This is a genomic window from Pseudomonas sp. DY-1 (assembly GCF_003626975.1).
Classification (GTDB): domain Bacteria; phylum Pseudomonadota; class Gammaproteobacteria; order Pseudomonadales; family Pseudomonadaceae; genus Metapseudomonas.
Map to the genome: position 1 here is coordinate 5,092,111 of NZ_CP032616.1, position 56,629 is coordinate 5,148,739.

Sequence of the window (56,629 nt, forward strand, 5' to 3'; positions counted from 1 at the left end):
GATCGAAGTTGGCGCCGAGCCAGCCGATGTAGTCGGCCAGGCCCGTGGGGTTGCCCCGGTAGGTGGAGATGTTGCCCAGGTCATGGGGCTTGCCCAGCAAGCCCACATCCCAGGCCCAGGTCGGGTGGGTCATGGCCTGGAGGACACGGCGCATGGCTGCGTTCGGGCCGCTCATGCCGGAATGGGCATCACGGTAGCGCGCGCCCGGTACCGGCATGTCGACGGTGAATACCAAAGTCGTCACGCCGGCGGCCTTGGCGCGCTCCAGGGCGTTTTTCATGAAGCCGCGGTCTTTCAGTACGTAAAGCTGGAACCACATGGGCCGGTTGATGGCCGGCGCGACTTCCTCGATCGGGCAGACAGAAACGGTGGAAAGGGTGAAGGGAATGCCTTTGTTCGCCGCCGCTTTGGCCGCCTGTACCTCGCCGCGACGCGCATACATGCCGGTCAGGCCAACAGGGGCCAGCGCCACCGGCATGGATAGGGTCTCGCCGAACAGCTTGGTCTCCAGGCTCAGCTCGGACATGTTCCGCAGCACGCGCTGGCGCAGGGCGATGCTGGCCAGGTCTTCGACGTTGCGGCGCAGGGTGTACTCGGCATAGGCGCCGCCGTCGATGTAGTGGAACAGGAAGGGCGGGAGCCTGCGCTGAGCGGCGGCACGGTAGTCGGTAGAGGCGGAGATGATCATGTAGTCGGTCCGGGGCGGGCTTCAGGGCAGTATGGGAGAACCGGGCTGCCGCGCGGGGCAGCCCGGGCGCTCGATCAATGTACGAGCATGCCGGTGAACACGTAGGCCTGAGCCAGCGTGATCAGGCCGACCATGGCGGCGAACATCAGGCTGTGCTTCAGGGTGAAGCGGAACAGGTCGGATTCCTTGCCGACCATGCCTGTGGCTGCGCAGGCAACGGCGATGGACTGCGGCGAAATCATCTTGCCGGTCACGCCGCCGCTGGTGTTGGCCGCTACCAGCAGGGTGTCGTTCACGCCGATCTGGTGCGCAGTGGTGGCCTGCAGGGAACCGAACAGGGCGTTGGACGAGGTATCCGAACCGGTGAGGAACACGCCCAACCAGCCGAGGAACGGCGAGAAGAACGGGAAGGCCGCGCCGGTACCGGCCAGGACAAGCGCCAGGGTGGTGGACATGCCGGAGAAGTTGGTGACGAAGGCGAAGGCCAGCACCATGCCGATAGAGAGGATCGGCCACTTCAGCTCGACGAAAGTTTCCTTGAGAGTGGTCATACCATTTTTGATATGAATCCCGAGGATGGCCATGGAGATCAAGGCCGAGAAGAAGATCGCGGTGCCGGTGGCGGATACTGGGTCGAACTTGTAGACGGCCGGAATGGCGGTGGCGGTGGCCACGATGGGTGCGCCTTTCATCACCAGTTGGTCGAGGTGCGGGATGGCGATCAGGAAGACGAACTGCTCCAGTGCGCCTCCCGGGGCGAACATGGCCTTGAAGGGCTTCAGGGTCCAGATGGTCACCAGTACGGTCAGTACCAGGAAGGGCGACCAGGCCTTGAGGATCTCTCCGAAGCTGTAGGGTGAAGGTGTGGTATTGCGCGGCCCGCCGAAGCCACCCATCACCGCTGTGCCGCCAGAGATGCCGACCACTTCGCGGTCTTCAGCGCGTTTGGGCTGCCACACCTTCAGGAACAGGGTCAGGGACACCAGGCTCACCAGCGCGGAGGTAATGTCGGGCAGTTCCGGGCCGATGAAGTTGGAGGTGAAGTACTGGGTGACAGCGAAGCTGGCACCAGCCACCAGGGCTGCCGGCCAGGTTTCCTTGATGCCGCGCCAGCCGTCCATCATGGCTACCAGCCAGAAGGGCACGATGATCGACAGCAGCGGCAGTTGGCGGCCTGTCATGGCGCCGATCTTGAAGGCGTCGATGCCGGTGACCTGGCCTGCGACGATGATCGGGATGCCCAGGGCGCCGAAGGCCACCGGTGCGGTGTTGGCGATCAGGCACAGGCCCGCTGCGTAGAGCGGGTTGAAGCCCAGGCCGACCAGCAGGGCGGCGGTAATGGCCACCGGTGCGCCGAATCCAGCTGCACCCTCGAGGAAGGCGCCGAAGGAGAAACCGATCAGCAGGACCTGCAGGCGCTGGTCATCGGTGATGGACAGCACGGAGCTGCGGATCACTTCGAACTGGCCGCTCTTGACCGTGAGTTTGTAGAGGAACACCGCCGCGACGATGATCCAGGCGATGGGCCAGAGCCCGTAGGCGAAGCCGTAGCCGGCTGCAGCGAACGCCATGTCCACTGGCATCTGGAAGGCGAAGATCGCCACTGCCAGAGACAGCGCCAGGGTGATGGTGCCGGCGATGTAGCCCTTCATGCGGAACACCGCCAGGGCCAGGAAGAAGAAGATGATCGGAATCAGTGCGACGAGCGCCGACAGCCCGAGGCTGCCGAGAGGGGTATAGATCTGCTGCCAGGTTTGCATCGTGGGGTGGCTCCCTAATTGTTTTTGGAGTGCCTGTTTGCCGGATCGGGCGAAGACCGTTGCGCTTGTGGCGCGGCGGCAGGCGAAGACCGAGTCGGCGCTGCGTGTCGGAATAATTGGTAATACCAATTTACAAAAGCGACGGCTCAGAGTAAAAGCCTGAATATCGTTGTGTCAATTTGCCGCTTTGCGACTTTGGTCGAGCGGCCGATGGAAGGTGTGCTTCTTGTGCGTGACTGGTGGGCTGGTTAGGCTGCCGCGTCGCGCCCCGTAGGCGCTGTGTTTTAAGGCCGCCCGAGGCGGCGTGAAGGGTTGGTAGAGCAATGGGATTCGGTCAGGTACGTCAGCGCCGCTTGTCGGACGATATCGTCAGTCAGCTTGAGGCGATGATCCTCGAGGGCACCTTGAAGGCCGGTGAACGGCTACCTGCCGAGCGTGCGCTTGCCGAGCAGTTCGGTGTGTCACGCCCCTCGCTACGTGAGGCGATCCAGAAGCTGGTGGCGCGAGGGCTGCTGGTCAGCCGGCAGGGCGGGGGCAACTATGTCGCTGCCGAGCTGGGGGCGACGTTCAGCGATCCCTTGTTGCAATTGTTGGAGAGCAATCCCGAGGCCCAGCGCGATCTCCTGGAGTTTCGCCATACCCTGGAAGGCTCATGCGCGTACTACGCGGCGCAGCGGGCGACGGAGGTGGATCACGAGCGCCTGACAGAGGCCTACGAGAGTCTTCAGGCCTGCTATGCGCCGGACAGCAAGGCAAGTCGGGCGGAGGAGGGGGCGGCGGACGCGCGCTTCCATCTGGCAATTGCCGAGGCCAGCCACAATGCGGTGCTGCTGCACACCATTCGGGGACTCTTCGATCTGCTGAAGCACAATGTGGTAACCAACATCGGTGGGATGTACCTGCAGCGTGGTGAGACCCGCGACATGCTGACGAAGCAACACCGGGCCCTCTATGAAGCGATCATCGAGCGGCGTGCAGTCGATGCGCGGGAGATTTCCCATCAGCACATCCAGTACGTTCAAGAGGTGCTGGAGGAAGGTCAGCTAGAAGCGCAGCGGCTGGCGAGATCTCAGCGGCGTCAGGGTATCTGAGGCAAAAAAAACGCCGGGCAGTGCCCGGCGTTGTTTTGTGTTGGGCTTATTCCTTGCCCTTGGTACGCATGGCCCGCGCGATCTCACGGTCGGAGTCGCGCTCCTTCTCCGTGGCGCGCTTGTCGAATTCCTTCTTGCCCTTGGCCAGGGCGATCTCGCACTTGATCAGGTGCTTCTTCCAGTAGATCGACAGCGCCACGCAGGCGTAGCCCTTCTGCTGAACCGCGCCGAAAAGCTTGCCCAGCTCGCGCTTGTGCAGCAGCAGCTTGCGGGTGCGCACCGGGTCGGCAATCACGTGAGTGCTCGCCGTCTTCAGTGGGGTAATGTGGCTGCCGAGCAGCCAGGCTTCGCCGTCTTTCAGCAGCACATAGCTGTCCACCAGCTGTGCCTTTCCGGCGCGCAGACTCTTCACTTCCCAGCCGGCGAGAGCCAGCCCGGCTTCGAATTTCTGTTCGATGGAATAGTCGTGCAGCGCCTTCTTGTTGAGGGCGATGGTGCCTTCCGGATGTTTCTTTTGCTTAGCCATAGGCGGCGCATTATAGGGAGTCGCAGACGGCGCGGCTACGGCGGCGTAGGCTTGAGCGATGCTGGTGAATCTCCGACAATGCGGCACTTTTTTGATCAGTCCGGCCCTGTGCATCCCTGCGCGAAGCGGTCTGGAACCCTGTTTGAGGCCAAGATGACCACCCATATCCAGCGCTCCGCCCTGTTGCCATTCCCTGCGCAGGCGCTCTACGACCTGGTCAACGATGTGGCGCGCTACCCGGAATTCCTGCCGTGGTGTTCGGCTGCCACCGTCATGGAGGAGAGCGAGAGTCATATGCTCGCCAGGCTCGAAGTGGCCAAGGGCAGCCTCAGCCAGCGCTTCGTCACCCGCAACAAGCTGGACGGGGGCAGCATGATCGAAATGAATCTGGAAGAAGGCCCCTTCAGTCAGTTGCACGGCGTTTGGCATTTCAAGTCGTTGGGAGACAAGGCCTGCAAGATCAGTCTGGATCTGCGGTTCGATTACGCCGGCCCGATCATCAAGGCTACCCTGGGGCCTTTGTTCACCCAGGCTGCCAATACCATGGTGGACGCGTTCTGCCAGCGTGCGAAGCAGCTCTATGGCTAATGCTGTGATCCACATCGAGGTGGTCTACGCCCTGGCCGGCCACCAGCAGTTACTCCGCCTTGATGTCCCTGTGGGCATCAGCGCCCGGGAGGCGGTGCTGCGTTCGGGCATGGCGGAGCACTTCCCCGACCTGGATCTTGCCAGCTGCCCGCTTGGCATCTTCGGCAAGGCGCTGCCGAACCCGGAAGATCGATTGTTGGAGGAGGGGGATCGAGTGGAGATATATCGGCCGCTGATCGCTGATCCGAAGGAAGTGCGCAAGCAGCGAGCAGCAAAGGCTGCCCAAGTGCGTGCGGGTGAGCGGGGCGCCTGAATCCCGTCCATGAAAAAGCCCGGGACCAGCCCGGGCTTTTTTGTTGCCGCGTGTTATTGCGGCGAGGTTTCCAGCGGCTCCGGAATCGGCACCGGTACCGGCTCTGCGCTGTCCACTTCTTTCTGGATTTTCTCCAGCAGGGAACCCGGCGCTGCCGGTTCTTCGGCCTTTTGCTGCTCTTTCGGCTGTTCCGGTTTGGCTTCGGTAGTCGTGGTGGTGCTTTCGCCGCCGAGGATCGCTTCGTCACGGCTCACGCCGGGCATGAAGTCGCCAGCCAGTCCGATCAGTTGGTCGTTGCCGTCGAACATCAGGCTGACGCGCTCCTGTAGGCGTTGACCGCCGCCTGGCTGGATGCTGTAGAGGTAGTCCCAGCGCTTGGCGTGGAAGGTGTCGGTGATCAGCGGGTTGCCCATGATAAACCGCACTTGACGCCGGGTCATTCCGGGCTTCAACTGGTCTATCATGTCTTGCGTTACGACGTTGCCCTGCTGGATGTCGATCTTGTAGACCCCGGGAAACGAGCAACCGGCGAGTGCGAGCAAGCCTGCGAAGGAAAGGCTGGTCAGCAGGAGCTTGGTGTTTTGCATCGGTGGGAGACTTCCACTATCTTGGCTGGGCACGAAAAGTCCCGATCATACCTGCATTAAGGGAAGCTGCGAAAGCCGCATTCCTCGAGAAAACCGACCATGGTTGAAAACAACGAACTGCGTAAAGCCGGCCTGAAGGTGACCTTGCCTCGGGTCAAGATCCTCCAGATGCTCGACTCCACCGAGCAACGCCACATGAGCGCGGAGGACGTTTACAAGGCCTTGATGGAAGCTGGTGAAGATGTCGGTCTGGCCACTGTCTATCGAGTTCTGACCCAGTTCGAAGCGGCGGGCCTGGTGGTTCGTCACAACTTCGACGGCGGTCATGCAGTGTTCGAGCTGGCCGATAGCGGCCATCACGACCACATGGTGTGCGTCGATTCCGGTGAAGTGATCGAGTTCTTCGATCCGGAAATCGAGAAGCGCCAGAAGGAAATCGTCAAGGAGCGTGGTTACGAGCTTGTTGACCACAATCTGGTGCTGTACATCCGCAAGAAAAAGTGAGCGCTTCGCGCAAAGGAAAAGGCGACCACAAGGTCGCCTTTTTCGTTTGGGTTGAAATCAGCGCTGGGCGCTGACCACCATCTTCCGGGCGTGGGCCAGGGATTCCTCGGTGAGGTCCAGGCCGCCCAGCATGCGGGCGATCTCTTCGATGCGCGGTGCTTCCTGCAGCTTGGTCACTGCAGTGCGCGTTTCCTGGGTGCCACGCACCTTGTGCACGAAGAGGTGGTGGTGGCCCTGCGCGGCTACTTGCGGAAGGTGGGTGACGGTAAGGACCTGGCCACGCTCGCCGAGGCGACGCAGCAGTTGGCCAACCACTTCGGCGGTGGGGCCGCCGATACCAACGTCCACCTCGTCGAAGACCAGGGTGGGCACGCGTGATGTCTGCGCGGTGATCACCTGGATCGCCAGGCTGATACGGGACAGTTCGCCGCCCGAGGCGACCTTTGCCAATGCCTTCAGCGGTTGGCCAGGGTTGGCGCTCACCAGAAACTCCACTTGTTCCAGTCCGTAGTGTTGTGGCTCATCCAGCTGGCTCGCATATAGCCTGATATTGAAGCGCCCGCCGGGCATGCCCAGGCGCTGCATCTCGATTTCCACGGCGCCGGCCAGCTGTTCCGCCGCTTCGCCACGCAGCCGGCTCAGTTCAGTGGCTTTCTCCTGATAGTGACGCTCATACGCAGTCAGTTCCTCGGCGAGTCGCTCGGCTGCTTCGTCATCGGCGTTGAGGGCTTCCAGTTCGTCCAGCAGGCGTTGCTGAAGCTCGGCGAGGTCGTTCGGTTGGACGCGGTGTTTTCGAGCCAGGGTGTAGATGGCGTCGAGACGTTCCTCCAGAGCTTGCTGGCGTTCAGGGTCGGCGTCGAAATGATCGAGGAAGCGGTTCAGCTCGCCCATGGCCTCCTCGACCTGGATCTGTGCGCTGGACAGCAGGTTGACCGCTTCGGTCAGGGCGCCTGGCTGGGAATGAAAGGCGGTGAGGCGGTTGAGACTGGCGGTCAGCGCGCTGAGTACGTTGCCGGCATCGCTGTCGCTGCACATTTCGATGACCTGGCGGCATGCGGCCAGCAGGCTTTCGGCATTGGCGAGGTTCTTGTGTTCCTGCTCCAGCCGTTCCAGTTCGTTCTCGCCGAGGGCCAGGTTTTCCAACTCGTCCAACTGGTAGGTGAGCAGCTGGTGGCGTGCCCGCTGTTCGTCGCCTGCTCGGGACAGGTGCTCCAGCTCCTGGCGGGTCTGTCGCCAGCGTTGGGCTGCCAGTTGCACCTGGCGGGCGAGGTCGCTGGCGCCTGCGAACTCATCCAGCAGGCGCCGATGGGTGTCGGTCTTGAGCAGGGACTGGTGTTCGTGTTGGCTGTGGATGTCGATCAGCAGTTCGCCCAGGGTCTTTAGGTCGCCTTGGGGGCAGGGGCTGCCATTGATGTAGGCACGGGAACGACCTTCGGCGGTGATGACGCGTCGCAGTATGCATGGGCCGTCGTTGTCCAGGTCGCGCTCGGCCAGCCAGGTGCGGGCTTCGGGGATGCGGCTGAGGTCGAAGCTGGCGAGGATGTCGGCTTTGTCGGCGCCGGGGCGCACCACGCCGCTGTCGGCGCGATCACCCAGGGTCAGGCCGAGGGCGTCGAGCATTATCGACTTGCCGGCGCCGGTTTCCCCGGTGATCACGGACATTCCACCCTCAAGCTCCAGATCCAGGTGCTCGACGATGGCGTAATTGTGGATTGACAGGTGTACCAGCATGGTGCGACTCCCGCGCTGAGTTGGCTGTGTATTTATACAGTGTTTGTTTTCTGCCTGACAATCGCTCCTCCCCCTTGAAGCGACAAATTGCGACCCCATATAGGCGGACATATCAGCGGGTCTTTACCCGCAGCTGTCTTTTATGAGGAGGAAGGCATGGCCGACGAACAGACCCTGGATAACCAGACCCCCGAAGCGAATCCTGCTGCCGACGCCGCATCCGGCGAAGACCTCGCCACCCGCGTACAGGTGCTGGAAGAGCAGCTGGCTGCGGCCCAGGATCAGTCGCTGCGTGTTGCCGCCGAACTGCAAAACATCCGTCGCCGTGCCGAACAGGATGTGGAGAAGGCGCACAAGTTCGCCCTGGAAAAATTCGCCAACGACCTGCTGCCGGTTGTCGACAGTCTGGAGCGCGGTCTCGAACTGTCCAGCGCCACTGACGAGACGATCAAGCCGGTGCGCGAAGGGATGGAGCTGACGCTTAAGCTGTTCCACGACACGCTCAAGCGTCACCAGTTGGAGGCGGTCGACCCGCATGGCGCGCCCTTCAATCCTGAGCATCACCAAGCCATGGCAATGGAAGAGAGCACCCATGTCGAGCCGGGCAGCGTGCTCAAGGTGTTCCAGAAGGGTTACCTGCTCAATGGCCGCCTGTTGCGCCCCGCCATGGTGGTGGTCAGCAAGGCTCCGAGCGCGACGCCGCCGTCGATCGACGAGCAGGCTTGAAATCCGGGCTTGGGCCCCCATCTGTTAGATCAAGCGTTTATGTGCTGCCGCGGTCCGTGAAGTGAGGCCGCGGAGAATCCAAAGTTTCGGGAGAGAGAATATGGGCAAAATCATTGGTATCGACCTGGGGACCACCAACTCTTGCGTGGCCATCCTGGAAAACGGCAACGTCAAGGTGATCGAGAACGCCGAAGGCGCTCGCACCACGCCGTCCATCATCGCCTACACCAACGACGGTGAGACCCTGGTCGGGCAGTCCGCCAAGCGCCAGGCGGTCACCAACCCGCAGAACACCCTGTACGCCGTGAAGCGTCTGATCGGTCGCCGCTTCGAAGAAGACGTCGTGCAGAAAGACATCAAGATGGTTCCCTACAAGATCGCCAAGGCCGACAACGGTGACGCCTGGGTGGAAGTGAAGGGCCAGAAGATGGCGCCGCCGCAAATCTCTGCGGAAGTGCTGAAGAAGATGAAGAAGACCGCCGAAGACTACCTCGGCGAGCCGGTCACCGAAGCGGTGATCACCGTTCCGGCCTACTTCAACGACAGCCAGCGCCAGGCTACCAAGGACGCCGGCCGCATCGCCGGTCTGGACGTCAAGCGCATCATCAACGAGCCGACCGCGGCTGCACTGGCCTACGGCATGGACAAGGCCAAGGGCGATCACACCGTTATCGTCTATGACCTGGGCGGCGGTACCTTCGACGTGTCGGTGATCGAGATCGCTGAGGTCGACGGCGAGCACCAGTTCGAAGTGCTGGCCACCAACGGCGACACCTTCCTTGGTGGTGAAGACTTCGACCTGCGCCTGATTGATTACCTCGTCGACGAGTTCAAGAAAGAGTCCGGCATGGACCTGAAGGGTGATCCCCTGGCCATGCAGCGTCTGAAAGAAGCTGCCGAAAAGGCCAAGATCGAGCTGTCTTCCGCTCAGCAGACTGACGTCAACCTGCCGTACATCACTGCAGATCAGACCGGTCCGAAGCACCTGAACGTGAAGATTTCCCGCGCCAAGCTGGAAGCCCTGGTCGAAGATCTGGTCGCGCGTACCATCGAGCCCTGCCGCATCGCCCTGAAGGACGCAGGCCTGGACGTATCCGATATCCAGGAAGTGATCCTGGTCGGTGGCCAGACCCGTATGCCGCTGGTGCAGAAGCAGGTTGCCGACTTCTTCGGCAAAGAGCCGCGCAAGGACGTGAACCCCGACGAGGCCGTCGCCATTGGTGCCGCCATCCAGGGTGCCGTGCTGGCCGGTGATGTGAAAGACGTGCTGCTGCTCGACGTATCCCCGCTGACCCTGGGTATCGAAACCCTGGGTGGCGTGATGACCGCGCTGATCGAGAAGAACACCACCATCCCGACCAAGAAGTCGCAGGTGTTCTCCACCGCCGACGACAACCAGTCTGCAGTGACCATTCACGTGCTGCAGGGTGAGCGCAAGCAGGCCGCCCAGAACAAGTCCCTGGGCAAGTTCGATCTGGCCGAGATTCCGCCGGCTCCGCGTGGCGTACCGCAGATCGAAGTGACCTTCGACATCGATGCCAACGGCATCCTGCACGTCGGCGCGAAGGACAAGGCCACCGGCAAGCAGCAATCCATCGTGATCAAGGCCAACTCCGGTCTGTCCGAGGAAGAAATCCAGCAGATGGTGCGTGATGCCGAGGCCAACGCCGAGGAAGACCGCAAGTTCGAAGAGCTGGCCGCTGCCCGCAACCAGGGCGACGCGCTGGTTCACGCCACTCGCAAGATGATCACCGAGGCCGGCGACAAGGCCACTGCTGAGGAGAAGGTTGCGATCGAGAAGGCGCTGGGTGAGTTGGAAGTGGCCGTGAAGGGCGACGACAAGGCCGACATCGAAGCCAAGATGAATGCCCTGTCCCAGGCGTCCACTCCGCTGGCCCAGAAGATGTACGCCGACCAGGCTCAGGCTGGCGAACAGCCGCAAGCTTCCGCTGCGGACAAGGCTGGCGACGATGCCGTCGACGCCGAGTTCGAAGAGGTCAAGGAAAACAAGTAAGTGTCACGCTTGCTTTCGCCCCGGCGTACGGTGCCAGACGGCCCGTACGCCTGATCTGCCGCGCGGGAGCTTGCTCCCGCGTTGGTGTGTCTGGGGCTGGTGAATTCGAGAGTGCAGGAAACCTATGGCTAAACGTGACTTTTACGAGATCCTTGGTGTCGAGCGTGGCGCCAGCGAGGCGGAGCTGAAGAAGGCTTATCGCCGTCTCGCCATGAAGTTCCACCCGGACCGCAATCCGGGCGACAAGGCTGCGGAGGAGCAGTTCAAGGAGGCCAACGAGGCCTACGAAGTTCTCTCCGATGCCAGCAAGCGCGCAGCGTATGACCAGTACGGCCACGCCGGTGTCGATCCGCAGATGGGCGCAGGCGCCGGTGCCGGTTTTGGTGGGGCCAGCTTCTCCGACATCTTCGGCGATGTGTTCAGTGACTTCTTCGGTGGTCAGCGTGGTGGCCAGCGTGGCGGTCCACAGCGTGGCAGCGACCTGCGCTACACCCTGGAACTGGATCTGGAAGAAGCGGTGCGTGGTACTACCGTGACCATCCGCGTGCCGACGCTGGTCAATTGCAAGACCTGCGAAGGCTCTGGTGCCAAGAAGGGCACCAGTCCGGTCACCTGTACCACCTGCGGTGGTATCGGCCAGGTGCGCATGCAGCAGGGCTTCTTCTCGGTGCAGCAGACCTGCCCGCGCTGCCATGGCAGCGGCAAGATGATCAGCGACCCGTGTGGCAGTTGCCACGGCCAGGGGCGCGTGGAAGAACACAAGACCCTGTCGGTGAAAGTGCCTGCTGGCGTCGACACCGGTGACCGTATTCGTCTTTCCGGCGAAGGCGAGGCTGGTGCGCTTGGTGGGCCTTCCGGCGACCTCTACGTGGTGGTCAACGTGCGCGAGCACCCGATCTTCCAGCGTGATGGCAAGCACCTCTACTGCGAGGTGCCGATCAGCTTCGCAGACGCAGCCTTGGGGGGCGAGCTCGAGGTGCCGACCCTGGATGGCCGGGTCAAACTGAAGATTCCGGAAGCGACCCAGACCGGCAAGCTGTTCCGTCTGCGCGGCAAGGGCGTAGCGCCGGTGCGTGGTGGAGGTGCTGGCGACCTGATGTGCCGGGTTGTGGTGGAAACGCCGGTCAACCTGGACAAGCGCCAGCGCGAGCTGCTCGATGAGTTCCGCAAGACGCTGCAGAGCGATGGCTCCCATTCGCCCAAGGCCAGTAGCTGGTTCGAGGGTATGAGGCGCTTCTTCGGCGATCTCTAACGACGAGCTGGAAGTCGGTGCTTGGAGTTGAACTGCTCCTGTCCCGATTTCCAGCTCCAGGCTTCCAGCTTGGAGCTTTTTTATGCGACGTATTGCAGTGATGGGCGCCGCTGGGCGCATGGGCAAGAATTTGATCGAAGCGGTGCAGCAGGCGCAGGGCGCTGGCCTGACGGCTGCCATCGATCGTCCGGACAGCAGCCTGGTCGGCGCTGACGCTGGCGAGCTGGCGGCGCTGGGCCGCATCGGCGTGCCGCTGTCGGGTGATCTGGCCAAGGTAGTCGACGAATTCGACGTGCTGATCGACTTCACCCACCCATCGGTGACTTTGAAGAATCTGGAAGTCTGCCGTCAGGCGGGCAAGGCCATGGTGATCGGCACGACGGGATTCTCCTCTGACGAGAAAGCCCTGTTGGCGGCTGCCGCCACGGAGATTCCGATCGTCTTCGCTGCCAACTTCAGTGTCGGTGTGAACCTCTGCCTCAAGCTGCTCGATACCGCCGCCCGCGTCCTGGGGGACGAGGTCGACATCGAGATCATCGAGGCCCACCACCGTCACAAGGTGGATGCGCCATCCGGTACCGCACTTCGCATGGGTGAAGTGGTTGCCGATGCGCTCGGTCGCGATCTGTCCAAGGTCGCTGTCTACGGTCGTGAAGGTCAGACTGGCGCCCGCGCTCGCGAGACCATCGGATTCGCCACCGTGCGCGCTGGTGATGTCGTAGGTGATCACACTGTGCTGTTCGCGGCCGAAGGTGAGCGGGTGGAGATCACCCACAAGGCTTCCAGTCGCATGACCTTTGCCCGCGGTGCAGTGCGTGCCGCACTCTGGCTGGAAGGCCAGGAAGCGGGTCTGTATGACATGCAGGATGTGCTCGGTCTCCGCTGAGTCGCTAATCGGGATGTCTTTCGGGTGGACCGAAATGACGCATTCCTATAAACTGCAGCTTTAGTGTGTCCACTAAAAGTTACGCAGAAATGGCTCAGATAAAAAAGCGGGGTGACGGTAACAACGTCATCCCGCTTTTTTACAACCTGCGTTTGCTTCAGCCTTGATCTACGGGAGGTCTTCTTGATTAAGCCAGCCATACTCGCGCTTGCCGACGGCAGCATTTTTCGCGGCGAAGCCATTGGGGCCGATGGCCATACCATCGGCGAGGTAGTGTTCAACACTGCCATGACCGGCTATCAGGAAATCCTTACCGATCCTTCCTATGCCCAGCAAATCGTTACCCTGACCTATCCGCACATCGGCAACACCGGCACCACGCCGGAAGACGCCGAGGCTGACCGTGTATGGGCCGCCGGCCTCATCATCCGCGACCTGCCGCTGCTGGCCAGCAACTGGCGTAACAAGCAGTCGCTGCCGGATTACCTGAAAGAGAACGGTACCGTCGCCATTGCCGGCATCGATACCCGCCGCCTGACCCGCATCCTGCGTGAAAAGGGCTCGCAGAACGGCTGCATCCTCGCTGGCGCCGACGCCACCGAAGAGAAAGCGCTGGAGCTGGCTCGCAGTTTCCCGGGCCTGAAAGGCATGGACTTGGCCAAGGTGGTGTCCTGCGAGGAACGCTATGAGTGGCGCTCCAGCGTGTGGAACCTGGAAACCGACAGCCATCCGGAAATCGCTGCCAGCGAGCTGCCTTACCACGTGGTGGCCTACGATTTCGGCGTCAAGCTGAACATCCTGCGAATGCTGGTAGCCCGTGGCTGCCGCCTGACCGTGGTGCCCGCGCAGACTCCGGCCAGCGAAGTTCTGGCGTTGAATCCGGACGGCATCTTCCTCTCCAACGGCCCTGGCGACCCCGAGCCGTGCGATTACGCCATCCAGGCAATTCGCGAGTTCCTCGATACCGAGATTCCGGTGTTCGGCATCTGCCTCGGCCACCAATTGCTGGCGCTGGCCTCCGGCGCCAAAACCGTGAAGATGGGCCATGGCCACCATGGCGCCAACCACCCGGTACAGGACCTGGACTCCAGCGTGGTGATGATCACCAGTCAGAACCACGGTTTCGCTGTAGACGAGTCGACCCTGCCGGCCAACCTGCGCGCAACCCACAAGTCGCTGTTCGACGGCACCCTGCAGGGCATCGAGCGCACCGACAAGGTCGCCTTCAGCTTCCAGGGTCACCCGGAAGCCAGCCCTGGTCCGCACGACGTGGCTCCGCTGTTCGACCGCTTCATCGCGGCGATGGCCGAGCGTCGCTGAGACCGTTGAGGGGCTTGCGAAGATGATGCCGACCCTGGGGATCACCGACCTCTGGACCTACGTCCTGGGGACGCTGTTCATCGTCCTGCTGCCTGGGCCGAACTCGCTGTTCGTGCTCGCTACTGCCGCCCAGCGCGGCGTGGCCGCCGGCTACCGGGCGGCCAGTGCGGTGTTCCTCGGCGATGCGATCCTCATGCTGCTGTCGGCACTGGGAATCGCCTCGCTGCTCAAGGCCGAACCGATGCTGTTCCTCGGCCTGAAGTACGTCGGCGCCGCCTACCTGTTCTACCTGGGCGTCGGCATGCTCCGGGGTGGCTGGCAGAAGTTGCGCCAGCCGATCGAGCAAGCCGCTCCGGCGAAGGACATGGACGTCAACCAGCCGTTCCGCAAGGCGCTGCTGCTGAGCTTGTCCAACCCCAAGGCGATCCTCTTCTTTGTGTCCTTCTTCATCCAGTTCGTCGATCCGGGATACGCCTACCCCGGAGTGTCGTTCCTGGTGCTGGGCGCAATCCTCGAAGTCATCAGCGCCCTGTACTTGAGTTTCCTGATTTTCTCCGGTGTACGCCTGGCGGCCTGGTTCCGTCGGCGGCAACGGCTGGCTGCCGGCGCCTCGAGCGGCGTCGGCGCCCTGTTCGTCGGCTTTGGCGTGAAGCTGGCGACCGCAACCCTGTCCTGATTATTGCAACGAGAGTCCCATGCCCAAGCGTACAGACATCAAGAGCATCCTGATCCTCGGTGCCGGCCCCATCGTGATCGGCCAGGCCTGCGAGTTCGACTATTCCGGCGCTCAGGCCTGCAAGGCCCTGAAGGAAGAAGGCTTCCGCGTCATCCTGGTGAACTCCAACCCGGCCACCATCATGACCGACCCGGCCATGGCCGACGCCACCTACATCGAGCCGATCAAGTGGGCGACCGTCGCCAAGATCATCGAGAAGGAGCGTCCTGACGCGCTGCTGCCCACCATGGGCGGCCAGACCGCGCTGAACTGCGCCCTCGACCTGGAACGCCATGGCGTGCTCGAAAAGTTCGGTGTGGAAATGATCGGTGCCAATGCCGATACCATCGACAAGGCCGAGGATCGTTCGCGCTTCGACAGGGCCATGAAGGACATCGGCCTGGCCTGCCCGCGCTCGGGTATCGCCCATAGCATGGAGGAAGCCTACGGCGTGCTGGAGCAGGTCGGATTCCCCTGCATCATCCGTCCGTCCTTCACCATGGGCGGCACCGGTGGCGGCATCGCCTATAACCGCGAAGAGTTCGAGGAGATCTGCGCCCGTGGCCTGGACCTGTCGCCTACCAACGAGCTGCTGATCGACGAATCCCTGATCGGCTGGAAGGAATACGAGATGGAGGTTGTCCGCGACAAGAAGGACAACTGCATCATCGTCTGCTCCATCGAGAACTTCGACCCGATGGGCGTGCACACCGGTGACTCCATCACCGTAGCCCCGGCCCAGACCCTGACCGACAAGGAATACCAGATCATGCGCAACGCCTCCCTGGCGGTGCTGCGTGAGATCGGCGTCGAGACCGGCGGTTCCAACGTGCAGTTCGGCATCTGCCCGGACACCGGCCGTATGGTCGTGATCGAGATGAACCCGCGCGTATCGCGCTCCTCGGCCCTGGCTTCGAAGGCCACTGGCTTCCCGATCGCCAAGATCGCCGCCAAGCTGGCTGTCGGTTACACCCTCGACGAGCTGCAGAACGACATCACCGGCGGTCGTACCCCGGCGTCCTTCGAGCCGGCAATCGACTACGTCGTGACCAAGGTTCCGCGCTTCGCCTTCGAGAAATTCCCGAAAGCGGACGCCCGCCTCACCACCCAGATGAAATCCGTGGGCGAAGTCATGGCCATCGGTCGTACTTTCCAGGAGTCCGTGCAGAAAGCCCTGCGCGGCCTGGAAGTGGGCGTTGCCGGCTTCGATCCCAAGCTGGACCTGAACGACCCGGAAGCCGAAGGCATCCTGAAGCGTGAGCTGACCGTGCCGGGCGCCGAGCGTATCTGGTACGTGGCTGACGCCTTCCGTGCCGGCAAGACCATCGAAGAAGTCTTCGACCTTACCCGTATCGACGAGTGGTTCCTGGTACAGATCGAGGACCTCGTGAGGGACGAAGAGAAGGTCAAGACCCTCGGTCTGTCCGGCATCGATGCCGACCTGATGCGCAAGCTCAAGCGCAAAGGCTTCTCCGACTCTCGCCTGGCCAAGCTGCTCGGCGTCACCGAGAAGAATCTGCGCAGCCATCGTCACAAGCTGAAGGTGCTGCCGGTATTCAAGCGCGTGGATACCTGCGCCGCTGAATTCGCCACCGACACTGCCTACATGTACTCGACCTACGAGGAAGAGTGCGAGGCCAATCCGTCTACCCGCGACAAGATCATGATCCTCGGTGGCGGCCCCAACCGTATTGGCCAGGGCATCGAGTTCGACTACTGCTGCGTGCACGCGGCGCTGGCGATGCGCGAAGACGGCTACGAGACCATCATGGTCAACTGCAACCCGGAAACCGTTTCCACCGACTACGACACTTCCGACCGCCTGTACTTCGAGCCGGTCACCCTGGAAGACGTGCTGGAAATCGTCCGCGTCGAGCAGCCGAAAGGTGTGATCGTCCAGTACGGCGGCCAGACTCCGCTGAAACTCTGCCGTGCGTTGGAAGAGGCCGGTGTGCCGATCATCGGTACCAGCCCCGACGCGATCGACCGCGCCGAAGACCGCGAGCGCTTCCAGCAGATGGTGCAGCGCCTGAACCTGCGCCAGCCGGCCAACGCCACCGCCCGCAGCGAAGACGAAGCCCTGGCCCTTTCGAAGGGCATCGGCTACCCGATGGTGGTGCGTCCGTCCTACGTACTGGGCGGTCGCGCGATGGAAATCGTCTACCAGGAAGAAGAGCTCAAGCGCTACATGCGCGAAGCGGTGAAGGTGTCCAACGACAGCCCGGTGCTGCTCGACCGCTTCCTCAACTGCGCCATCGAAGTCGACATCGATGCAGTCTGCGACGGCGAAACCGTCGTAATTGGCGCGATCATGCAGCACATCGAACAGGCTGGCGTGCACTCCGGTGACTCCGCCTGCTCGCTGCCGCCGTATTCGTTGCCGCAGCACATCCAGGACGAGATTCGTGACCAGGTCAAGAAAATGGCCCTGGAACTCGGCGTGGTCGGCCTGATGAACGTGCAGATGGCCGTGCAGGGCGAGGACATCTACGTCATCGAGGTCAACCCGCGCGCGTCCCGTACCGTGCCGTTCGTCTCCAAATGCATCGGCGAATCGCTGGCCAAGGTCGCTGCCCGCGTAATGGCTGGCAAGAGCCTCAAGGAAATCGGTTTCACCAAGGAAATCATCCCGCCGTTCTTCAGCGTCAAGGAAGCGGTGTTCCCGTTCGCCAAGTTCCCGGGCGTCGACCCGATCCTCGGCCCGGAAATGAAGTCCACCGGTGAAGTGATGGGTGTCGGTGACACCTTCGGCGAGGCCTTCTCCAAGGCCCAGCTGGGTGCCAGCGAGATCCTGCCGAACTCCGGCACCGTGTTCATCAGCGTGCGCGAAGACGACAAGCCGATGGTCACCCAGGTCGCGCGCGATCTGATCGATCTGGGCTTCGAGGTGGTCGCCACCTCCGGTACCGCCAAGGTGATCGAGGCGGCTGGTCTGCCGGTCCGTCGCGTGAACAAGGTGACGGAAGGCCGTCCTCATGTCGTTGACATGATCAAGAACGATGAGGTTACCCTCATCATCAACACCACTGAGGGGCGTCAGTCCATTGCTGACTCCTACTCGATCCGTCGTAACGCCCTGCAGCACAAGATCTACTGCACCACCACCATCGCGGCTGGTCAGGCGATCTGTGAGGCGCTCAAATTCGGTCCCGAGAAGACCGTGCGTCGCTTGCAGGATCTCCATGCAGGAATCAAGGCATGAATAAGTACCCCATGACTGTCCAGGGCGCTCGCGCCCTGGAAGAGGAGCTGGCTCATCTGACCAAAGTAATGCGCCCGCAACTGAGTCAAGCCATCGGCGAAGCGCGTGAACTGGGTGATCTCAAGGAAAACGCTGAATATCATGCGGCGCGCGAGCAGCAGGGCATGGTCGAGGCGCGTATCCGTGATATCGAAGGCCGTCTGCAGAATTCGGTGGTTATCGATGTCACCAGCATCGCCCATACCGGCAAGGTGATTTTCGGCACCACGGTGGATATTGCCAACGTCGAAACCGACGAAGCCGTTACCTACCAGATCGTTGGTGACGACGAAGCCGACATTAAGAAAGGCAAACTGTCGGTGAGCTCTCCCATCGCTCGCGCCCTGGTGGGTAAGGAAGAAGGGGACGTGGTGACCGTCAAGACTCCGAGCGGTATCGTCGAGTACGAGATTGTCGAAGTCCGTCACGTCTAAGCGTTTCCGGGCCGGCGCCATTGCCTGGCAGTTGGCCCAGACTTTCTGGGTTGGTGGCCTCTGGCTGCTGCACTTCGTCATGCTTCCGGCGCTCGGCCAGATTGGTCTTGCGCCAATGCTGGTCGATGAAGTGGCGGCTGGTCTGCGCCCCCTGCTTGTAGCCTTTGCCGGATTTTGCGCGTTGCTCCAGGCCCTGCTGCTGATTCAGCATGCGGGGCTTGCGCGTCTCTGGCGTGATGCCCGCGCGCAATTGCTCGCAGCTGTACTGGCTCTGGTAGCGGTGTTTCTGCTCGTGCGCTTCTGGAGGCCGGAGGCGGCTTACTGGCTGAACTTCAGCTATTTGTCGCTGGCCTTCTGCGGCCTGCTGCTGGTAATCCAGCCTTTGCCAGTGAAGATGGCGGAGGACCGGGCGCGCTGAGCGCGCGCCCTTGGTGAGGGAATCAGAGCCCGCTGAAGCGGCTGATGTTGGAGAGGTTGCGGTTCGGCTTGGGGTTGCGGCGATAGACCAACGCCATCTTGCCGATGACCTGGACCAGTTCGCAGTTACCGGCGGCGCAGAGCTCGTCGATCAGGGCACGGCGGTCATCACGCTCAGTGATGCGGAACTGAACCTTGATCAACTCATGATCGTTCAGCGCGCGCTCCAGTTCGGCCAGCACACCTTCGGTCAGACCGTTTTCGGCCACCGTCAATACCGGTTTCAGGTGATGACCGATAGATTTGTATTGCTTCTTGTGCTCCTGTGAGAGCGCCATAATCAAACCCCTGCGAAAAAAGGCTGCTAGTTTACCCGAGTGATTCCGGGGCGCACAGCCGAACACGAGGTATCCCGTGGCCCGTTCCAAGAGTAGCCAGCGATGGCTGCAAAGACATATCGACGACCCGTACGTCAAAATGGCTCAGAAGGACGGTTATCGTTCCCGTGCCAGCTACAAATTGCTCGAAATCCAGGAAAAGGACCGCATCCTGCGGCCTGGCATGACAGTCGTTGACCTCGGTGCTGCGCCGGGCGGCTGGTCCCAGGTGACTAGCCGTGTGATAGGTGATCGCGGTCGATTGATCGCCTCCGACATCCTGGAGATGGATAGCATTCCTGATGTGACGTTTATTCAGGGCGACTTCACTGATGATGAAGTCTTCGCACGCATCCTCGAGGCGATCGGTGAAAACCCGGTAGACCTTGTGATTTCCGATATGGCCCCCAATATGAGTGGGGTAAGGGCTAGTGATCAGCCGCGTGCAATGCACCTCTGTGAGTTGGCGCTGGATCTGGCCGGCCGTGCTTTGCGCCCAGGTGGCGATTTTTTGATCAAGATCTTCCAGGGCGAAGGTTTCGACGTCTACCACAAGCAGGTGCGCGAGATGTTCGACAAGGTGCAGATGCGCAAGCCGCTTTCGTCGCGTGACCGCTCCCGGGAGCAATACCTGCTCGCGCGTGGCTTCCGTGGGGAATAGACTGCAACGGGAACCTGACCAATCGGTTCCCCTCTGCAGGAGCTGGATATAGCAGGGAGGCCGCGAGGTCTCATAAAGGGTTACAGACGGCGCCTGCCAGGGGTAGGGGTTGTGTAGTAAGTTAGGCCGATTAATCACCAGCCGTCATGCGGGCTGCGCTCCAGGAAGGAGCCCGTTCCAGAGGGTAGCTAATTGAACGATATGGCAAAAAATCTGATCCTGTGGCTAATCATCGCCGCCGTGCTAGTCACGGTGATGAACAATTTCTCCAGCCCGAGCGAACCGCAGACGCTTAACTACTCGGAATTCATCGAGCAGGTTAAGGAAGGCAAGGTCGAGCGAGTAACCGTCGATGGCTTCGTCATCACCGGCAAGCGCAATGATGGCGAGCCCTTCAAGACCATTCGTCCGGCGATTCAGGACGGTGGCCTGATCGGCGACCTGATCGACAACAACGTGATCATCGAAGGCAAGCAGCCTGAGCAGCAGAGCATCTGGACTCAACTGCTGGTAGCCAGTTTCCCGATTCTGGTGATCATTGCGGTCTTCATGTTCTTCATGCGCCAGATGCAGGGCGGCGGCGGTGGTCGCGGCGGCCCGATGAGCTTTGGCAAGAGCAAGGCGCGCCTGCTCTCGGAAGATCAGGTCAAGACCACCTTCGCCGACGTCGCCGGTTGCGATGAAGCGAAGGAGGAAGTCAGCGAGCTGGTTGAGTTCCTGCGTGATCCTGGCAAGTTCCAGCGCCTGGGTGGCCGCATCCCGCGCGGCGTGCTGATGGTCGGCCCGCCCGGTACCGGCAAGACCCTGCTGGCCAAGGCCATCGCGGGTGAAGCAAAGGTTCCGTTCTTCACCATTTCCGGTTCCGACTTCGTCGAGATGTTCGTCGGTGTGGGTGCGTCTCGCGTCCGCGACATGTTCGATCAAGCCAAGAAACACGCCCCGTGCATTATCTTCATCGACGAGATCGACGCTGTTGGTCGCCATCGTGGTGCCGGACTGGGTGGTGGTCACGACGAGCGTGAGCAGACTCTCAACCAGTTGCTGGTGGAGATGGATGGCTTCGAGATGAATGACGGCATCATCGTGATCGCCGCCACTAACCGTCCTGATGTGCTGGACCCGGCTCTGCTGCGTCCTGGCCGCTTCGACCGTCAGGTGGTCGTGGGCCTGCCGGATATCCGTGGGCGCGAGCAGATCCTCAAGGTGCATATGCGCAAGGTGCCCATGGGCGACGACGTAGATGCTGGCGTCATCGCGCGTGGTACCCCAGGTTTCTCCGGTGCGGACCTGGCCAACCTGGTCAACGAAGCCTCTCTGTTCGCCGCTCGCGTCAATAAGCGCCTCGTCGAAATGAAAGAGTTCGAATTGGCCAAGGACAAGATCATGATGGGCGCTGAGCGCAAGTCCATGGTGATGTCCGAGAAGGAAAAACTGAATACCGCGTTCCACGAGGCGGGCCACGCCATCGTTGGGCGCCTGGTACCGGAGCATGATCCTGTCTACAAAGTGTCGATCATTCCGCGTGGGCGCGCTCTGGGCGTGACGATGTTCCTCCCCGAGGAAGATCGTTACAGCCTCTCCAAGCGCGCGCTGACCAGTCAGATTTGCTCACTGTTCGGCGGCCGGATCGCCGAAGAAATGACCCTCGGATTTGATGGTGTCACTACGGGGGCCTCTAACGACATCATGCGTGCCACTCAGATCGCTCGGAACATGGTCACCAAGTGGGGGCTGTCCGAAAAGCTAGGTCCGCTGATGTACGCAGAGGAAGAGGGCGAGGTGTTCCTTGGTCGCAGCGCGGGTGCACAGCACGCGAATGTATCGGGTGAAACCGCCAAGCTGATCGACCAGGAAGTCCGTCGGATTATCGACGAGAGCTATACCACCGCGAAGAACCTTCTGACGGAGAATCGTGACAAGCTCGATGCCATGGCCGAAGCCTTGATGAAGTACGAAACCATCGATTCCGAGCAGATCGACGACATCATGGCCGGTCGCACTGTGCGTGAACCCAAGGATTGGCAGGGTGGTTCCGGTACTTCTGGTACTCCCGCTCCCCGTGAGGAGACCAAGCGCCCTGAAACCCCCATCGGCGGGCCGGCTGGCGAACACTAAGGCCTGTAGATGAAGTCAGTGCAGTGCCCGACCCGGTTGCCTTGCGGCAGCCGGGTTCTTGATTTGGCCCAGCCGCATGTCATGGGCATCCTAAATGTCACTCCAGATTCCTTCTCCGATGGCGGTCGTTTCAATGCGCGTGATGCGGCGTTGCGCCATGCCGAGGAAATGGTCGCTGCCGGCGCGACCCTGATCGATGTCGGCGGCGAGTCGACTCGCCCCGGGGCACGACCTGTGTCCCCAACCGAGGAGCTTGAGCGCGTAGCCCCCGTGGTCGAGGTCATCGCCCGCGAACTGGATGTGGTCATCTCTCTGGATACGTCCACTCCCGCGGTGATCCGTGAAGGTGCTCGCCTCGGCGCCGGCATGATCAATGATGTGCGCTCCTTGCGCCGTGACGGCGCGCTGGACGCCGCCGCAGACACCGGTCTGGCGGTCTGTCTGATGCACATGCTCGGCGAGCCGGGCACCATGCAGCAGGATCCGCATTATGGCGATGTTGTTCGCGAAGTCGGCGAGTTCCTTTCCGAGCGCGTACGGGCATGCGTGGTTGCGGGCATCTCGGAGGATCGGATAGTCCTGGATCCAGGCTTCGGCTTCGCCAAGACGTTGGCGCACAACCTCAGTCTGTTCAAGCATCTGGAGGTCCTGCATGAGCTCGGGCGCCCGTTGCTGGTTGGCGTTTCGCGCAAAAGCATGATTGGTCAGACGCTGGGGCGAGAAGTTCAGCAACGTCTCCCGGGCAGCCTCGCCTTGGCCGCCCTCGCCGTGGCCAAGGGTGCGCGCATCGTGCGCGTACACGATGTCGCGGAGACCGTTGACGCAGTACGCATGATAGCCGCGGTACAAGCGGCGGAATAAGACAATACGGAGCACCTAATGAGCAGAAAGTATTTTGGCACCGACGGTATTCGTGGCCACGTCGGGCAGTTCCCGATTACTCCGGAATTCATGCTCAAGCTTGGCTGGGCCGCCGGTATGGCGTTCCGCAAGCAGGGTAAGTGCCGCATCCTGATCGGCAAGGACACTCGGATTTCCGGCTACATGTTCGAGTCCGCTCTCGAGGCCGGCCTGCTGGCTGCCGGCGCGGATGTGATGCTCCTCGGTCCCATGCCGACTCCAGCTATCGCCTACCTGACCCGCACCTTCCTGGCGGATGCGGGCATTGTCATCAGTGCCTCGCACAACCCGCATCACGACAATGGCATCAAGTTCTTCTCGGGCAAGGGGACCAAGCTCTCGGATGAAGTTGAGTTGATGATCGAGGAGTTGCTTGACCAGCCGATGACCGTGGTGGACTCGGCTCAATTGGGCAAGGTATCCCGCATCAACGACGCCGCCGGCCGCTACATCGAATTCTGCAAGAGCACTACCCCGATCAGTACCGATTTTGCTGGCCTAAAGATGGTGGTGGATTGCGCTCATGGTGCTACGTATAAGGTCGCACCCAACGTGTTTCGCGAACTGGGAGCACAAGTCAGCGTGCTGGCCGCGCAGCCCAACGGTCTCAATATCAATGACGATTGCGGTTCCACTCATATGGCCAGCCTGCAGGCGGCGGTCGTCGAGCAGAATGCGGACATCGGTATTGCCTTCGATGGAGATGGCGACCGCGTCCTGATGGTCGATCACACTGGTGCGGTAGTCGATGGCGACGAACTGATCTATCTGATCGCCCGTGACCTGCATGCCCGAGACAGGCTGAACGGGGGGGTCGTCGGTACCCTGATGAGCAACCTGGGCCTTGAACTGGCCTTCAAGGAGCTCGAGATTCCATTCGTACGTGCCAAAGTTGGCGATCGCTACGTGATGAGTGAACTGCAGGCCAATGGCTGGACGCTGGGTGGCGAGAATTCCGGCCATATCGTCTGTAGCCATTTCACTACCACGGGTGACGCCATCGTTTCCGCCCTCCAGGTCCTGCTGGCTTTGCAGCGCAGCGGTCAATCTCTCGCCGAAGCTCGCCAGGGCATGCGCAAGTGCCCGCAGGTGCTGATCAACGTTCGCTACGCAGGCGGCGACGTGGATCCGGTCAACCATCCGGCCGTGAAGGATGCGTCTGCCCGCGTTACTACCCAGATGGCAGGGCGGGGGCGTGTGCTTCTGCGCAAGTCCGGTACCGAGCCGCTCGTGCGCGTGATGGTCGAGGGCGACGACGAAAAGCTGGTGCGCGGCTACGCCGAGGAACTGGCAAAAGTCGTGACAGAGGTATGTGCTTGATTTCGCTTGCTTGTTGAAAATCTCTTGGGTAACATCTGCGCCCACTTTGATCGACGAGATAAAGCATGCGCCGACCTCTGGTAGCCGGTAACTGGAAAATGCACGGTACCCGCGCCAGCGTCGCAGAGCTGATCAAAGGCTTGCGCCAATTGGCCTTGCCTGCTGGAGTCGAAGTCGCGGTAATGCCGCCCTGTCTGTACATCAATCAGGTCATTCAAGGCCTGGACGGCAAGTCGATTGTCGTAGGTGCTCAGAATTGTGCGGTGGAGCCGGTGCAGGGAGCCCTCACCGGAGAGATCGCGGCAAGCCAGTTGGCGGACGTGGGTTGCAGTCTGGTTCTGGTCGGTCATTCGGAGCGTCGCCTGATTTTGGGCGAAAGCGACGAAGTCGTGAGTCGCAAGTTCGCTGCTGCTCAATCCTGTGGTCTGATCCCGGTGCTGTGCGTCGGTGAAACTCGGGAGCAGCGCGAAGCCGGCAAGACGCTCGATGTTGTAGGGCGTCAGTTGGGTAGCGTGATCGAAGAGCTTGGTGTGGGCGCATTTGCGCAAGCGGTAATTGCCTATGAGCCGGTTTGGGCCATTGGTACGGGGCTGACAGCTTCGCCGCAGCAAGCGCAAGAGGTTCATGCGGCGATTCGCTCGCAACTGTCGGCGGAGAATGCTGAGGTTGCTCGCGGCGTACGAATTCTGTACGGCGGCAGTGTGAAGGCGGCCAGTGCGGCCGACTTGTTCGGCATGCCGGATATCGATGGGGGGCTGGTTGGTGGAGCCTCCCTGAATGCGGATGAGTTCGGTGCGATCTGTCGCGCCGCAGGAAGCTGACGAGATGCTGGAAACTGTCGTAATTGTGGTGCACTTGCTGGTCGCGCTGGGCGTTGTTGGTCTGGTGCTGGTTCAGCAGGGCAAGGGCGCGGATGCTGGTGCCTCTTTTGGCTCCGGTGCTTCGGCAACCGTATTCGGAAGCCAAGGTTCCGCTACCTTTTTGAGTCGAGTTACTGCTATACTCGCCGCGGTTTTTTTCATTACCAGCCTGGGTTTAGCGTTCTTCGCTAAGGAAAAGGCTGAGGCGCTGAGCAATGTAGGTCTGCCAGATCCTGCGGCCCTCGAAGTTCAGCCCGCTAAGCCGGCAGCTGATGATGTGCCGGTGCTCGAAGAGCAGAAGCCAGCTACCCAGTCGGGTGATGTGCCGCAGGCTCCGGAGCAGAAGTAAGGCAAGTTTTGCCGAGGTGGTGGAATTGGTAGACACGCTACCTTGAGGTGGTAGTGGCCATAGGCTGTAGGGGTTCGAGTCCCCTCCTCGGTACCATACAAAGAGAAGGCCCGCAGTGATGCGGGCCTTCTTCTTCGCGGGATGTTCGGTTGACCACGCAAGGTGCTGGCCGTATACTCTCGCACCAGCTTTGACGCGGGGTGGAGCAGTCTGGTAGCTCGTCGGGCTCATAACCCGAAGGTCGTTGGTTCAAATCCAGCCCCCGCAACCAGTAGTCGCGAAGCCCCTTTTTAGGGGCTTTTTGCTAGCTGGACAGTTGGCCTCCGATCACAGATCAGGCGGTTTGAAGGGATGGGCGTTTCGCCCATTTTTTATTTGCACAGCATGCGAGAGGCGATCAGGTGTCGAGCAAGCTAGAACAGTTGCAGGCCTTGTTGGCCCCGGTAGTCGAAGCGCTCGGTTATCAGTGCTGGGGCATCGAGTTCCTGTCTCAAGGGCGGCATTCCCTGCTGCGTATCTATATCGATCACGAGAACGGCATCCTAGTCGAGGATTGCGAGAAGGTCAGTCGGCAGATCAGTGGTGTACTCGATGTCGAGGACCCGATCAGCAACGAATACACCCTCGAAGTTTCTTCGCCGGGCATGGATCGTCCGCTGTTCACCCTTGAGCAGTTTGCGGCCCACGCCGGTGAGCTGGTCAAGATCAAGCTGCGTTCGCCCTTCGAAGGGCGGCGCAATTTTCAGGGGCTCCTCCGCGGGGTGGAGGAGCAGGACGTGGTGGTTCTCATAGAAGACCGCGAGTTCCTCCTGCCGATCGAGTTGATCGACAAGGCCAACATCATTCCCCGTTTTGACTGAGACGCGGATCCCGCGGATCCAATGGATTGCGAAAGGCGAGGCGTACGATGAGCAAAGAAGTACTGCTGGTTGTTGAGTCGGTATCCAACGAAAAGGGTGTACCGGCTGGCGTTATTTTCGAGGCGCTGGAGCTGGCCCTGGCCACCGCTACCAAGAAGCGTTTTGAGGACGAGGTCGACCTGCGAGTGTCGATCAATCGTCAGAGCGGTAACTACGACACTTTCCGTAGCTGGACTGTGGTCGAGGAAGAAGATTTCGAGGATCCGGCGATCCAGCTGACCCTCGACCAGGCTCAGGCTCGCGATGAGAATGCCAAGATCGGCGACATCATCGAAGAGAAGATCGAGTCCATCGAGTTCGGTCGCATCGCTGCCCAGACCGCCAAGCAGGTCATCGTGCAGAAGGTACGTGAGGCCGAGCGTGCGCAGGTGGTTGAAGCCTACCGCGAGAAGCTGGGCGACATCATTTTCGGCACTGTGAAGAAAGTCACCCGCGACAACGTGATCGTTGACCTGGGCAACAACGCCGAAGCGCTCCTGGCTCGCGAGGACATCATCGCCCGCGAAACCTTCCGGGTTGGTGCTCGTGTGCGTGCCCTGCTGAAAGAAATCCGCACCGAAAATCGCGGTCCGCAACTGATCCTGTCGCGCACTGCGCCGCAGATGCTGATCGAGTTGTTCCGCATCGAAGTGCCGGAAATCGCCGAAGAGCTGATCGAAGTGATGGCCGCCTCCCGTGACCCGGGTTCGCGCGCCAAGATCGCCGTACGCTCCAAGGACAAACGTATCGACCCGCAGGGTGCCTGCATCGGTATGCGTGGCTCCCGCGTCCAGGCCGTATCCGGCGAGTTGGGCGGTGAGCGTGTCGATATCGTCCTCTGGGACGACAACCCGGCACAGTTCGTGATCAATGCCATGGCCCCGGCCGAAGTGGTTGCGATCATCGTCGACGAAGATGCCCACGCAATGGACATCGCCGTTGCCGAAGACAACCTGGCCCAGGCCATTGGTCGTGGCGGCCAGAACGTGCGCCTGGCCAGCCAGCTGACCGGCTGGACCCTCAACGTGATGACCGAAGCGGACATCCAGGCCAAGCAGCAAGCCGAAACCGGCGACATCCTGCGTGCATTCGTTGAAGAGCTGGAAGTGGACGAAGAGCTGGCCCAAGTACTGGTTGAAGAAGGTTTCACCAGCCTGGAAGAAATCGCCTACGTGCCCATGGAAGAAATGCTCAGCATCGACGGCTTCGATGAGGACATCGTCAACGAGCTGCGTGCGCGCGCGAAGGACCGCCTGCTGACCAAGGCTATCGCAACCGAAGAAAAGCTGGCGGATGCCCAGCCTGCCGAAGACCTGCTTTCCCTGGAAGGCATGGACAAGGACCTGGCTGTTGAACTCGCCGTACGTGGCGTTATTAACCGCGAAGATCTGGCCGAGCAGTCGATCGACGACCTGCTCGACATCGACGGCATGGACGAAGAGCGTGCCGGCAAGCTGATCATGGCCGCCCGAGCCCACTGGTTCGAGTAAGTATCGCGGCCTGAGGAGAGAAGTGCATGACGCAAGTCACGGTGAAAGAACTGGCCCAAGTGGTCGATACACCGGTGGAGCGCCTGCTGCTGCAGATGCGCGAGGCGGGATTGCCGCACACCAGCGCCGAACAAGTTGTAACCGACAATGAGAAGCAGGCCCTGCTGGCCCATCTCAAGAGCAGCCACGGTGAGCGCCTGGAAGAGCCGCGCAAGATTACCCTGCAGCGCAAGACCACTACTACGCTGAGGGTCGCCGGTAGCAAGACCATCAACGTCGAAGTACGCAAGAAGAAGACCTACGTCAAGCGCAGCCCCGACGAGATCGAGGCTGAGCGTCAGCGCGAACTCGAAGAGCAGCGCGTAGCGGAAGAAGCCGCTCGACTGAAGGCTGAAGATGAGGCTCGTCAGCGTGCCGAAGAGGCTGCCCGCCGCGAAGCGGAATCTCGTGCCAAGGTAGCTACCGAATCCGCTCCGGCGGAAGTTGTTGCTGCTGCCGGCGAGCCGGCCGCTGTCGCAGCCGCGCCTGTCGCTGCTGCCTCTGCGGCAGCAGTTGCTCCTGCAGCGGCCGGCGCAGCTGCGGTTAACGGCGAGCGCAAGAAGGAAGAGGTTCGTCGTCCCGAGCGTGCTCGTGATGAAGACGATCGCCGCGACCGCAAGCATGCGCAGCACCGTCCTTCGCTCAAAGAGAAAGAAAAGGCTCCGGCTCCCCGCGTGGCACCGCGCAGTACCGACGAAGAAAGCGATGCTTTCGGTCGTCGTGGCGGTGGCCGTGGTGGCAAGTCCAAGCTGAAGAAGCGTAACCAGCACGGGTTCCAGAGCCCGACAGGACCTATCGTGCGTGAAGTCAGCATTGGCGAGACCATCACCGTGGCCGAACTGGCCGCCCAGATGGCTGTCAAGGGTGCAGAAGTCGTCAAGTTCATGTTCAAGATGGGCACTCCGGTGACCATCAACCAGGTGCTCGACCGTGAGACCGCTCAGTTGATCGCCGAAGAATTCGGCCACAAGGTCAAACTGGTAAACGAGAACGCCCTGGAAGACCAACTGGCCGAGTCCCTGAAGTTTGAAGGCGAAGCCCTGACCCGTGCGCCGGTAGTGACCGTGATGGGCCACGTCGACCACGGCAAGACCTCCCTGCTCGACTACATTCGTCGTACCAAGGTAGCCAGCGGTGAAGCGGGTGGTATCACCCAGCACATCGGCGCCTACCACGTCGAAACCGATCGCGGCATGGTGACCTTCCTCGACACCCCTGGCCACGCGGCGTTCACCGCGATGCGTGCCCGTGGTGCCAAGGCTACCGACATCGTCATCCTGGTGGTGGCGGCCGACGACGGGGTGATGCCGCAGACCGTTGAAGCGGTACAGCACGCGAAAGCGGCTGGCGTGCCGATCGTGGTTGCGGTCAACAAGATGGACAAGCCGGAAGCCAACCCGGACAACATCAAGAACGGCCTTGCCGCGCTGGATGTGATTCCGGAGGAGTGGGGCGGCGACACCCAGTTCGTGCCTGTTTCGGCCAAGGCCGGTACCGGCGTCGACGAACTGCTCGAAGCCGTGCTGCTGCAGGCAGAGGTTCTGGAGCTCACTGCCACTCCGTCGGCCCCTGGTCGTGGTGTCGTGGTCGAGTCCCGCCTGGACAAGGGCCGTGGCCCGGTCGCTACCGTGCTGGTACAGGACGGTACCCTGCGCCAGGGCGACATGGTTCTCTGCGGCGTCAACTATGGCCGCGTTCGCGCCATGCTCGACGAGAACGGCAAGCCGGTGAAAGAAGCCGGTCCGTCCATCCCGGTCGAGATTCTTGGCCTGGATGGCACTCCGGACGCCGGTGACGACCTGACTGTGGTCGCCGACGAGAAGAAAGCGCGCGAAGTTGCCCTGTTCCGTCAAGGCAAGTTCCGCGAGGTCAAGCTGGCTCGCCAGCAGTCCTCCAAGCTGGAAAACATCTTCGAAAGCATGGGGCAGGACGAGAAAAAGACCCTCAACATCGTGCTCAAGTCCGATGTGCGTGGTTCTCTCGAGGCCCTGCAGGGCGCCCTGGCCGATATCGGCAACGAGGAAGTCCAGGTACGTGTTGTGGGTGGCGGTGTAGGTGGTATCACCGAGAGCGACGCCAACCTGGCGCTGGCGTCCAACGCCGTGCTGTTCGGCTTCAACGTGCGTGCCGATGCCGGTGCGCGCAAGATCGTCGAGCAGGAAGGTCTGGACCTGCGCTACTACAACATCATCTACGACATCATCGAAGACGTTAAGAAAGCACTGTCCGGCATGCTGGGCAGCGAAGTCCGGGAGAACATCCTGGGTATCGCCGAGGTGCGCGACGTGTTCCGCTCGCCGAAGTTCGGCGCGGTCGCCGGCTGCATGGTTACCGAAGGTCTGGTACACCGCAACCGCCCGATCCGCGTACTGCGCGACGATGTGGTGATCTTCGAAGGCGAACTGGAATCCCTGCGCCGCTTCAAGGACGACGTGTCCGAGGTGCGTGCCGGCATGGAGTGCGGTATCGGCGTGAAGAGCTACAACGACGTCAAAGTCGGTGACAAGATCGAAGTCTTCGAGAAGGTCCAGGTGGCGCGCACGCTGTAAGTGTCGCGCTTGCCACAAGCCGGGAGCCAGGAGCTGGAAGCCATCGCCTTCCACTCCTGGCTTTCGGCTTTTAAGCGTTCAAGAGTGAAACGAAATGGCTAAAGACTACAGCCGTACCCAACGCATCGGCGACCAGATGCAGCGCGAAATGGCGCTGCTGATCCAGCGTGAGATCAAAGACCCGCGCCTGGGTCTTGTGACCATCACTGCTGTCGACGTGAGCCGTGACCTCTCCCATGCCAAGGTGTTCATCACCGTGATGGGCCAGGATGACAACGCCGAGAAGGTCAAGCTCAACCTCGACATTCTGCAGGACGCCGCGGGCTTCCTGCGTATGCAGCTCGGCAAGGCCATGAAACTGCGCAGCGTGCCGCAATTGCACTTCCACTACGACGCCAGCATCCGGCGTGGCGCCGAACTGTCGGCGCTGATCGAGCGTGCCGTCGCGGAAGACCGCAAGCACCAGGGCAGCGACGAGGAGTGATGGCGTGGCCCAGGTAAAACGTATTCGCCGTAATGTCAGCGGTGTGCTGATACTCGACAAGCCGCGCGGCATGAGTTCCAACGCTGCGCTGCAGAAGGTGCGTTGGCTGCTCAATGCCGAGAAAGCCGGCCATACCGGCAGCCTCGACCCGTTGGCTACCGGTGTGTTGCCGCTGTGCTTCGGCGAGGCGACCAAGTTCTCCCAGTACCTCTTGGATGCCGACAAGGGTTACGAAACCCTGGCCCAGCTCGGCATTACCACCTCCACCGGCGATGCCGAAGGTGAAGTGACCGAGCGTCGCGAAGTGACCGTTGGTCGCGAGGACATAGAAGCTCTGCTGCCGCGTTTTCGTGGCGAAATCAAGCAGATACCACCGATGTACTCCGCTCTCAAGAAGGACGGCCAGCCCCTCTACAAGCTGGCGCGTGCTGGCGAAGTAGTGGAGCGCGAGGCGCGTTCTGTTACTATTGCGCGCCTGGATTTACTGGCCTGTGAAAACAGTCAGGCAAGAATGGCGGTAGCCTGCAGCAAGGGCACCTATATCCGTACCCTGGTCGAGGATCTTGGCCAGGCCCTGGGATGTGGAGCCCATGTGGCGGAGCTGCGCCGGACCCAGGCGGGCCCCTTCGTGCTGGCCCAGGCAATCAGCCTGGAGACCCTGGAGAAGGTCCACGCCGAAGGCGGTAGCGAGGCACTCGATCAGTTCCTCCTGCCGGTCGACAGCGGACTGGAACACTGGCCGCTGATCCAGCTTACCGAGCACAGCGCGTACTACTGGCTACATGGCCAACCGGTACGAGCCCCGGAAGCGCCGAAGTTCGGCATGATGCGAGTTCAGGATCATACCGGTCGCTTCATCGGTATCGGTGAAGTGAGCGATGACGGGCGCGTTGCGCCGCGTCGACTGATTCGGTCGGAATGACCGATCCGAGGATGGCTGTTAATAGGCACGGTCAATCCTCTTTTTAGAACACGGGGCGAAGGTCCCGGCCTATTACTCTCAGAGGAAGCCCATCATGGCACTGAGCGTTACTGAAAAAGCCCAGATCGTTAACGAGTACAAGCAAGCTGAAGGCGATACCGGTTCTCCGGAAGTGCAGGTTGCCCTGCTGACCGCCAACATCAACAAGCTGCAGGATCACTTCAAGGCCAACGGCAAAGACCACCACTCCCGTCGTGGTCTGATCCGCATGGTTAACCAGCGCCGTAAGCTGCTGGACTACCTGAAGGGTAAGGACACCTCTCGTTACAGCGCCCTGATCGGTCGTCTGGGTCTGCGTCGCTAAGCGACACAGACGAGCTGGAAGCTGGAAACCGGAAGCTGGACATCGTTCCAGCTTTCGGCTTTCCAGCTTCTGGTTTTTTAAGGGATTGAAACGGGTCCGACTCCCGCCACTCCCCCGATTTCCCCCAAGGCAACACAGAGAAGGAAAACACCGTGAACCCGGTAATCAAGAAGTTCCAGTTCGGTCAATCGACCGTAACCCTCGAGACTGGCCGTATCGCCCGTCAAGCCTCCGGTGCCGTACTGGTCACCATGGACGACGACGTCACCGTGCTGGTGACCGTGGTCGGCGCCAAGCAAGCTGATCCGGGCAAGGGTTTCTTCCCGCTGTCCGTGCACTACCAGGAAAAAACCTACGCTGCCGGCCGTATCCCCGGTGGTTTCTTCAAGCGTGAAGGTCGTCCGTCCGAGAAAGAAACCCTGACCTCGCGTCTGATCGACCGTCCGATCCGTCCGCTCTTCCCGGAAGGTTTCCTGAACGAAGTGCAGGTCATCTGCACCGTGGTCTCCACCAACAAGAAGACCGATCCGGACATCGCTTCCATGATCGGTACTTCCGCAGCCCTGGCCATCTCTGGCATTCCGTTCGCCGGCCCGATCGGCGCCGCTCGCGTGGCTTACCACGAAGAGACTGGCTACCTGCTGAACCCCAACTACGAACAGCTCAAGGCTTCCAGCCTGGACATGGTGGTTGCCGGTACTCAAGACGCCGTACTGATGGTTGAGTCGGAAGCCCAAGAGCTGACCGAAGACCAGATGCTGGGCGCCGTACTCTTTGCCCACCAGGAATTCCAGGCCGTGATCCAGGCCGTCAAGGAGTTCGCTGCCGAAGCTGGCAAGCCGACCTGGAACTGGACTGCCCCGGCCGAAAACACCGCTCTGCTCAGCGCCATCAAGGCCGAGTTCGGCGAGGCCATCTCCCAGGCCTACACCATCACCATCAAGCAGGACCGCTACAACCGCCTGGACGAGCTGCGTGACCAGGTCGTCGCCCGCTTCGTTGGCGAAGAAGAAGGTCAGTTCCCGGCTGGTGAAGTGAAAGACGCCTTCGGCCTGCTGGAATACCGCACCGTTCGCGAGAACATCGTCAACGGCAAGCCGCGTATCGACGGCCGCGACACCCGCACCGTACGTCCGCTGAAGATCGAAGTCGGCGTGCTGGGCAAGACCCACGGTTCCGCCCTGTTCACCCGTGGCGAAACCCAGGCCCTGGTCGTTGCCACCCTCGGTACCGCCCGTGACGCCCAACTGCTGGACACCCTGGAAGGCGAGCGCAAGGACGCCTTCATGCTGCACTACAACTTCCCGCCCTTCTCGGTAGGTGAGTGTGGTCGTATGGGCAGTGCTGGTCGCCGCGAAATCGGTCACGGCCGTCTGGCCCGTCGTGGCGTTTCCGCCATGCTGCCGAAGGGCGACGAGTTCCCCTACACCATTCGTGTGGTTTCCGAGATCACCGAATCCAACGGTTCCAGCTCCATGGCTTCCGTTTGCGGCGCGTCCCTCGCGCTGATGGATGCCGGCGTGCCGATGAAGGCGCCGGTTGCCGGTATCGCCATGGGCCTGGTGAAGGAAGGCGACAAGTTCGCCGTCCTGACCGACATCCTGGGTGACGAAGACCACTTGGGCGACATGGACTTCAAGGTAGCCGGTACCGCCAAGGGCGTAACCGCGCTGCAGATGGACATCAAGATCAACGGCATCACCGAAGAAATCATGGAGATCGCTCTGGAGCAGGCTCTGGAAGCGCGCCTGAACATCCTCGGCCAGATGAACCAGGTGATCGCCGAGTCCCGTAGCGAGCTGTCTTCCAACGCCCCGACCATGATTGCCATGAAGATCGAGCCGGACAAGATCCGCGACGTCATCGGCAAGGGCGGCGCCACCATCCGTGGTATCTGCGAAGAGACCAAGGCTTCCATCGACATTGAAGACGATGGCAGCGTGAAGATCTTCGGCGAGACCAAGGAAGCGGCCGAGGCTGCGCGCCAGCGCGTTCTGGGCATCACTGCTGAAGCCGAGATCGGCAAGGTGTACGTGGGCAAGGTCGAGCGCATCGTCGACTTCGGCGCCTTCGTCAATATCCTGCCGGGCAAGGACGGTCTGGTGCACATCTCGCAGATCAGCGACAAGCGCATCGACAAGGTCACCGACGTTCTGCAGGAAGGTCAGGAAGTCAAAGTCCTGGTCCTTGATGTCGACAACCGTGGTCGCATCAAGCTGTCGATGAAGGATGTAGAAGCCGCCGAGGCTTCGGGCGTCTGATAATCGCCGCACGATGAAAGAGAGGGCCCCTTGCGGGCCCTCTTTTTTTGCCCGGACAATGGCGAACCGCCATCGTGCCTGGAACAGTCATGGACAAGACGCTCTGCCAGTACCATCCCGCCCAACCCGCAACCTGGCACTGTGTGCCATGTCAGCGCCATTTCGGTGATTGCTGCATTCCCCTGAATGCTGACGTTCCCGACGACAGCCCGGCCTGTCCGTTATGCCGCAGCCAGCTGACCTTCCTCGGTGCGGCCAACACCGCCCAACCCTTCTGGGAACGTCTGCCTCAATTCTTCGCTTACGGCCTGCAGACCGGGCCACTCGCTTTCAGCGCCCTGTTGGCCCTGGCAGGCCTGTTCATGCCGCGCTCGCTGATCCTCTGGATCATCTTGCTGAGCATCGCCACCAAGTACTTCCACAGCGTGATCGAGGCCAGCAGTGAGGGCGTGCGAGAGTCGCCGTCACTGGTCAGTGCCTTCGCTGGCGAAGGCTTTTCATTGTTCTTCAAGCAGATGGCGGTCTTTGCCATCGCGCTTGGGGCACTCTGGCTGGCAGCCGATTTCAACAGCGAGACGATCTTCTGGGTGGTGAACATCGCCATTGTGCTCCTGCTGCCGGCAAGCATTATCCGTCTGGCGCTGAGCAAAGAACTCGGTGCTGCGTTGAGCCCCGACCAGGTGGGTGAAGTGATCAAGGCGATGGGCTGGCGTTACCTGATCCTATGCGCTTTTCTCTTCATCCTCTGGCAATCCCCCAGCTACGTGGCCTGGATGCTTTCCGGTGGTTTGCCCAAGGTGGTGCTGATGCCAATCGCCACTTTCCTGTTCGGGTACTTCGGCGTGGTGATGTGCAGCATGATGGGCTATGCCGTGTTCCAGTATCAGGGGGCATTGGGCTTTGCGATTGCCGAGGAAGGCACCCAGCAGGGGTTGCCGGAAAACGAATGGCGCCGACGCAAGGCTCTCGCCGAAGCAGAGATTCGTCTCAAGGAAGGCCAAAGCGATGGTGCCCTGGAGATTCTCTCCAACGCTCTGCAGCGCGACCCCGAGGACTTGCGCCTCAACGAACGTTTCCACCAGTTGCTGTTCGGGTTGGGCGCGCGGGAGCGCTGCCTTCGCCACCTGGATCATTACCTGCCCCTGGTCGCCCGCCAGAACCCTGCGCAGGCCGCGACTGCGCTGCTGAACGCCCGCCAGTTCCAGGCTGACTTCCTGCCCGGCGATGCGCTGGTGTGCGAGCAGGTCGCGGGTGCCCTGCTCGATCGCCACAAGGTGCGCGAAGCGTTGAGTCTGCTACGCAACCTGCACCAACGCTTCCCCGACTATCCACATATTCCGCGTGCCTACCTGCTGGCGGCTCGTGGTTTCGCCGAAGGCCTCGGTCAGGTGGAGCCGGCGCAGAAGCTGCTGGCATACATCCGCGCACGCTATCCGGCTTCGCCTCTGTTGGACCAGGTCACTGCCCTGGAAGGCACCATCGCCAGGTTGGGTAACGCTGGACGCTGAGACGGGTTTGATCGTGCAGTCTGCAAGGCCTCCTAGGGGAGAACTTGCAGACTGCATGTGGCAGGTTCTTCGGTGATGTATTTATCTGATTGATTTTGTTGGTTTTTATCTTAATTCGGAAGCTGGCACAGGCCTTGCGACATTTCTCGTGACCCTGCAGCCGGGAACTTGCTGCAGATGTTCCGAAGTAAAGAGGAGAACCCCTCATGAAACAGTCTTTCACCAAGTGGACCTTTGCCGCTGTTACTGCTGCCGCCATCAGCCTGCCGTTCGCTACCGGCGCTTACGCAGAAACCAGCGGACAAACCATGCTGGCAGCCAGCGACACCGTTCAGAAGGCCGAAGAGGCTGTCTCGGACACCTGGATCACCAGCAAGGTCAAATCGACATTCCTGGCTGACAAAAACCTCAGCGGCATGGACATCAAGGTCGAAACCAACAAGGGCGTGGTTGCACTGTCCGGCATGGTGAAAACCGATGCCGAACGTGACCTAGCCATCGAAACCGCCAAGAACATCAAGGGTGTCACTGCGGTTTCTGCCGACGGCCTGAAGTCCGCCGATTGACCCTCGGCTGGTTCCGCCCTTTCCGGGCGGCCCAGCTAAAGTAAAGGAGCGTCCTATGAACGCTGACATCATCAAAGGCAAATGGAAGCAGCTAAGCGGCCGAATCAAGGAGAAGTGGGGCCACCTGACCGATGACGATCTCGACGTGGCCGAAGGTCATAGTGAGTATCTGGTCGGCAAGCTGCAGGAGCGCTACGGCTGGAGCAAGGATCGGGCGGAGCAGGAAGTCCGCGATTTCAGCAGTCGGCTCTGATGCCTGCCGGAGAGGAAAAGCCCCGCAATTGCGGGGCTTTTTCTGTCAGCGCGCCAGGTGCTGCTGATACAGCGCCAGTTGGCGGGTCTGTTCCGCCTCGGGGAAGGCGCGGCGCAGGTACTGTCCCAGCTCACCAACTCCGCGTAGATCCTGGCGCTGGCCCAGTTGCTTGGCCAGTTGCAGTGTCAGGCCGGGAAGCTGCGGCGGCACTGGGCTCGCCTCGCACAGTCGACGCCACGGCGCCAGGGCGCGGGTGCAGTCCCCGGCCTTGATCAGGCGCTGCAGCAGGTGCAGCAAGACAGCGGGGTGCTGCAGCATGCGTTGCTGCGGGTCGGCCACGTCATCGGCCAGCTTCTGCAGCAGTGGCAGGGCAGCCGTCTGTTCGGGCAGGCTGAAAAGCTGCTTCAGCACAGCGGTCAGTAACGGCTTGTCCTGGCGCCCCTTGGCCACGGGGTAGAGGCGCTCCAGGAGCGCCAGTCGGCCGGGGTAGCGCTGCAGCAGCTCGAGGCCGCGCGGCGCTGCCTGGTCAAGGGCGAAACGACCGATCAACTGGTCAAGGGCAGTCAGTTCTCGCTTGAAGGGTGCGTCCGGGTCTTCCTTGTTCAGGTAGGCCTCATCAACCTTGAGGAAGCCCACCTTGTGCAACAGCCAGGTCGAGAGGAAGCCGAAGGCCAGTCCGCCGAGGTGCGCGTAGTAATTGACGTGGTCATCGGCCAACAGCACGCCGTACAGCTCTTTGCCGAGCCATGCGGGAAATATCCACAGGGCTGGCGCCTTGAAGTAGCCGATGAGGGGACCCAGCCAGTAGAAGAAACGGATCTTGCGCAGGCCATAGACACCAATGGTCATGCCCATCAACCCCGAGACCGCCCCCGAGGCACCGATACCCGCTACCCAGACCGGGTCCATGGCCCACCAGAGCAGATGCGACGCGAGGCCGCTCGCCAGGTAGAGGCCAAGGTAGACCCAGCGCCCCAGCGCCGCTTCCAGGGCGAATCCGCAGATGAAGAGGAAGATCATGTTGCCCAGCAGGTGATCGAAGCTGCCATGCAGGAACATGGCGCCGAACAGCCCCTGGACACTGAACTTGTTGGGGATGAAGCCGAATCGCTGTGCGCTAATGCGGTCCCGTGCCGCTTCGGCTTTCTGTCGTAACTGCTGCCAGGCGGGATCGGCCTGGTAGGCAGGGAGTCGGTGCAGCCAGTCCTCGAACTCCAGATCGCGGAGGATGATTGTCGCCAGGTCCTGCCGACGCATGGCATCGATGCCACGGCGCTGGTCAGCGTCGAACTTCTCGCGCTCCACCAAATGGTCGATGAACAGGGCGCGCTCGCGGTTGAGCAGGCCACCGTCCAGGTAGAGCTGCTGCGCTTCTTCGACGCGTGCCTGGTCGCCGCCCTGGTAGACGATGTAGATCAGGGTATTGAGCAGGATCAGCAGCAAGGTGATGACGGGCGGTCGGCGCCAGTCCAGGGGTTGATCAGCAGGAAGGATGATCATCGCGCGCGCCTCAGTTGCGCTTGCTGTCGATTTCGTCGAGGCGCCCGCCGAGGAATTTCAGGTAGTGATACATACCGTTGCTGGGGCCGTAGACCCATTCTTCCACTTGCATCTCCTGGCGCCCGCCGGTGGTTACCGAATACCCGATGAAACTGCGCGAGGCCGGTTCGCCGCACTTGCGCTGAACCTCGACACTGCGATCGCCAACGCTGACGAGTTTGCTTTCGCAGCGGAAGGTGTTGGCCGTGGCGTCGAAGACAAGCAGAGGGAGGGCTGCGACGGCGCAGGTGAGGGCTTTCATGGGGGCGGGCATCCTGTCCTGGGGGTAAGAATGCGCAGAGCCTAGCATTCCGTCCGAGCGGCTGTCAGTTGCCCCGCTTGCTGTCGATATTGCGCAGCCGATTGCCTTCGAAACGAAGGAACTGGTACATGCCATTGCGTGGTCCGTACACCCATTCCTCGACCCGGACTTCGTTGCGCCGGTAATACTCGTCGATCACTTCCTTGAAGCCCAGGTCGGCACGGCTGATCGGCTCGCCGCACTTATCGAGGACCTCGCTGGTAGTGTCGTCGAGGCTGATGAGGTTGCTGTTGCAGCGCAAAGTGGAGGAGGCCTGGGCGTTGCCCAGAGCCAATAGCAGCGAAGCAAGGAAAAGGACACGGAGCTTCACGGGGATGTCCGAATGGCGAGAGGTGGCTACAGCCTACACCCGGCGCTGAGGACCGTCAGCGGCTGCGCCGGGTTTCGATACGTACCAGGCGGTTGCCTTCGAAAGTGAGGATGCTGAGCATGCCGTTGTTGGGGCCGTAGACCCATTCCTCGACGTTGAACTCGCGCCGGTCGTAGGAGCCGAGGGTGTAGCCGACAAGGTCACGGTGTACCGGCTCGCCGCATTTCTGCAGGACCTCGAAGGTGCGGTCGCCGAGGCTGATCAGCTTGCTGCCGCAGCGCATGGTCTCGGCCCCGGCCGGGGCGGCCAGGACGAGTGTCAGCACGGCGAGCGGCAGCGTACGCATGGAAGACTCCTACTCGCTGTCCAGATGCAGCGGGGTGATCACTTCACCGGCCTGGTTTGGGTCCACCAGGCTGATGTCGAGCAGGAAGATGCGATCATCGGCGAGACCGCCACGGTCCACCAGATAGTCCTTGATGGTGGCGGCGCGGGCCTGACCCAGCTGGCGCAGCAGCAGGTCGCTCTGCGCCCAGGACGCCAGCACCGCGTCGCGCAGCTTGACCGTGCGCTGCTCGCTGTCCAGCTCCGTCCACTCGGCAGGTGGCTGCTGTTTCAGGCGGGTGCGGTAGATGCCTTCCAGCATAGGCGCTTTCTCGTCGTCCGGAACCTCGATCTGGCTGGCCTCGGCTGGCACTTTGTCGCCTCGGCGCTGGGCGATCTTGTAGTAGGTGCTCTGATATTCCCGTTCCAGGCGTTGTTGGGCCAGGAGCGGACCGTCGGCGGCCTTGGCGCTAGCGCCTTCCACCTCCAAGCGCAGTGCCGGGCGCTTCTTGAGTGCCTCGGCCAGGGTGTCCAGGGCCTTCTGCGCATCAGTGTCGAGCTCGCTGCTACCGGCCGGGAAGGGAACCTGGCCGAGATCTTCGCTGCTGCCACCTACCAGGCCGGCGACGAAGTTGAAGGGCGCCTGCACGGCTCGCAGCACTAGATTGCGCAGGGTCTGCCAGACGATGGGGGCAACGCTGAATTGCGGGTCGTTGAGATTTCCGGCCACGGGCAGCTTGATGTCGATCTTGCCTTCGGTGTCCTTCAGCAGTGCGACTGCCAGTCGCACCGGCAAGTCCACGGCGTCGGGACTTGAGACCTGTTCACCGAGCTGCAACTGCTCCAGGACGAGATGGTTGTCGGCTTTCAACTGACCCTTCTCGATCTGGTAGTGCAGGTCCAGGTTCAGTCGACCCTTGCGGATGCGATAGCCAGCGAATTTGCCAGAGTAGGGCGTCAGGGTGGTCAGCTCGACGCGCTTGAAACTGGTGGCGATATCCAGGCTGTCTAGCGGATCGAAGGGGTTCAGACTGCCCTTGATGGTGACTGGTGCGTAACGATCCACCTTGCCGTTGATCGCGACCTTGGCCGCCTTGGGGTTGCGGTTGTCGAGAGTGCCGATTTCGCCGTTCAGCTGTTGGATGGCGGTGGCGAAGTTCGGCGTCAGGCTGAAGTCGGCGAAGTTGGCCGAGCCGTCCTTTATCTCGATGCCGCCAATGCGGATGCCCAGGGGCTTGGCAGCGGGTTTCTGTTTGGCAGGGGCGGTGGTTGGGGCGCCGGCTTCTGCGGACTGCTTGATCACCAGCTCACTGGCGTTGGTGGTGAGGTCTTCGTTGATGATGAAGCGCGCGTAGGGCTGGCTCAGGCTCACCTTGTCGATATTCAGGCTGTCGCCGTGTTGGTAATTCAGACCTTCCACCAGCAATTGCTGCCATTTGACGAAGTCGCGCTCCTTGATCGTGTCCAGGGTGTGCATCTGGTTCACCAGGGCGCGGCCGGTTATGCCAAGGGCCAGTGGCTCAGTGCCCTTGAGGTCGACATTGAGGTCGCTATCGAGCATGCCGCTGCGCACTTCCAGGCGCACGAATGGACTGAGGTAGGCCTGGGCCACACGCAGGTCGATGTCCCGAGTCTGCACCTGCAGTTTGGCGGTGGTTGGCTTGAGCTGGACCTGGCCCACCGCCTGCAACTTGCCCTGTTTGCCGAGGCCGGTGTCGAGGCTCAGGTTGAAAGGCGATTCGCCCCGGCTGTCGAAGTCCTTGAGATCCAGGTTCAGGGGGCCCAGCTCCAGTTGCACAGGCTCCTTGGGCACTCGGTCGGCCAGGTGCACCTTGTAGCCGCGCAGCTGGGTTTCGCGTAGCAGAACCAGCCAGGGCTTGCTCGGTTCAGCTTTGGTGTCGGCAGACTCGCTGGCGGCTTTCTCGTCAGCCTTGGCTGCCGGTTTGGCCTCGCTGGCAAACAGTTTCTGCCAGTCGAGTTGGCCATCGGACTCACGTGCTGCCCAGGTCTCCAGGTTCTGGCTGTGGATCTTGCCAATCACCACTTCCTGCTTGACCAGGTCGAGGGAGCTGTCGCTGACCTCCAGCGTCTCCAGGTTGACCAGGGGGCGGTTATCGGGCGCTTTGATGGCGAAGGGCGCCACTTTGATCCAGATCTTGTCCAGGTTGAGCTGGGTGCCTTTGGCCAGATTCAGCTTGTACTCGGTGGACAGGCTGATCACGCCTTTCTCCAGCACCAGCGGTACCGCGTCGCGGACATAGGGCCAGACGCCCTTGAGTTTGCCTTCTGTGAGCTTGAGCGTGCCGCTGGAACTGAAAGGCACCAGGCTGATCTGGCCTTCCCAGTCGATCCGCCCACCGTATGGACCGGTGGCGACCAGGGACATCTCCGAACTGTCATCGGGCAGGGTGCTGAGATTGCGCAGTTCCAGATTCAGCGAGTCATAGACGAACTCGATGGGTTCGCTCGGGCGGAGGTCCTCGAAATGCAGGCCGCCCTCGGTCAGCTTGATGCGGTCGATGCGCAGCGGGAAAGGATCGCCGGCGGGCTCTTCCGGCTTGGGCTCACTGGGCGGCAGCTTGAACAGCTGGGCCAGGTTGAGCTTCCCGTCCTTGGCGAACAGCACCTCGGTGGTCGACTTGTCGAGCTCCACGTCCGCCAGGTGCAGGGCACCAGACCACAGGCTGTCCAGTTCCAGGTTGGCATAGAGCCGTTCGAAGCCTATTTGCTCGGCCTTGTCTTCGCCGATGTGCAGCCCCCATAGCGTCAGTTCAAGGCTGAAGGGGTTGAGCTGGATGCGCTCCAGCCGTGCGGGAACCGTGGCGTACTGGGCCAGTTGCTGGTTGGCCACCCGCAGGGCGATCCCCGGGATGATCAGAAAGCCAAGCAGGCTGTAGAGGGCTACGACGATCAGCAGGGCGCAAACGGCCCGTTTCAATCCTTTGTACATGAGGCGTCAACTATCCCGGCGAAGAATGCCTTGGATTATGGCACGGCCTCAGGGTTCCGCCTGACGGCTGGCTCTCGTTACCGAACGGCTTTTAGAGCTGCAGGATCAAGGTCTTGAGCGGTGGGCGCGCATCTCGGGAGGGGAAGTCGGCGGCGGGTGCCAATTGCTGGCAGTCGCGGACTGGGCGGCCCAGTTTGCTCGCGCAACGCAGCACCAGTTCGCGCCAGTCCTCCATATCCACTTTTGCCAGGTTGTTGTTGCACACCAGCACGCCGCCATCCTCGGTGGCCAGCAGGGCCGGCTTGAGCAGGCTCTGATAGTCGCGCAGCAAGTCCACGGTTCCGAAGGCGCTCTTGGCCCAGGCGGGCGGGTCGAGGAATACCAGGTCGAACTGGCGCTGCTCCAGGCGCGGGTAACTGGGCAGTTTCTGGCCGTGGCGGCGGGCGATGGGCTGCCCGGCCAGTTGGCGGATCGCCGGGAAGTAGTCCGATTGCACAAAGCGCATGGGGGCCAGGCTCGGGTTCAGGGCTCCGTTTTCACGGCCGACCGCGAGATTGCCCTCGGCGAAGTCCAGGTTCCACACCTCGCTTGCGCCGCCGCCGGCAGCGCAAACGCCAACTCCGCAGGTGTAGGCGAAAAGGTTGAGCACGGACTTGCCGGCACTGTTGTCCTTGACCCAGCCACGGGCGTTGCGCAGGTCGAGGAAGAGTAGCGGGTCCTGCCCCGCATGGCGGCCGCGTACCCGGTAGTTCAGGCCCCACTCGCGACCCACGAGGTCTTCCAGGGCAGCCGGTTCAGCCTGATAAACCGGGTCGTGGCGATCAACGCGTGAATTGCCCTGGGAGCGGTCGTTGTAGACCAGCAGCAGCTTCTCGCCGAGAAACTCGTTTACCGCAGCAGCCAGATCCAGCAACGGGCCGCGCTCCAGTGGCTGGTGAAAGCTCTGCACCATCAGCTGGGGGCCGTAGCGGTCGACGGTCAGGCCCGGTGCGCCTTCCTGGCTGCCATGGAACAGCCGGTAGCAATCGGTGTCCTGGGCATGGAGCTCGGCCAGCAGCGGCTGGCGGGCATCGAGGGCGGCGCGCAGCGCCTGGATGAGAGCGGAGGACATGCGCGGCGTCTCGCAAAAAGGGGCGCGCAGTTTAACAAACGAGAGCGGGTTGGGCTTTCGTAGGTTGGCGCCCCGATAGGGGGCTATATGTTGGGCTTCGCCCTGCGCGCCAACCTACGAGTTGGATCAGCGCTCGATGGCCAGGGCCACGCCTTGGCCGCCGCCGATGCAGAGGGTCGCCAGGCCTTTCTTCGCATCGCGCTTGAGCATTTCGTGCAGCAGGGTCACGAGTACGCGGCAGCCGGAGGCACCGATGGGATGGCCGAGGGCGATGGCGCCGCCATTGACGTTGACCTTTGTGGTGTCCCAGCCCAGCTCCTTGCCAACCGAAAGGGACTGTGCGGCGAAGGCTTCATTGGCCTCGATCAGGTCCAGGTCGGTCAGGTTCCAGCCCGCCTTTTCCAGGCAACGGCGGGTGGCAGATACCGGGCCGATGCCCATGATCGCCGGGTCGACACCAGCATTGGCATAGGCCGCGATGCGGGCCAGCACCGGCAGGCCCAGGGCCTTGGCCTTTTCCGCACTCATCAGCAGTACGGCGGCGGCACCGTCGTTGAGGGTCGACGCGTTGCCGGCGGTGACGCTGCCGTCTTTCTTGAACGCAGGCTTGAGTTTGGCCAGGGCTTCGGCAGTGGTGCCGGCGCGTGGCTGCTCGTCGGTGGAGAAGGCAACCGGATCGCCTTTCTTCTGCGGGATCAGAATGGGGGTGATCTCATCTTTGAAGCGCCCGGACTCGATAGCGGCCGCGGCCTTCTGCTGGGAGGCGGCGGCAAAGCTGTCCTGCTGTTCGCGGTTCAGGCCGTACTTCTCCACCAGATTCTCGGCGGTAATGCCCATGTGGTAGTCGTTGAAGGCATCCCAAAGGCCATCCTGGATCATGGTGTCCACCAGTTTGGCGTGACCCATGCGCAGGCCGGTACGGGCACCTGGCATGACGTAGGGCGCCAGGCTCATGTTTTCCTGGCCGCCAGCGATGATCACCTCGGCGTCGCCACAGCGGATGGCCTGGGCTGCCAGGTGCAGCGCCTTTAGGCCGGAGCCGCAGACCTTGTTCAGGGTCATGGCTGGAACCGCATGGGGCAGGCCGGTGAGGATAGCAGCCTGGCGTGCCGGATTTTGGCCGGACCCGGCGGTGAGCACCTGGCCCAGGATCACTTCATCGACCTGCTCGCCCTTGAGGCCGCTTTGCGCCAGCAACTGGCGAATCACGGCGGCTCCCAGCTCGGGCGCAGGAATGTTCGCCAGGGAGCCCTGGAAGCTGCCGATGGCGGTGCGGGTGGCGGCAACGATTACGACGTCTTGCATGGATCTGTCCTCACAGCTGTGAATTGGGGCAGGCAATGACCGAGCAAGCCGCAATCGTCGCACAGGGAATTTGGTCGGACCACACTCTCAACGGGGGGGCAGCCCCATACGGCGGCGCGCACGATGGACAGCGCCATTGCGCATGGCCCAGCGCAGCAGCGGTGCTACCCGCCAGACCAGATCACGCACCACGCGGCGCTGCCAGGGGCGCTGGTAGAGGCCGAGCATGGCGCTGGCCCAGTCCGGCATCAGGTCGATGCCGGCCTGCATCATCAGCACACCAAAGGGTTTGGCCACCGCGCTGGGTGACGGGGCGCCGAGGAGAACTCGCACTACTTCCCGGCTGCGGTCATCGCAGGCAAGCTGCGGGCGCATTGCCTCCAGATAGTCCGCCACTTGCTGGCGGGACTTCGGTACGCCCTGCGCACCGAGTCGTTCAGCCACCAGGGCGATCTCAGCGTAGTAGCGGTCCTGTTCTTCACCGGAAAGCTGAGGGTTCAGGTAGCGCAGGTGAGCCTTGAGGAAGCAGCTCACTTCGGCCACGTGCACCCAGGTCAGCAAAGCCGGGTCGCTGGCGGCATAGGAGCGGCCGTCCGGAGCGGTGCCGACCACCTGCATATGGATGGTGCGGACCTTGTCGATCAGCCAGTCGGCGTCCTTGCGGGTGCCATAGGTGGTACCGGAGATGAACTGGCCGGTGCGGCGCAGGCGGCCGAGCATGTCCGCGCGGAAATTGGAGTGGTCCCATACGCCGGAAAGCGCCAGGGGATGCAGCATCTGCAAGAGCAAGGCGCTGATGCCGCCGATCATCATCGAGGTGAAATCGCCGTGAACCTTCCAGGTCACAGAGTCTGGGCCGAAGAGGCCTGGATCACCCTTGGGGTTTTCGAAATCGAGCTGGCCGAGGGCTAGACCGGTGAGGCCGATGATCTGGCTTTCGATGCGGCGGCGAATGAATTCCATGCAGCGAGGGCTTCCAAGCGAAAGGCGCCAGCCCCCGAGGAGACTGGCGCCTTGACAGGGCTTACTGGTTGAGGCGTTTGTCGATCAGGTTCTGCACCACCGACGGGTCGGCCAGGGTGGAGGTATCGCCGAGGTTATCCAGCTCGTTGCAGGCAATTTTGCGCAAAATGCGGCGCATGATCTTGCCCGAGCGGGTCTTGGGCAGGCCCGGCGCCCACTGGATCAGTTCGGGCTTGGCGAAGCTGCCGATTTCCTTGCTGACCAGGGCCAGTAGTTCTTTCTTCAGTTCCTCGGTCGGTTCCAGGCCCTTCATTGGCGTAACGAAGGCGTAGATGCCCTGTCCTTTGAGGTCGTGCGGGTAACCCACTACGGCGGCCTCTGCCACGGCGTCATGCAGCACCAGGGCGCTTTCCACTTCGGCGGTGCCGATGCGGTGGCCGGAAACGTTGATGACGTCGTCGACGCGGCCAGTGATCCAGTAGTAGCCGTCCTCATCGCGCCGGGCGCCGTCACCGGTGAAGTAGTAGCCGGGATAGGCTGCAAAGTAGGTGTCGATCATTCGCTTGTGGTCGCCGTAGACACTACGGATCTGGCTCGGCCAGCTGGCCTTGATCGCCAGTACGCCCGAGCCGGCGCCGTCGATTTCCTTGCCTTTATCATCCAGCAGCACCGGCTGCACGCCGAAGAAGGGGCGAGTGGCCGAGCCGGGCTTCAGGGCAGTGGCGCCGGGCAGCGGGGTAATGAGGATGCTGCCGGTTTCGGTCTGCCACCAGGTGTCGACGATGGGGCAGCGGCAGTCGCCCACTACGTTGTAATACCACTCCCAGGCTTCCGGGTTGATCGGTTCGCCGACGCTGCCAAGCAGGCGCAGGCTGGACCGGGAGGTCTTCTTCACCGGTTCCTCGCCTTCGCGCATCAGGGCGCGGATGGCGGTGGGAGCGGTGTAGAAGATATTCACCTGGTGCTTGTCGATCACTTGCCAGAAGCGCGAGGCGTCGGGGTAGTTGGGCACGCCCTCGAACATCAGGGTGGTAGCGGCGTTAGCCAGCGGGCCATAGACGATGTAGCTGTGGCCGGTGACCCAGCCCACGTCCGCGGTGCACCAGTAGATCTCGCCTTCGTGATAGTCGAACACGTACTTGTGGGTCATCGCTGCGCCCAGCAGGTAGCCGCCGGTGGTATGCAGCACGCCCTTGGGTTTTCCGGTGGAACCGGACGTGTAGAGGATGAACAGCGGGTCTTCGGCATCCATCCATTCCGGCGGGCAATCCTCGCTGGCGCCGCGCAGGGCCTCGTGGTACCAGAGGTCGCGCCCGTCCTGCCAGTCGATCTTGCCTTCGGTGCGCTGGACCACCAGCACCGAGGATACGTTCGGGCAGTCTTTCAGGGCCTTGTCGACGTTCTGTTTCAGCGGGACGTATTTGCCGCCGCGAACACCTTCGTCGGCGGTGATCACTGTGCGGCAGTCGGCATCAAGGATGCGGTCACGCAGGGCATCCGGGGAAAAGCCGCCGAACACCACCGAGTGCACGGCGCCAATGCGCGCACAGGCGAGCATGGCGTAGGCCGCCTCGGGAATCATCGGCATGTAGATGCAGACCCGGTCGCCTTTCTTCACGCCACGACTCTTCAGCACATTGGCCAGGCGGGCCACATGGCTGTGCAGCTTGCGGTAGGTGATCTGCGCGGATTCGCTGGGATTGTCACCTTCCCAGATGATGGCAACCTGCTCGCCTCGCTGCTCCAGGTGGCGATCGATGCAGTTGTAGGCGACGTTCAGCTTGCCGCCCTTGAACCACTCGGCCTCGCCTTTCGCAAGGTCGCTGTGATGCAACTGGTCCCAGGGCTTGAACCAGGTGAGGAAGCTGGTGGCCTGCTCGCTCCAGAACAGCTCGGGCTGCTCCACGGACTGCTGGTACAGGCGCAGGTAGGCATCGTTGTCGACGAGGGCGTGCTTGCGCACGGCGTCCGGCACGGGGTGAAGGCTGATCTCGTACATGGCGGGTCCTTGTTGTTGTAGAGCCGAGATGGCGACAAGGGTGCATCCAAGCCGTCGCCGGGTTCAAGGGTTGTCCATGGAGTTTTGAACCCGGTGCCCGCCAGATCGTTCAGCGACGCGGATATTCCAGCTGGGCGGCGACGAAGGTGGCAGTGGCGCCGCCGTAGCGCGCGACGATGTCGTCCAGAGTTTCGTCCAGCACCTGACCGGGCGGCGCGTTGCTGTCGGGGAGGGCCGATTTTCCTCCCATGGACGCATCGGGTAGCAGCACCAGGCCGTGACGAGTGCGAACCGGCCCATCGCCGACGGCCAGCACGTCGGTGCGGAAACTGCGGGCCCATGCATCGGCGCGCAATGCGAGGGAGGCTTCATCGAGTCCTGGCCGCAGCGCCAAGGTCAGGGTTTCGTGGCGCCAGAAGGCCAGGTAGTTTGCCACCGCCGTCAGGTAACCGCCGGGGCCAAAGGCAAATGTCTGGCTCTGGTGCTCGGCGGACCAGCCGGCCAGGCCGATCTCGCGTGCGAAGGCGATCGTCTTCGCCTCACCGGCAATCGCTTGTACCAGGGCCAGGGACACAGGCAGTGCGGCGCTGACTCCTGAGCTGGTCACCAGCTTGCCATCCACCACGTAGCGGCGGTTGACCCGCCAACGGGTGTCGGGGAAGTCCTCTTCGCGCTGCGCCTTCGAATACCAGTGACCGGTGGCCCGACGGCCATGGAGCAGGCCGGCGTGGCCCAATACCAGTACACCGTCGCAAATGCCGACGATGGTGGCCCCCCTGGCGGCCTGATCGGCGACGAAAGCAGTGAGTATGGGATCGTCGCTATGGTGCACGGCAGGGACGATCAGGTGTCCGCCCCCTCCGGGTAGTCCTGTTCAAACTCGGCAGTGGTCGCCTGGGCTTCGACTTTCAGCGCCGGCATCAACTGCAGCGGCCCTTTGCGGGTGGACAGGGCGACCACCTTGGCTACTCCGGCGCGGCTGAGCAGTCCGAAGGGCACCATGAAGTCCACCAGCTCGGTCATGCGGTTCTCGCCGACCACAGCCACCAGCGGCTGCTCGCGTCCGGCATGCGGGTGGTAGGACTGGAGCGTTTCCGCCAGCCCAAGCAGGGGGATGTACAGCAGCAAGATCAGCAGTAGCGCTCGCATGGGCCTTCTCCGAGACGGGGATTCCAGTCTGGCGCGCGGGCAGGTGTCCTGAATGACAGCTATGAGTGAATATCTGCCAATCCTGCCGTCGAGCGCCCCCGCATGCAGCCTCCTCATAACGTACTGCTGTTGGTTTTTCCCGAATTCCAGTTGCTGGATGCCACCGGTCCGGCGGACGTATTCGCTGCGGTGGCCGAGCACCTTCCGAAGCAGTTGGGCGTGCCCTACGTGCTGCGGGGCATTTCCGCCAATGGTGGACTGGTGCGTTCCAGCACTGGGCTCGAGTTGATGACCGAAGCCTTGCCCGAACCAACCAGCCTGGCCGGGTGCACGTTGGTGGTGGCGGGCGGCTTCGGCATACAGCGGGTGATGGGACAGGGCGTGCTGGCGCGTTGGCTGAGGGAGGCCGGACCTGTTGCGGCGCGTTGCTGTTCGGTCTGTACAGGGGCTTTCCTGCTGGCGCAGGCCGGGCTACTGGATGACCGCTCCGTGGTGACTCACTGGAAGTACGCCTCGCTACTGCAGCGGCTATTCCCGAAATTGCGGGTGCAGCAGGACGCACTGTTCGTCCGTGACGGGGACTTCTACAGCTCAGCGGGCGTGACCGCTGGAATGGACCTCTGCCTGAGCCTGGTGGAGGAAGATCATGGCCGCGCACTGTCGTTGCAGGTGGCCAAGGGGCTGGTCATGTACCTGCGCCGGCCGGGAGGACAGCGGCAGTTCAGCGCCGAACTGTTGGCGCAGCAGGCGCCTGAAGGTGGTTTGCTGGAGCAATTGGTCCATTGGCTTCGTGGTCGACTGCACCAGGAGCTGGATATCGAAGCTATGGCGGCGAGGGCCGCGGTCTCTCCACGCACCTTGCACCGGCATTGCCAGGCGGAGCTGGGCATGACGCCGGCGAAGCTACTGTTCCAGCTACGTCTTGAAGAGGCCTGTCGACTGCTGGAGGCGGGGGCGCCATCGCTCAAGCGTACGGCGGAGAAGACCGGGTTCGGCAGCGAGTACAACCTGCGCAGGGCCTTCGTTCAGGCCTTGGGAGTAACGCCGAGCGAGTATCGGCAGCGGTTTTGCCGGTAAGGGTGGATTTGCGAATGATTTCGCTCCCACAAGGCACGATACGGCTTGTGGGAGCGATATGGGTTAACCGCGATGGCGTGCGCGGAAGAAGTCGATCAGGCCCTGAGTCGAGCCATCCTCGGCCTGGGCTTCGTCCTGGCCAGTGAGGCGCGAGTAGACCGTCTTGCCCAGTTCCTTGCCGAGCTCCACGCCCCATTGGTCAAAGGCATTGATGCCCCAGAGTACGCTCTGTACGTAGACCTTGTGCTCGTACATGGCGATCAGTGCGCCCAGACGGCGAGGGCTGATGCGTTCCACCACCAGGGTATTGCTCGGCCGGTTGCCGGGCACGACCTTGTGCGGCGCCAGGCGCTGCACTTCGTCTTCCGGCAATCCTTTGGCGCGCAATTCGGCCTCAGCCTCCTCGCGGGATTTGCCGAGCATCAGCGCCTGACTCTGGGACAGGCAGTTGGCGAAAAGCCACTGGTGGTGGTCGGCCACCGGGTTGTAGCTGGACACCGGGACAATGAAGTCCGCCGGAATCAGCTGGGTGCCCTGGTGCAGCAACTGGTGATAAGCGTGCTGGCCGTTGCAGCCGACGCCGCCCCAGATCACCGGGCCAGTGCCAGCGGTGACCGGGGTGCCATCTTGACGCACGCTCTTGCCGTTGGACTCCATGTCCAGCTGCTGCAGGTGGTCGGTGAAGTTCCGCAGGTAGTAGTCGTAGGGCAGGATCGCGTGGCTGCGGGCGCCCCAGAAATCGCCATACCAGACACCAAGCAGGCCGAGGATCACCGGGATGTTGCGATCAAACGGTGTGCTCTGGAAGTGCTGGTCCATGCTGTAGGCGCCGGAGAGCAGTTCCTTGAAGTTGGAGATGCCGATGGACATGGCGATCGGCAGGCCAATGGCGGACCAAAGCGAATAGCGACCGCCGACCCAGTCCCACATGGGGAAGATATTTTCTTCGCGGATGCCGAATGCCACCGCAGCTTCCTTGTTGCTGGAAACCGCGATGAAGTGCCGGTACAGCTCCTCTTCGCTGCCGCCCTGGGCCAGGTACCAGGCGCGGGCGGCTTGGGCGTTCTTCAGGGTTTCCAGGGTGCCGAAGGACTTGCTGGAGACGATGAACAGCGTGGTCTCGGCGTTCAGTCGGCAGGCCAGTTCGCGGAACTCGCTGCCGTCGATGTTCGCCAGGTAGTGGCAGCGCACACCTTTCTGGGCGAAGGGCAGCAGTGCTTCGGAGACCAGTTGCGGGCCGAGGAACGAACCGCCGATACCGATATTCACCACGTCGGTGATGGGTTTCTCGGTGTAGCCACGCCACAGACCGTTGTGCACGTAGCCCACCAGTTCGGTCATCTGGTGCAGGACGCGATGCACCTCCGGCATCACGTCGACGCCTTCTACCCGCACCTTGTCGCCAATGGGACGACGCAACGCCGTGTGTAATACCGGACGCTGCTCGGACGCGTTGATCACATCACCACGGAACATGGCCTTGATGGCGTCGCCGAGCTGGGCTTCTTCCGCCAGCTTGACCAGCAGGTTCAGGGTGTCGGTACGGATCAGGTTCTTCGAGAAGTCCAGCAGCAGGCCGCAGGCGCTGTGGCTGAACTGCTTGAAGCGCTCAGGGTTTTCGGCGAAGGCCTGGCGCAGGCTGAAACCGGCAAGTTCCTGGCGATGCTGGCGGAGCACGGTCCAGGTGGGCAGTTGAGTGACATCGAGCGGCGTCAGGTGGTGATCCATGGCGTACCTGTGTGCGACTTATGAAAAAGCCCGGAAAAGTCCGGGCTTCGGGTCATTCTGTATCCCGGTCTCAGGCGACCTGTACCGGAATCGCGTTGCTGGTGTGGCTGAGTTCATTGCCCGGAGCCATGTACAGCATACGCGGTTTGAAATTGGCCAGTTCGGCTTCGCTGTAGTGAGCGTAGGCGCAGATGATCACACGATCACCCACCTTGGCCTTGTGCGCCGCAGCGCCGTTGACCGAAATCATCCGAGAGCCATTCTCGGCGCGGATGGCGTAGGTGGTGAAGCGCTCGCCGTTGTCGACGTTGTAAATCTGAATCTGTTCGTACTCGCGGATGCCAGAGAGATCGAGCCATTCACCATCGATGGCGCAGGAGCCTTCGTAGTCGAGCACGGCGTGAGTAACTTCGGCGCGGTGCAGTTTGGCCTTGAGCATGATGGCGTGCATGGCTTTTCCTCGTCAGGATGCGGGCGGCGGCAGAGTTTGCCCGAACCCCCGAGGGGGTTCAAGGCTATGACGGGCGTTGGTCAGGCTTGCGCTTCGAGGTTGAAGGCAAGGTTGTCGATCAGGCGGGTGTTGCCCATGAAGGCGGCGCCCAGGATGACCAACTGCTGGTCCTTGTCACCTGCGGGGCGCAGGTTCAGCGCTTCGCGGACTTCGAGGTAGTCCGGGCGAAAACCTGCCTTGGTCAGTTCGGCCTGGCCTTCCTGCTCCAGTGCGGCGAAATCGCGGCGTCCTGCGCGGATGGCAGATGCCAGTTGCTGCAGGGTGCGGTAGAGCGCCGGAGCAGCCGCCCGCTGAGCGTCGTCCAGATAGCCATTGCGCGACGACAAGGCCAGACCATCTTCGGCGCGCACCGTGGGCTCGCCCATGATCTGGATCGGCATGTTCAGATCACGCACCAGCTTGCGGATGACCGCCAACTGCTGGAAATCCTTCTCGCCGAATACCGCGAGATCGGGCTGGACCATGTTGAACAGCTTGCTCACCACGGTGGCGACGCCTTCGAAATGGCCAGGGCGGCTACCGCCACAGAGTCCTTCGGACACCAGCGGGACATTTACACGGGTCTGGCCGTCCATCCCGTCCGGGTACATTTCTTCCACGTCCGGATGGAACAGCAGATGGCAGCCAGCGGCCACCAGCTTTTCCTGGTCGGACACCAGCGTGCGTGGATACTTGGCCAGGTCTTCGCTGGGGCCGAACTGCAGCGGGTTGACGAAGATGCTTGCTACCACGAAGTCGACTCGCTGGCTGGCTTTTTCCACCAGGGCGACGTGTCCGGCGTGGAGGTTGCCCATCGTCGGCACGAAGCCAACGCGCTTGCCTTCACTGCGCGCGCGGGCGACGGCTGCGCGCAATTCTCGGACGGTCTTTACGGTGTTCATGCGGAGAATCCGTGTTCGGCGGCGGGGAAGGAGACGTCCTTGACGGCCTGGACGTAGGCAGCGATCGCTGCCTGGATGCTGGTCTGGCCTTCCATGAAGTTCTTCACGAACTTGGGTGCACGGCCGGTGAGGGACAGGCCAAGCATGTCGTGCAGGACCAGAACCTGGCCATCGGTGGCGCTACCGGCACCGATGCCAATTACCGGGATCTTCACCGACTGGGTGATTTCTGCGGCCAGTTCGCTGGGCACACATTCCAGCAGCAGCATCGCTGCGCCAGCTTGTTCCAGGGCCATGGCGTCGGCGCGCAGTTGGCGCGCCTGAGCCTCCTGGCGTCCCTGGACCTTGTAGCCGCCGAGGATGTTCACGGCTTGCGGGGTCAGGCCCAGATGGGCGCATACCGGTACGCCGCGCTCGGCCAGCAGACGGATGGGTTCGGCCAGCCAGGCGGCACCTTCCAGTTTCACCATGTGGGCACCGGCCTGCATCAGTGCGGCGGAGTTGGCGAAGGTCTGGTCGAGGTTGGCATAGGCCATGAACGGCAGGTCGCTGATGATCAGCGCGCCCTGGTTACCGCGTTTCACAGCCGCGGTGTGATAGGCCATTTCGCTCACGCTGACCGGCAGGGTGCTGTCATGGCCTTGCAGGACCATGCCAAGGGAATCACCCACCAGGAGCACATCTACGCCGGCCTGGCAGGCGGCCCGGGCAAAAGTGGCGTCGTAGGCTGTCAGCATGGCGATCTTCTCGCCTTTCAGCTTGAGCTCTTGCAGGGTGGTCAGGGTCACATCAGGCATGAAAACGTCCTCAGCGGCGCCAGTTTGCACCGGCGCGGGGCAACGGGACGCTTATAGTCCCGATGGGGGGGCATGAAGTCAATTGCAGGTGTTACCGACCTGTTACGGCGTTACCGCCAAGTCGGGCAGGCGTTCGAGGCCTTCGAAGGGGCAGGCGCTCAGCAGGCTTTGCAACGGGCGCCCATCGGGCAGCTGCAGGTCGCCGGCAATCTCCGCCAGGGGGTAGAGCACAAAGGCACGGGCATGCATGTGGTAGTGCGGAACCTGCAGCCGGGGCTCGTCGATCCGGTGTTGGCCGAACAGGAGGATGTCCAGGTCCAGGGTGCGTGGCCCCCAGCGCTCGTCCTTGCGTACGCGCCCTTGCGCAAGCTCGATGACTTGCAGGGCGTCCAGAAGGTCCAGTGGGGCGAGCTCTGTTTCCAGAGCAGCGACGGCGTTGACGTAGCGGGGCTGGTCCGCCGGGCCGAGCGGGTCGCTGGCGTAGAGCGAGGACACGGCAGCAAGCCGGGTGCGGGGCAGGTCGCCCATCGCCGCGAGGGCTCCACGCAGCTGGCTGACGGGGTCGGCGAGATTGCTGCCGAGGCCGATGTACACGCGTTCCATGATTACTCGCCCGGAGTACCGGGGGTGTTGTCGCCGCGTGGGCCGCGACGGCGGCGGCTGCCACCGCGACGGCGACGCTGGCCGGACGGCTGCTGATCATCCTTGGCGCTCAGTTCGCGGATCATATTGCGGCGCTGGCTGTCGCTGGCGTCCTGGTAATCGGTCCACCAGTCGCCCAGACCATCGGTTTTTTCGCCGGCGCTTTCGCGCAGCAGCAGGAAGTCGTAGCCGGCGCGGAAACGCGGATTTTCCAGCAGCAGGTCGGCGCGCTTCCCGCTTCGGCGCGGCAGGCGCTCCTGCATGTCCCAGATCTCACGGATCGGGATGCTGAAACGCTTGGGAATGGCGGTGCGCTGGACCTGCTCCGTGATCAGACCGTGGGCAGCTTCCTGCATCGCCGGGATCGGCGGCATGCCGCGCTCCTGCAGCTGCGCCGCGCGGGCGGGCAAGGCCGGCCACAGCAGTGCAGCGAAGAGGAACGCCGGGGTAACGGGTTTGTGCTGGCGGATGCGTTCGTCGGTGTTGATCAGCGCCTGGCGGATCAGTCTACCGGTGTACTCGGGGTCTCGTTCAAGCGCAGCGGCGCTGGCCGGGAACAGCGGAGCGAAGAGGTCGAACTCCACCAGTAATTCGAAGGTGCGTTCGGCCTTGCCGCTGAGGAACAGCTTGAGCACTTCGTCGAACAGGCGCGCTGATGGAATTTCGCGCAGCATCGGTGCCAGACGGCGAATGGGAGCGGCGCTGTGTTTCTCGATCTCGAAGTCCAGCTTGGCGGCGAACCGCGCGGCGCGCAGCATGCGCACCGGGTCTTCCTGGTAACGCTGCTCTGGAATGCCGATCAGGCGCACCAGGCGATTGCGGATGTCGTGCACGCCGTGGGCGTAGTCGAGGATGCGCTCGGTGGTCGGATCGTAGTACAGCGCATTGATGGTGAAGTCGCGGCGCTGTGCGTCGTCTTCCAGGCTGCCATAGACGTTGTCGCGCAGGATGCGGCCGCTTTCGTTACGCGAGGCCTGGTTGCTGTCTTCCTCGTCTTCACCTTGCGGGTGGTTGGCGCGGAAGGTGGCGACTTCGATGATCTCCCGGCCGAACTGCACATGGGCCAGTTTGAAGCGGCGGCCAATCACCCGGGCATTGCGGAATTCGGCGCGCACTTGTTCCGGGGTGGCGCTTGTGGCCACGTCGAAATCCTTGGGGCGCAGGTTTAGCAGCAGATCGCGGACGCAGCCACCAACGAGGTAGGCCTGATAACCCGCCTTCTGCAGGCGCTCGACCACCACCACGGCGTTGCGGCTGATACCCGAGCGGTGCAGCGAGTGCTGATTATTGCCCAGTACTTCGGGAGTGCTGCGCGGATGCTGAGCGCGGCGAAGGGGGGATCGGAAAGACTGGAACAGCTTCTTCAGCATGGGATGCACTGTTTTGCGGGATGGACGGCCAGAAAAGGATATGGGCGCACGATGGCCGCGGATTCTAGCACTGGGAGGGGGGATGGAGAAGAAAAGGTCTGAAAGGAGGCAAAGCTACTGGGGGAGCCGAAGCTCCCCCCCAAATTGGTGCGTGCTTTGTTTTTATTGTTTCGGGCTTGGTGTTTTTGTTGTTCGACCCGGTCCAGCAAGCATTTCGCCTCTGGATATGCCCTCCAATCGAGGGTTAATAGCAAACGGATTGCTTTGGACGCTGATGGTGCCTTGATCATTCCATGACCCAACCAGTACGGGCGCTGTCTCAGGACAGTTTTATTGTTCTCGGTCTGGCTGTGGGGCGAGCCCCAAGGGCAACTCCTCTCCAAAAGAATCAGTTAGCTGCGCCTCCGCTGTCTTGTTTTTGTTGTGCTGGAGTCGATACGTCTTGTTTTTATTGTGGGGTTCAGCATTTCTTATTGTTGTTGTGCCAGAGATAAAGCAGATGTCGTGCCAACTTTTGTGATTCCTTGTGAATCAAGGCTTTGCGAGCGGCGGTGGCGGATCGGAGGGCAAAAAAAGGCCGGGTTTTCGTTACCTTTAAACCCGGCTTTGTTACGCGATGTTTGGCGGGGTAACAGCGCACGGAACCAGTTGTGTTTCCGTACTGTCACCCTCGTCGGGGGCTCAAGGCCCGGCTGCGGCGCCGGATTTGCGGCGAGGGATACCCAGACGCTGGCGGCGCTCCCATAGGCATTTGCGACTGATCCCCAGTTTGCGGGCCAGTTCGGTTTCAGTCATGTGGTCCTGGTGCTCCAGCACGAAGTGCTGGAAGTAGTCCTCGAGCGAAAGGTCTTCGGTGGGCTCGTGGGCTGTGTTGTTGGCCTGGGCTGGCGCCGCGGCTTCGTTGAAGTCGAGGTCGTCCAGATCGTCCAGCTCGATGTCGA

General features: G+C 62.0%; 54 protein-coding genes and 2 tRNA genes (2 of these 56 running past the window's edge). 32 read left to right on the forward strand and 24 right to left on the reverse strand.

All coding sequences use genetic code 11. The features are described from left to right. Both lldD and D6Z43_RS23880 read right to left on the reverse strand, forming a co-directional pair. Positions 1-688, reverse strand: the 5' portion of a protein-coding gene (gene lldD, locus D6Z43_RS23875; RefSeq protein WP_120654490.1) for an FMN-dependent L-lactate dehydrogenase LldD. The gene continues 458 nt to the left of window position 1, outside the view; 688 of the gene's 1,146 nt are visible here — the first part of the coding sequence; its start codon is at positions 686-688; its stop codon lies beyond the left edge, outside the window. A gap of 74 nt (positions 689-762) precedes the next feature. Then, positions 763-2,448: a lactate permease LctP family transporter gene (locus tag D6Z43_RS23880; RefSeq protein ID WP_120654491.1), complete on the reverse strand. Its 1,686-nt coding sequence runs from the start codon at positions 2,446-2,448 to the stop codon at positions 763-765. Positions 2,449-2,771: 323 nt separating this feature from the next. Here D6Z43_RS23880 and D6Z43_RS23885 point away from each other — a divergent pair, with 323 nt between their 5' ends. Then, complete coding sequence (locus D6Z43_RS23885; RefSeq protein ID WP_120654492.1) at positions 2,772-3,539, forward strand: FCD domain-containing protein; 768 nt, start codon at positions 2,772-2,774, stop codon at positions 3,537-3,539. Between the two features lie 46 nt (positions 3,540-3,585). Here D6Z43_RS23885 and smpB read toward each other — a convergent pair whose 3' ends face one another. Continuing rightward, complete coding sequence (gene smpB / locus D6Z43_RS23890) at positions 3,586-4,065, reverse strand: SsrA-binding protein SmpB (protein ID WP_028629989.1); 480 nt, start codon at positions 4,063-4,065, stop codon at positions 3,586-3,588. A gap of 153 nt (positions 4,066-4,218) precedes the next feature. Here smpB and D6Z43_RS23895 point away from each other — a divergent pair, with 153 nt between their 5' ends. Further along, the gene (locus D6Z43_RS23895; RefSeq protein ID WP_120654493.1) at positions 4,219-4,653 is read left to right on the forward strand and encodes a type II toxin-antitoxin system RatA family toxin; all 435 of its coding nucleotides are present in this window, start codon (positions 4,219-4,221) and stop codon (positions 4,651-4,653) included. Further along, entirely contained in the window at positions 4,646-4,966 is a 321-nt protein-coding gene (locus D6Z43_RS23900; protein ID WP_120654494.1) for an RnfH family protein, read from the forward strand. The genes D6Z43_RS23895 and D6Z43_RS23900 overlap by 8 nt, the downstream gene beginning before the upstream one ends. Positions 4,967-5,019: 53 nt before the next feature. Here the strand turns inward: D6Z43_RS23900 and D6Z43_RS23905 are convergent, their stop codons facing one another. Continuing rightward, on the reverse strand, positions 5,020-5,553 hold the full coding sequence (locus D6Z43_RS23905; protein WP_120654495.1) for an outer membrane protein assembly factor BamE: 534 nt from the start codon (positions 5,551-5,553) through the stop codon (positions 5,020-5,022). Positions 5,554-5,652: 99 nt separating this feature from the next. On the opposite strand from D6Z43_RS23905, the gene fur reads away from it, so the two are divergent. Beyond that, positions 5,653-6,057, forward strand: a complete 405-nt coding sequence (fur, locus tag D6Z43_RS23910) for a ferric iron uptake transcriptional regulator (protein WP_120654496.1) — start codon at positions 5,653-5,655, stop codon at positions 6,055-6,057. Between the two features lie 57 nt (positions 6,058-6,114). Here fur and recN read toward each other — a convergent pair whose 3' ends face one another. After that, positions 6,115-7,788 (reverse strand): DNA repair protein RecN, encoded by a 1,674-nt coding sequence (gene recN, locus D6Z43_RS23915; RefSeq protein ID WP_120654497.1) that lies wholly within the window; start codon positions 7,786-7,788, stop codon positions 6,115-6,117. Positions 7,789-7,944: 156 nt separating this feature from the next. Between recN and grpE the strand changes: the two genes are divergently transcribed. The 9 genes from grpE (at position 7,945) to D6Z43_RS23960 (ending at position 18,794) form a co-directional block, all read left to right on the forward strand. Further along, positions 7,945-8,514, forward strand: coding sequence for a nucleotide exchange factor GrpE (grpE, locus tag D6Z43_RS23920; RefSeq protein WP_120654498.1), 570 nt, complete (start codon positions 7,945-7,947; stop codon positions 8,512-8,514). Positions 8,515-8,614: 100 nt separating this feature from the next. Further along, positions 8,615-10,528, forward strand: a complete 1,914-nt coding sequence (dnaK, locus tag D6Z43_RS23925) for a molecular chaperone DnaK (RefSeq protein WP_120654499.1) — start codon at positions 8,615-8,617, stop codon at positions 10,526-10,528. A 124-nt stretch (positions 10,529-10,652) separates the two neighbouring features. Further along, positions 10,653-11,780, forward strand: a complete 1,128-nt coding sequence (dnaJ, locus tag D6Z43_RS23930) for a molecular chaperone DnaJ (protein WP_120654500.1) — start codon at positions 10,653-10,655, stop codon at positions 11,778-11,780. A gap of 82 nt (positions 11,781-11,862) precedes the next feature. Continuing rightward, positions 11,863-12,666, forward strand: coding sequence for a 4-hydroxy-tetrahydrodipicolinate reductase (gene dapB, locus D6Z43_RS23935; RefSeq protein ID WP_120654501.1), 804 nt, complete (start codon positions 11,863-11,865; stop codon positions 12,664-12,666). Between the two features lie 183 nt (positions 12,667-12,849). Further along, the gene (gene carA / locus D6Z43_RS23940) at positions 12,850-13,986 is read left to right on the forward strand and encodes a glutamine-hydrolyzing carbamoyl-phosphate synthase small subunit (RefSeq protein WP_120654502.1); all 1,137 of its coding nucleotides are present in this window, start codon (positions 12,850-12,852) and stop codon (positions 13,984-13,986) included. 25 nt (positions 13,987-14,011) lie between these two features. Beyond that, positions 14,012-14,662, forward strand: coding sequence for a leucine efflux protein LeuE (leuE, locus tag D6Z43_RS23945; protein WP_120655349.1), 651 nt, complete (start codon positions 14,012-14,014; stop codon positions 14,660-14,662). Positions 14,663-14,681: 19 nt separating this feature from the next. Then, positions 14,682-17,903, forward strand: coding sequence for a carbamoyl-phosphate synthase large subunit (carB, locus tag D6Z43_RS23950; RefSeq protein WP_120654503.1), 3,222 nt, complete (start codon positions 14,682-14,684; stop codon positions 17,901-17,903). Next, positions 17,900-18,376 (forward strand): transcription elongation factor GreA, encoded by a 477-nt coding sequence (gene greA / locus D6Z43_RS23955; RefSeq protein WP_016494781.1) that lies wholly within the window; start codon positions 17,900-17,902, stop codon positions 18,374-18,376. The genes carB and greA overlap by 4 nt, the downstream gene beginning before the upstream one ends. Beyond that, positions 18,354-18,794, forward strand: coding sequence for a DUF4149 domain-containing protein (locus tag D6Z43_RS23960; RefSeq protein WP_120654504.1), 441 nt, complete (start codon positions 18,354-18,356; stop codon positions 18,792-18,794). The genes greA and D6Z43_RS23960 overlap by 23 nt, the downstream gene beginning before the upstream one ends. Before the next feature lie 22 nt (positions 18,795-18,816). On the opposite strand, the gene D6Z43_RS23965 is transcribed toward D6Z43_RS23960, so the two are convergent. Then, positions 18,817-19,131 carry a YhbY family RNA-binding protein gene (locus tag D6Z43_RS23965; protein ID WP_120654505.1) on the reverse strand — a complete coding sequence of 105 codons (315 nt, stop codon included), beginning with the start codon at positions 19,129-19,131 and terminating at the stop codon, positions 18,817-18,819. Between the two features lie 76 nt (positions 19,132-19,207). On the opposite strand from D6Z43_RS23965, the gene rlmE reads away from it, so the two are divergent. From rlmE to D6Z43_RS24055, 18 genes are all read left to right on the forward strand, one after another. Next, positions 19,208-19,831 (forward strand): 23S rRNA (uridine(2552)-2'-O)-methyltransferase RlmE, encoded by a 624-nt coding sequence (gene rlmE, locus D6Z43_RS23970; RefSeq protein ID WP_120654506.1) that lies wholly within the window; start codon positions 19,208-19,210, stop codon positions 19,829-19,831. 201 nt (positions 19,832-20,032) lie between these two features. Then, positions 20,033-21,946, forward strand: a complete 1,914-nt coding sequence (gene ftsH / locus D6Z43_RS23975) for an ATP-dependent zinc metalloprotease FtsH (RefSeq protein WP_120654507.1) — start codon at positions 20,033-20,035, stop codon at positions 21,944-21,946. Positions 21,947-21,955: 9 nt separating this feature from the next. Continuing rightward, positions 21,956-22,807 carry a dihydropteroate synthase gene (folP, locus tag D6Z43_RS23980; protein WP_120654508.1) on the forward strand — a complete coding sequence of 284 codons (852 nt, stop codon included), beginning with the start codon at positions 21,956-21,958 and terminating at the stop codon, positions 22,805-22,807. Between the two features lie 18 nt (positions 22,808-22,825). Continuing rightward, the gene (gene glmM, locus D6Z43_RS23985; RefSeq protein WP_120654509.1) at positions 22,826-24,166 is read left to right on the forward strand and encodes a phosphoglucosamine mutase; all 1,341 of its coding nucleotides are present in this window, start codon (positions 22,826-22,828) and stop codon (positions 24,164-24,166) included. Between the two features lie 65 nt (positions 24,167-24,231). After that, positions 24,232-24,987: a triose-phosphate isomerase gene (gene tpiA / locus D6Z43_RS23990; RefSeq protein WP_120654510.1), complete on the forward strand. Its 756-nt coding sequence runs from the start codon at positions 24,232-24,234 to the stop codon at positions 24,985-24,987. Positions 24,988-24,991: 4 nt separating this feature from the next. Then, a complete protein-coding gene (secG, locus tag D6Z43_RS23995; protein ID WP_077522865.1) occupies positions 24,992-25,375 on the forward strand; it encodes a preprotein translocase subunit SecG in 384 nt (127 codons plus the stop codon). Between the two features lie 10 nt (positions 25,376-25,385). Then, positions 25,386-25,471: transfer RNA gene (locus D6Z43_RS24000), tRNA-Leu, on the forward strand. A 98-nt stretch (positions 25,472-25,569) separates the two neighbouring features. After that, a tRNA-Met gene (locus D6Z43_RS24005) sits at positions 25,570-25,646 on the forward strand. 130 nt (positions 25,647-25,776) lie between these two features. Continuing rightward, positions 25,777-26,235, forward strand: a complete 459-nt coding sequence (gene rimP / locus D6Z43_RS24010) for a ribosome maturation factor RimP (RefSeq protein WP_120654511.1) — start codon at positions 25,777-25,779, stop codon at positions 26,233-26,235. A 47-nt stretch (positions 26,236-26,282) separates the two neighbouring features. Further along, the gene (gene nusA / locus D6Z43_RS24015) at positions 26,283-27,764 is read left to right on the forward strand and encodes a transcription termination factor NusA (protein WP_120654512.1); all 1,482 of its coding nucleotides are present in this window, start codon (positions 26,283-26,285) and stop codon (positions 27,762-27,764) included. Between the two features lie 26 nt (positions 27,765-27,790). Continuing rightward, positions 27,791-30,352 (forward strand): translation initiation factor IF-2, encoded by a 2,562-nt coding sequence (gene infB / locus D6Z43_RS24020; protein WP_120654513.1) that lies wholly within the window; start codon positions 27,791-27,793, stop codon positions 30,350-30,352. Between the two features lie 94 nt (positions 30,353-30,446). Beyond that, positions 30,447-30,836 carry a 30S ribosome-binding factor RbfA gene (gene rbfA, locus D6Z43_RS24025; RefSeq protein ID WP_120654514.1) on the forward strand — a complete coding sequence of 130 codons (390 nt, stop codon included), beginning with the start codon at positions 30,447-30,449 and terminating at the stop codon, positions 30,834-30,836. Between the two features lie 4 nt (positions 30,837-30,840). Beyond that, on the forward strand, positions 30,841-31,758 hold the full coding sequence (gene truB / locus D6Z43_RS24030; RefSeq protein WP_120654515.1) for a tRNA pseudouridine(55) synthase TruB: 918 nt from the start codon (positions 30,841-30,843) through the stop codon (positions 31,756-31,758). A gap of 94 nt (positions 31,759-31,852) precedes the next feature. Then, positions 31,853-32,122 (forward strand): 30S ribosomal protein S15, encoded by a 270-nt coding sequence (gene rpsO, locus D6Z43_RS24035; protein WP_016494768.1) that lies wholly within the window; start codon positions 31,853-31,855, stop codon positions 32,120-32,122. A gap of 152 nt (positions 32,123-32,274) precedes the next feature. Continuing rightward, entirely contained in the window at positions 32,275-34,383 is a 2,109-nt protein-coding gene (gene pnp, locus D6Z43_RS24040; RefSeq protein WP_120654516.1) for a polyribonucleotide nucleotidyltransferase, read from the forward strand. An 89-nt stretch (positions 34,384-34,472) separates the two neighbouring features. Further along, the gene (locus D6Z43_RS24045) at positions 34,473-35,891 is read left to right on the forward strand and encodes a hypothetical protein (protein ID WP_120654517.1); all 1,419 of its coding nucleotides are present in this window, start codon (positions 34,473-34,475) and stop codon (positions 35,889-35,891) included. Positions 35,892-36,097: 206 nt separating this feature from the next. After that, positions 36,098-36,457, forward strand: a complete 360-nt coding sequence (locus D6Z43_RS24050; RefSeq protein ID WP_120654518.1) for a BON domain-containing protein — start codon at positions 36,098-36,100, stop codon at positions 36,455-36,457. Between the two features lie 55 nt (positions 36,458-36,512). After that, on the forward strand, positions 36,513-36,710 hold the full coding sequence (locus tag D6Z43_RS24055) for a CsbD family protein (RefSeq protein WP_120654519.1): 198 nt from the start codon (positions 36,513-36,515) through the stop codon (positions 36,708-36,710). A gap of 45 nt (positions 36,711-36,755) precedes the next feature. Here D6Z43_RS24055 and D6Z43_RS24060 read toward each other — a convergent pair whose 3' ends face one another. From D6Z43_RS24060 to D6Z43_RS28480, 11 genes are all read right to left on the reverse strand, one after another. Then, entirely contained in the window at positions 36,756-38,210 is a 1,455-nt protein-coding gene (locus D6Z43_RS24060; protein WP_120654520.1) for a rhomboid family intramembrane serine protease, read from the reverse strand. 10 nt (positions 38,211-38,220) lie between these two features. Beyond that, positions 38,221-38,511 (reverse strand): DUF2845 domain-containing protein, encoded by a 291-nt coding sequence (locus D6Z43_RS24065; protein ID WP_120654521.1) that lies wholly within the window; start codon positions 38,509-38,511, stop codon positions 38,221-38,223. Positions 38,512-38,575: 64 nt separating this feature from the next. Next, entirely contained in the window at positions 38,576-38,881 is a 306-nt protein-coding gene (locus D6Z43_RS24070; RefSeq protein WP_120654522.1) for a DUF2845 domain-containing protein, read from the reverse strand. 55 nt (positions 38,882-38,936) lie between these two features. Beyond that, positions 38,937-39,227, reverse strand: coding sequence for a DUF2845 domain-containing protein (locus D6Z43_RS24075; protein WP_120654523.1), 291 nt, complete (start codon positions 39,225-39,227; stop codon positions 38,937-38,939). A 9-nt stretch (positions 39,228-39,236) separates the two neighbouring features. Beyond that, positions 39,237-42,155, reverse strand: coding sequence for a DUF748 domain-containing protein (locus D6Z43_RS24080; protein WP_120654524.1), 2,919 nt, complete (start codon positions 42,153-42,155; stop codon positions 39,237-39,239). Positions 42,156-42,246: 91 nt separating this feature from the next. Continuing rightward, positions 42,247-43,266 (reverse strand): class I SAM-dependent rRNA methyltransferase, encoded by a 1,020-nt coding sequence (locus D6Z43_RS24085; RefSeq protein WP_120654525.1) that lies wholly within the window; start codon positions 43,264-43,266, stop codon positions 42,247-42,249. Positions 43,267-43,392: 126 nt separating this feature from the next. Continuing rightward, positions 43,393-44,571, reverse strand: coding sequence for an acetyl-CoA C-acetyltransferase (locus D6Z43_RS24090; protein ID WP_120654526.1), 1,179 nt, complete (start codon positions 44,569-44,571; stop codon positions 43,393-43,395). A gap of 87 nt (positions 44,572-44,658) precedes the next feature. Further along, positions 44,659-45,534, reverse strand: a complete 876-nt coding sequence (locus D6Z43_RS24095) for an oxygenase MpaB family protein (RefSeq protein WP_120654527.1) — start codon at positions 45,532-45,534, stop codon at positions 44,659-44,661. Between the two features lie 61 nt (positions 45,535-45,595). Beyond that, positions 45,596-47,533 (reverse strand): acetate--CoA ligase, encoded by a 1,938-nt coding sequence (acs, locus tag D6Z43_RS24100; RefSeq protein ID WP_120654528.1) that lies wholly within the window; start codon positions 47,531-47,533, stop codon positions 45,596-45,598. Between the two features lie 109 nt (positions 47,534-47,642). Continuing rightward, positions 47,643-48,365 (reverse strand): DJ-1/PfpI family protein, encoded by a 723-nt coding sequence (locus D6Z43_RS24105; protein WP_256660913.1) that lies wholly within the window; start codon positions 48,363-48,365, stop codon positions 47,643-47,645. 11 nt (positions 48,366-48,376) lie between these two features. Next, positions 48,377-48,682 carry a hypothetical protein gene (locus tag D6Z43_RS28480; protein ID WP_256660914.1) on the reverse strand — a complete coding sequence of 102 codons (306 nt, stop codon included), beginning with the start codon at positions 48,680-48,682 and terminating at the stop codon, positions 48,377-48,379. 102 nt (positions 48,683-48,784) lie between these two features. On the opposite strand from D6Z43_RS28480, the gene D6Z43_RS24110 reads away from it, so the two are divergent. Next, positions 48,785-49,759: a GlxA family transcriptional regulator gene (locus D6Z43_RS24110; RefSeq protein WP_120654529.1), complete on the forward strand. Its 975-nt coding sequence runs from the start codon at positions 48,785-48,787 to the stop codon at positions 49,757-49,759. A 63-nt stretch (positions 49,760-49,822) separates the two neighbouring features. Here D6Z43_RS24110 and pgi read toward each other — a convergent pair whose 3' ends face one another. The 7 genes from pgi to D6Z43_RS24145 all read right to left on the reverse strand — a co-directional run. After that, a complete protein-coding gene (gene pgi, locus D6Z43_RS24115) occupies positions 49,823-51,487 on the reverse strand; it encodes a glucose-6-phosphate isomerase (protein WP_120654530.1) in 1,665 nt (554 codons plus the stop codon). Between the two features lie 70 nt (positions 51,488-51,557). Next, positions 51,558-51,938 carry an aspartate 1-decarboxylase gene (gene panD / locus D6Z43_RS24120; RefSeq protein WP_028630028.1) on the reverse strand — a complete coding sequence of 127 codons (381 nt, stop codon included), beginning with the start codon at positions 51,936-51,938 and terminating at the stop codon, positions 51,558-51,560. A gap of 80 nt (positions 51,939-52,018) precedes the next feature. Next, complete coding sequence (gene panC / locus D6Z43_RS24125; protein ID WP_120654531.1) at positions 52,019-52,879, reverse strand: pantoate--beta-alanine ligase; 861 nt, start codon at positions 52,877-52,879, stop codon at positions 52,019-52,021. After that, positions 52,876-53,676 carry a 3-methyl-2-oxobutanoate hydroxymethyltransferase gene (gene panB / locus D6Z43_RS24130; RefSeq protein WP_120654532.1) on the reverse strand — a complete coding sequence of 267 codons (801 nt, stop codon included), beginning with the start codon at positions 53,674-53,676 and terminating at the stop codon, positions 52,876-52,878. The genes panC and panB overlap by 4 nt, the downstream gene beginning before the upstream one ends. A 102-nt stretch (positions 53,677-53,778) precedes the next feature. Further along, positions 53,779-54,279 carry a 2-amino-4-hydroxy-6-hydroxymethyldihydropteridine diphosphokinase gene (folK, locus tag D6Z43_RS24135; RefSeq protein ID WP_120654533.1) on the reverse strand — a complete coding sequence of 167 codons (501 nt, stop codon included), beginning with the start codon at positions 54,277-54,279 and terminating at the stop codon, positions 53,779-53,781. A gap of 2 nt (positions 54,280-54,281) precedes the next feature. Continuing rightward, complete coding sequence (locus tag D6Z43_RS24140; RefSeq protein ID WP_120654534.1) at positions 54,282-55,688, reverse strand: polynucleotide adenylyltransferase PcnB; 1,407 nt, start codon at positions 55,686-55,688, stop codon at positions 54,282-54,284. Between the two features lie 681 nt (positions 55,689-56,369). Beyond that, positions 56,370-56,629, reverse strand: the final stretch of a protein-coding gene (locus D6Z43_RS24145; protein ID WP_120654535.1) for a sigma-54 dependent transcriptional regulator. The gene runs 1,168 nt beyond the window's last position; 260 of the gene's 1,428 nt are visible here — the last part of the coding sequence; its start codon lies beyond the right edge, outside the window; it ends in the stop codon at positions 56,370-56,372.

Bases quoted from the DNA above. Each gene is read 5' to 3' on its own strand.
- D6Z43_RS24060 (WP_120654520.1), bottom strand. From the start codon at position 38,210: ATGATCATCCTTCCTGCTGATCAACCCCTGGACTGGCGCCGACCGCCC.
- D6Z43_RS24085 (WP_120654525.1), bottom strand. From the start codon at position 43,266: ATGTCCTCCGCTCTCATCCAGGCGCTGCGCGCCGCCCTCGATGCCCGC.
- D6Z43_RS24080 (WP_120654524.1), bottom strand. From the start codon at position 42,155: ATGTACAAAGGATTGAAACGGGCCGTTTGCGCCCTGCTGATCGTCGTA.
- pgi (WP_120654530.1), bottom strand. From the start codon at position 51,487: ATGGATCACCACCTGACGCCGCTCGATGTCACTCAACTGCCCACCTGG.
- D6Z43_RS23880 (WP_120654491.1), bottom strand. From the start codon at position 2,448: ATGCAAACCTGGCAGCAGATCTATACCCCTCTCGGCAGCCTCGGGCTG.
- D6Z43_RS24055 (WP_120654519.1), top strand. From the start codon at position 36,513: ATGAACGCTGACATCATCAAAGGCAAATGGAAGCAGCTAAGCGGCCGA.
- rbfA (WP_120654514.1), top strand. From the start codon at position 30,447: ATGGCTAAAGACTACAGCCGTACCCAACGCATCGGCGACCAGATGCAG.
- fur (WP_120654496.1), top strand. From the start codon at position 5,653: ATGGTTGAAAACAACGAACTGCGTAAAGCCGGCCTGAAGGTGACCTTG.
- secG (WP_077522865.1), top strand. From the start codon at position 24,992: ATGCTGGAAACTGTCGTAATTGTGGTGCACTTGCTGGTCGCGCTGGGC.
- D6Z43_RS24110 (WP_120654529.1), top strand. From the start codon at position 48,785: ATGCAGCCTCCTCATAACGTACTGCTGTTGGTTTTTCCCGAATTCCAG.
- D6Z43_RS24075 (WP_120654523.1), bottom strand. From the start codon at position 39,227: ATGCGTACGCTGCCGCTCGCCGTGCTGACACTCGTCCTGGCCGCCCCG.
- D6Z43_RS24090 (WP_120654526.1), bottom strand. From the start codon at position 44,571: ATGCAAGACGTCGTAATCGTTGCCGCCACCCGCACCGCCATCGGCAGC.
- D6Z43_RS23885 (WP_120654492.1), top strand. From the start codon at position 2,772: ATGGGATTCGGTCAGGTACGTCAGCGCCGCTTGTCGGACGATATCGTC.
- tpiA (WP_120654510.1), top strand. From the start codon at position 24,232: ATGCGCCGACCTCTGGTAGCCGGTAACTGGAAAATGCACGGTACCCGC.
- dapB (WP_120654501.1), top strand. From the start codon at position 11,863: ATGCGACGTATTGCAGTGATGGGCGCCGCTGGGCGCATGGGCAAGAAT.
- D6Z43_RS24050 (WP_120654518.1), top strand. From the start codon at position 36,098: ATGAAACAGTCTTTCACCAAGTGGACCTTTGCCGCTGTTACTGCTGCC.
- ftsH (WP_120654507.1), top strand. From the start codon at position 20,033: ATGGCAAAAAATCTGATCCTGTGGCTAATCATCGCCGCCGTGCTAGTC.
- D6Z43_RS24065 (WP_120654521.1), bottom strand. From the start codon at position 38,511: ATGAAAGCCCTCACCTGCGCCGTCGCAGCCCTCCCTCTGCTTGTCTTC.
- dnaJ (WP_120654500.1), top strand. From the start codon at position 10,653: ATGGCTAAACGTGACTTTTACGAGATCCTTGGTGTCGAGCGTGGCGCC.
- nusA (WP_120654512.1), top strand. From the start codon at position 26,283: ATGAGCAAAGAAGTACTGCTGGTTGTTGAGTCGGTATCCAACGAAAAG.
- D6Z43_RS23895 (WP_120654493.1), top strand. From the start codon at position 4,219: ATGACCACCCATATCCAGCGCTCCGCCCTGTTGCCATTCCCTGCGCAG.
- glmM (WP_120654509.1), top strand. From the start codon at position 22,826: ATGAGCAGAAAGTATTTTGGCACCGACGGTATTCGTGGCCACGTCGGG.
- infB (WP_120654513.1), top strand. From the start codon at position 27,791: ATGACGCAAGTCACGGTGAAAGAACTGGCCCAAGTGGTCGATACACCG.
- carB (WP_120654503.1), top strand. From the start codon at position 14,682: ATGCCCAAGCGTACAGACATCAAGAGCATCCTGATCCTCGGTGCCGGC.
- D6Z43_RS24140 (WP_120654534.1), bottom strand. From the start codon at position 55,688: ATGCTGAAGAAGCTGTTCCAGTCTTTCCGATCCCCCCTTCGCCGCGCT.
- folP (WP_120654508.1), top strand. From the start codon at position 21,956: ATGAAGTCAGTGCAGTGCCCGACCCGGTTGCCTTGCGGCAGCCGGGTT.
- D6Z43_RS24095 (WP_120654527.1), bottom strand. From the start codon at position 45,534: ATGGAATTCATTCGCCGCCGCATCGAAAGCCAGATCATCGGCCTCACC.
- dnaK (WP_120654499.1), top strand. From the start codon at position 8,615: ATGGGCAAAATCATTGGTATCGACCTGGGGACCACCAACTCTTGCGTG.
- D6Z43_RS24045 (WP_120654517.1), top strand. From the start codon at position 34,473: ATGGACAAGACGCTCTGCCAGTACCATCCCGCCCAACCCGCAACCTGG.
- rpsO (WP_016494768.1), top strand. From the start codon at position 31,853: ATGGCACTGAGCGTTACTGAAAAAGCCCAGATCGTTAACGAGTACAAG.
- D6Z43_RS23905 (WP_120654495.1), bottom strand. From the start codon at position 5,553: ATGCAAAACACCAAGCTCCTGCTGACCAGCCTTTCCTTCGCAGGCTTG.
- panC (WP_120654531.1), bottom strand. From the start codon at position 52,879: ATGAACACCGTAAAGACCGTCCGAGAATTGCGCGCAGCCGTCGCCCGC.
- acs (WP_120654528.1), bottom strand. From the start codon at position 47,533: ATGTACGAGATCAGCCTTCACCCCGTGCCGGACGCCGTGCGCAAGCAC.
- panD (WP_028630028.1), bottom strand. From the start codon at position 51,938: ATGCACGCCATCATGCTCAAGGCCAAACTGCACCGCGCCGAAGTTACT.
- panB (WP_120654532.1), bottom strand. From the start codon at position 53,676: ATGCCTGATGTGACCCTGACCACCCTGCAAGAGCTCAAGCTGAAAGGC.
- D6Z43_RS23900 (WP_120654494.1), top strand. From the start codon at position 4,646: ATGGCTAATGCTGTGATCCACATCGAGGTGGTCTACGCCCTGGCCGGC.
- greA (WP_016494781.1), top strand. From the start codon at position 17,900: ATGAATAAGTACCCCATGACTGTCCAGGGCGCTCGCGCCCTGGAAGAG.
- grpE (WP_120654498.1), top strand. From the start codon at position 7,945: ATGGCCGACGAACAGACCCTGGATAACCAGACCCCCGAAGCGAATCCT.
- leuE (WP_120655349.1), top strand. From the start codon at position 14,012: ATGCCGACCCTGGGGATCACCGACCTCTGGACCTACGTCCTGGGGACG.
- smpB (WP_028629989.1), bottom strand. From the start codon at position 4,065: ATGGCTAAGCAAAAGAAACATCCGGAAGGCACCATCGCCCTCAACAAG.
- recN (WP_120654497.1), bottom strand. From the start codon at position 7,788: ATGCTGGTACACCTGTCAATCCACAATTACGCCATCGTCGAGCACCTG.
- folK (WP_120654533.1), bottom strand. From the start codon at position 54,279: ATGGAACGCGTGTACATCGGCCTCGGCAGCAATCTCGCCGACCCCGTC.
- D6Z43_RS28480 (WP_256660914.1), bottom strand. From the start codon at position 48,682: ATGCGAGCGCTACTGCTGATCTTGCTGCTGTACATCCCCCTGCTTGGG.
- D6Z43_RS23965 (WP_120654505.1), bottom strand. From the start codon at position 19,131: ATGGCGCTCTCACAGGAGCACAAGAAGCAATACAAATCTATCGGTCAT.